The organism is Arenibacter palladensis, assembly GCF_900129275.1.
Lineage (GTDB): Bacteria > Bacteroidota > Bacteroidia > Flavobacteriales > Flavobacteriaceae > Arenibacter > Arenibacter palladensis.
Genome location: NZ_FQUX01000011.1, coordinates 1 through 57,671, shown reverse-complemented (window position 1 = coordinate 57,671; position 57,671 = coordinate 1). Strand labels below are relative to the sequence as shown.

The following is a 57,671-nucleotide window of genomic DNA, read 5'->3' as shown; positions in this document are numbered from 1 at the left end:
TAGTCACTGGTCCGTCATTAAGCAGCTCCACTTTCATATCTGCTCCAAAAACACCGGTTCCAACCTTTTTTCCAAGGTCCTTCTCCAATTGGGCCACAAAACTTTCATACAAAGGAATTGCTGTCTCCGGCTTTGCCGCTTTTATATAGCTGGGTCTATTTCCTTTTTTTGTGGAGGCATGGAGAGTAAACTGACTAATTACCAAGGCCTCTCCTTCCTCCTGAAGCAGGGACAAATTCATAACCCCCTCTTCATCATTAAAAATCCTGAGGTTTACAATCTTATTAGAGAGCCATTTAATATCATCTGCCGTATCCGCATCCTCTATTCCCAAAAATATAAGCAGTCCGTTCGAGATTTTTGAAATTACCTTCCCATCCACCGTTACACTGGCCGTGGTTACCCTTTGTATTGTTGCACGCATTACTTTTCACCGTAAATGTCCATTCTATAATTCTCTTGTTCCCCACTCAACATTTGCACATAACTTTTATACCTGCTCCAAGCTACCTCGTTATTCTCCAACGCCTTCTTTACTGCACAATGCGGCTCATCCATATGCAGGCAATTATTAAACTTGCACTCGCCTTTCAACTTAAAGAATTCAGGAAAATAATCCCCTATTTCCTCTTTCTCCATATCCACTATTCCAAACCCTTTTATTCCAGGGGTATCTATGATCTTGGCACCACATTCCAAATCGAACATTTCCGCAAAAGTGGTAGTATGCTGCCCCTGCATATGCTGGGAGGATATTTTTTTGGTCTTCAGATCCAATTGAGGCTCAATGGCATTGACCAAGGTGGATTTTCCCACACCGGAATGTCCAGAAAACATACTTGTCTTTCCGATCATCAACTCCTTTACCTTATCTACATTTTTTCCCGTTTTGGCTGAAATCCCAATACAGGTATATCCAATTTCCCTATATAGGTTTGCGAGATATTTTATTTCATCAAGTTCCTCTTCATTATAGGTGTCTATTTTATTAAAAAGCAAAATAGCGGGAATGTGGTACGCTTCGGAGGTCACCAAAAACCGATCTATAAAACTTGTAAAAGTGGGTGGATTATTTAAGGTTACTATCAAGAAAACCTGATCCAAATTAGCGGCAATAATATGTGTCTGTTTGGATAGGTTTACCGATTTTCTAATTATGTAATTCTTCCTATCCTTAATTTCCGTAATGATACCTTGGGCATTCCCACTGGCACCGTCCACCTCAAATACCACCTCATCCCCCACGGAGACCGGATTGGTGCTTTTTATTCCCTTGAGCCGAAATTTTCCTTTTATCCGGCATTCGTAGAAATCACCCTCCCCAGTTCTTACGGTGTACCAACTTCCAGTAGATTTATATACGGTTCCTTCCATTAAAGAGTTCTGTCATATTTGTTTACAAAGAAACAACTTTAGTTTTATACTAGCTTTTAAAATTCATCGTTGTTAAACAATCATAATTTATAAAAAACACGAAAAATGAAAAAATTTATGCTCATTGCCTGCTTAGTAATTACTGCCGTTATGGACGTAAATGCACAACAATTTAAGGTAATCACCAGTGTCGAATCCATAGTGCCCAGTGGTATGGGAAGGTCTCGGATCATCAGCGCCACAGAGGAGAGGGATTATAAGGAATTCACCAGTGAACAAACCGAGGAAGATAATACTAGAAATAAATCTGACCGAGGTGAGATTAGGGTGAAAAATTTCGAAGAAACCAAACTTTTAAATTTTTACAATATTGGTGGAATCAGATTCCAGAACATTGCTGCCAATGATGCCTTAATCTCCTCAAAAATTAATGCCATGGTGGCCGAAGGATGGGAATTGGCCTTTGTTACCAGCGCTGTAGAGAGTGATAGTGGAAAAGACGACGGACAGGGAATATTTATTACCCGTTACATTTTCAAGAAGTAATCGTCATTGTCCAAAAAAACAAAACCCGGCTTATTTGGCCGGGTTTTGTTTTTACAGTCCTATTCTAATATTTAAAAAAAGGTAGTACTAATCCATAATTTTTACCCTTCCTCCGGCAAAGGTATTCTTATTAACCGTTTTTGGGTTTCCATAAACATAGACATCCCCACCGGCTTTGATATTGATATCTATTGCCTCCGAAGCAAACATCGCCGCCTCTCCGGCAGCTGTTATCTTAATACTGGCTTTCTCACTAAGTAGTGGTTTCCCTTCAAAAACTCCCCCTGTATTTAAAACTACCTCCTGATCTATAGTTTTTCCAGAGGCCTCAACAACGCCACCGGTAACACATCTCACTATTAATTGGTGAACATCGAGTCCTACTTTTATTTTGGCGCCTTCCTGGGTCTTCAATTCTATCTTTTCTTGGCTCAAGGTTTCGTTGACCGTAATTCTAGCGCCTTCATTCCCATCAATTAGATCTATATTTTTAAAATACACCTCCACAAAGGTGTTTTCTCCATGAAACTTTTTATCCAGTTCCATTTTTATTTTGAGGACACCATTTTTATTTACAATCTGGATATCGTCCACATTATCCCCTTTTACCAATACCTTGTTCTCGTTAGATTTAATAAGGTTTACCTCAATCAGGTCATATACCTTTACCTCGTTAAAATCACCAACGGATTTATCTACTATTCGCTGTGAAAATCCTACAAATGACAAACACAGAAAACCAATTACCATAATATTTTTCATTATCCTTATCTTTTTATTAAACTTATTTTAAACATTTGGGGAAACTTTGAACTATTAGCTCCATACACTTGGTAAAGATGGGACAAAAGTAGAATTGTTACACTAAATTATACAAACAATTAACGTTATCAAATATCCATCGTCCATTTTAAGGGCATCCTCAAGTTTCTTAGACCAGAGAAACAAAGAATAATCAGCCTGAAACACAATGAAAATATAGGGCATAAAAAAACCACGCCTAATGGCGTGGTTATAACGGTATACCAATAAAATAGTTTAAGAGTTGATTATCTTCTCTTGGTGATTTATGGATTCCTGGTGAATTGCCTTAAACATCTTTAAAACAAATTCCTCACTTAATCCCTTTGCTTCCCCTTCCAGTATCATTGCACCTAAAATCTGATTCCACCTATTGGATTGTAAAACAGCAACATTTTTTTGTTTCTTTAACAACCCTATACTGTCAGAGATCTTCATTCGTTTGCCAAGCATTTCGATCAACTGGCTATCAAGAACATCTATTTGCGCTCTTAGGTTACTAAGTTGACTAGTATACTCTGCTTCCGAATCGGACTCTTTTCTAATTTTCAAATCCCTCATAATCTGGATCAATTTGGCCGGAGTTACCTGTTGTGCGGCATCACTCCATGCGTTATCTGGATCGAAATGGGTTTCGATCATAAGACCGTCAAAATTAAGGTCCAAGGCAGTTTGTGAAACATCAAAGATCATTTCCCTGTTCCCTGTAATGTGCGAAGGATCATTTATAAGAGGTAAATCGGGAAATTTATTTTGAAACTCAATGGCCAATTGCCATTCGGGAATGTTCCTATATTTAGTTTTTTCATAAGTAGAGAAACCTCTATGTATGGCACCTAGATTTTTAACACCGGCAGTATATAATCTTTCGATTCCCCCTAGCCATAAAGCCAAATCTGGATTTACCGGGTTCTTTACCAATACAATTTTATCCGTTCCGGCCAAAGCATCTGCAATTTCTTGCATTATAAATGGACTAACAGTTGATCTTGCTCCTATCCACAATAAATCAACGTCATGCTCCAATGCCAACTTCACATGGGCAGCATTAGCTACTTCTGTACAGGTTTTCATACCGGTTTCGGCCTTAACTTTTTGCAACCACTTTAAACCTAAAGCCCCCACCCCTTCAAACATTCCAGGACGTGTTCTTGGCTTCCAGATACCGGCACGATAGTAATTTACATCGGTATCTTTTAACTCATTGGCAATTCGAAGCACTTGCTCCTCTGTTTCCGCACTACATGGCCCGGCAATTACTAACGGATGGTCCAATTTCATATCGTCCAACCATGTTCTCATTTCTTTTAAATTTTCCATTTCTTTACTCTATTTTTTGTTAAGTGGTATTCCGTTTAATATTTCCTTTATTTTATTCGTACTATTCATTTCCTTATAGATTCCTTCATAATCATCGGCTATCAACATTGCTTTGAACTCCTTCAAATTATGTATGTACTCCCTCAAGGTTTCCACTACATTTTCCTTGTTCTGCCTAAAAATTGGAGTCCACATGGCCGGTGAACTCTTTGCCAATCGCACAGTGCTTTCGAATCCACTGCCCGCCATATCAAAAATATCACGTTCATTCCTTTCTTTCTCAATAACCGTCTTTCCCAACATAAAGGAACTAATGTGTGACAAATGTGAAACGTAGGCAATGTGCTTATCATGTGCCTCCGGATTCATATAACGTATCCGCATCCCTAATTGCTGAAAAAGTTCCAAAGCCATTTCCTGTAATTTAAAGGCCGTTTTTTCTATTTCGCAAATGATATTGGTCTTTCCCATAAACAAACCTTCCAGGGCCGCAGAGGGACCCGAAAACTCGGTTCCCGCAATAGGATGGCAAGCCAAGAAATTTCTTCGCTTGGGATGGTTTTCAACAACCTTGCAAATGAGGGATTTTGTAGACCCTACATCAAAAACCACCGTGTCGTCATCAATGGCATCCAATATTTTGGGTAGTTCCTGGACCATAACATCCACTGGAATCCCCACTATTACGAAATCGGCCTGGTTCAGTTGACCATAATCTGCCTTTTCATCGATCAAAGATAATGACAAAGCCTCTTCCAAGTGCCTCTCATTGGCATCAATGCCGTAAATTTTGGAATCCGGCCTGTTACGCTTAATGTCCTTGGCCAGAGAACCGCCAATTAATCCGATACCGATTACAAATACATTCATACTATCTATCATTAATTCCAAAATGTGGAACACCTACAATAATCCAACTAAAAATTGGTAAATTCAATTATTATCGATTAACTCTAAAAAGACCTCGTCCCCCAACCAATATGAAGTAAACAACATGATCTTAATTTAAATTATTTTTCAAAACCTATTTATCGCTTCTTTAATCTTATCTGCCGTAACACATAATGAGAATCGAATATAACCCTCCCCATTTGAGCCAAAAATGGTTCCCGGAGTAATAAAAATATTCTTGTCATAGAGCACCTCATCAATGAACTTTTCGGAAGACGAAACCCCTTCTGGCAATTTCGCCCAAACAAACATCCCTACAGACTCCTTATCATAAGCACACTGCAGCTTATCGGCCAAGGCGAACATTAATTGCCGTCGCTCATGATACACCGCATTTAATTCACTAAACCAAGATTCGCTACTGTTTAAAGCGGCGATGGCTCCTTTTTGGATACCATAAAACATCCCGGAATCCATATTGCTCTTTACCTTTAGGACAGCGTTAATATGCTCACTGTTCCCCAGAACCATCCCAACTCGCCAACCCGCCATATTGAAGGTCTTGCTCAAGGAATTCAGTTCCAAAGCCACATCCATAGCCCCATCAATCTCCAAAATACTTATAGGGCTTTGATTGAGCACAAAACTATAGGGATTGTCATTGACCAATAAAATCTCGTTTTCCTTGGCAAATGCCACAAGATCGGTCAATTGATCCCTACTAGCCGTAGCGCCTGTCGGCATATGCGGATAACTGGTCCACATTATCTTTACCTTGGAAAGGTCTTGCCTCTTCAATACTTCCAAATCTGGAAACCAACCATTTTTACCGGTCAAATCATAATATCTCGGCACTGCCCCAACCAAATTGGTTACCGATGTGTATGTAGGATACCCAGGATTGGGAATCAACACCTCATCCCCAGGGTTTAAAAAGGCCAGACTAATGTGCATGATGCCTTCCTTGGACCCCATCAAGGGCAATACCTCGTTCTGAGGATTTACAGTTACACCAAATTTGTTCTTGTAGAAAGATGAAAACGCTTCCCTAAGCTCTGGCAAGCCCTGATAGCTCTGATATTGATGTGCGCCATCATGGCTCAATGCCTCTTTGACCGCGTTTTGCACTTCTACGGACGGCTCCAAATCAGGACTTCCTATACCCATGTTTATAATAGGCCTTCCTTCCGCCATTAACCCCCTTACCTCCCTAAGTTTTTTGGAAAAGTAGTATTCCTCAACTGTATTTAATCTATTTGCCGCAATCATATTATTCTAGCATTTTTATATTCACCCAATACTTTAAATTCTTCAGCCATAATTTCCAACAAAGCCTTGGCTTTAGAGAAATGTTTATACTTTTCAAAAGTTACATCAACGAAGAAGGAATACTTCCATGGCGTCTGAATTACAGGAAGGGATTGTATTTTTGTAAGGTTCAAGTTACAATCGCTCATCACATTCAATATGGCGGCAAGACTACCGCGCTTATGATCTGTGATGAATCTTACCGAAGCCTTATTGATCTCCTCTTCCGGCAGGGCCTTATTTTGCGTCTTTACAATAATAAACCTTGTGGCATTATCCTTAATGGTCTGTATTTCAGAATGTATAATCTCCAAATCGTACAATTCGGCCGCCACTTTTGGCGCAATGGCTGCGACCCCTTTTAACTGATTTTCTTGGATTCTCTTGGCCGTTTCAGCTGTATCTATATCTTCAACAAGCTTAATATGCCCGTAATTTTTAAAAAACTCATTGCACTGTAGCAGTGCCATAGGATGGGAACGGACCTCCTGAATATCGGCAATGGTCTGCCCCTTTAAAGCCATCAAGTTATGATGTATATTTAGATATTGTTCCCCAATTATATGCAGGTTTTTATGGAAGACCAGGGCGTAGTTGGGTATAATAGACCCTGCAATGGAATTCTCTATGGCCATTACCCCCTTATCCGCTGTTTTATTAATCAAATGATCTACCAAAATATCGAAGGATGAACATTCCACGAAGGTAACATCATCACCGAAATAATCCTTCGCCACTTGATGATGGTTAGAACCTTTAATACCTTGTATTGCAACTTTTAATTTCACCCTTTTTATAATTATCTTCTTATCTATCAAAGACTTACTACTCAACTCCTTTATAACCCCACCTTAAATCCGAAAGTTATATCCAAAAAAAAAGTCCTGGTTTTCACAGGACTTCTATCTATTATATATTTAAAAATATGCTAGAACAGTCCCTTACCTCCCTTAAAAAAGAAGTAAAAATAAAAACCATTCCAGAAATATTGCTTTGTCATTTTTCTTGTAAAACTCCGGCTAAATTAATAATTAAATTTATAAATCGGCATTAACACTAACATTTTTTTATTTATTTCAGTTTAAAGCAATAAATAATACCGATTAACCCCCCAAACCGGTATATTTTTACGAATTACGAAGAACAAATCCCGATATACATCTTTTTTAATACCAAAAATGTATCACTGAAGGCCCATATTTTATCATATTAATAATTAAAACTAGGTTTCATTAATTTGCTTTATTTTTGATAAAAAGAATAGGCATGTCCATCATAGCAAATAACATTACCAAATTTTTCGGGAAACAAAAAGCACTGAACAAGGTTTCCTTTACCATAGAAAAAGGGGAAATAGTGGGCTTTTTAGGTCCCAATGGGGCCGGGAAATCCACAATGATGAAAATATTGACTACCTATCACACCGCAGATGAAGGTAAGGCCGAGGTTAATTCATTTGATGTGCAAAGTGAAAAGAAAAATGTTCAAAAGAGCATAGGCTACCTACCCGAACACAATCCACTTTATTTGGATATGTATGTAAAGGAATATCTTGCTTTTAATGCGGAAGTCTACAAAGTAGATAAACAGAGAATCAACACGGTAATAGATCAAACCGGTCTTACCCCAGAGGCGAACAAAAAGATTGGGCAACTTTCCAAAGGCTATAGGCAAAGGGTTGGATTGGCTGCCGCCCTTCTTCACGACCCGGAGGTTTTAATCCTAGACGAGCCCACAACCGGTCTAGACCCCAATCAATTATTGGAAATCAGAAAATTGATTCGTGAAATTGGTAAAGAAAAGACCATTCTACTGTCCACACATATTATGAAAGAGGTTGAAGCGGTATGTGATAGGGTAATTATCATTAATAAGGGCACTCTTGTGGCCGACAAAAAACTTTCAGAATTGCGCGACGGGCAGGACCAAGTTTTACTGGTCGAATTCGACTTTAGGGTGGAAGAAGCATTTCTAAATAAATTGCCCAATGTAATAATGGTTAAAAATATTGGTGGGTTTGTTTATGAGATCACTTTTAACACTTCATATGATATGCGACCTGCCGTGTTCGACTTTGCCCATGACAACCAATTAAAAACCCTTCAATTAAGTAGGAAAAACAAGAATCTGGAGAGTTTATTTAGTGAACTGACCCTTTAGGGTCAAAAGTATTATTGGCAGGCAAAAACTGGAACTATATTTTTTGAATTATAGGATTAAAGGCCTTGGAAGCAACAAGAACCTGATCCCCTACCTTTAAAAGTTCGGCCTCCTTCGGGTCTGAGACGACCCTAATTATATCATTCCCTATAAGGACAGAAATTACATATAACACATCTTCCTTTTGTATCTTTAATACTTCCCCTGAAAATCTGAATTTGGCACTGGTCTTGTTCAACCCAAAAAAATCCGTGGCTGTACCTTTCTTAACTACGCTACCATTTTGAAGCTCAAATACGCTATCCGATAGTTTAACTATTTCCGCAATATCATGACTTACCAATATTGTGGTTAGTTTATATTTCTTATGAACTTTCAATAAATACTCCTGTAGCTTTATCCGCATTTTTAAATCCAAGGCCGATAAAGGTTCGTCCAATATTAATATTTCAGGTCGCTGAACCAATGCCCTGGCCAATGCCACTCGCTGTTTTTGTCCGCCAGACAGGGTTTCGGGTTTTCTTTGTTGCAATTCGACAAGCTCTGCAAATTCCAATAACTCCTCAATTATGGCTCTATCCTGATTTTTCTGAAGGGCGTATTCCAAATTTTGACGAACGTTCATGTTGGGAAAGAGGGCATAATCCTGAAATACGTACCCTACCTTACGCTGTTGGGGTTTAAGGTCAATATTTTCTTGACTGCTAAACCAAGTTGCTTCACCCACTTCAATAGTTCCACTGTCTGGCCTTAACAAGCCACTGAGCATTCTTAAAGTAGAGGTTTTTCCCGCCCCTGATTCCCCGAATAGGGTAACAAATTCACCCTTTTCTATGGTCAATTGCAAATCCAGGACCATTTTTCCTCCGGCAGATTGCAAGGTTTTTTTTAGGTTTAACCGTATCATTGGGCAAAACGTTTAAAATATCCCCCATTGGTTAGATAAACCAGTAACAGAATTACAAAAGTTACGGAAAACAAAATCAATGAATAACTATTGGCAGCGGCATAATTAAGCGCCTCCACTTCATCATATATCGCAATAGAGGCCACTTTGGTCTTTCCGGGCATATTCCCCCCAATCATCAGCACTACACCAAACTCTCCAACAGTATGGGCAAAGGAAAGCACAATGCCAGTTAAAAGGGAAGGCTTAATATTGGGCAATAAAATTTTCAATAGTGTCGTCATTTTTGATTTTCCCATGGTATAGGAAGCCTCCTTTAATGTGGAAGGAAGGGAGGAAAGTCCCGCTTGGATGGGTTGCACCATAAACGGTAAGCTATAAATGACCGAAGCCACCACCAAACCTCCAAAAGAGAATATGAGCTTTATACCTAGGTATTCATTCAACCAATTTCCAAAGGCATTTTCTGGACTAAAGGCCACCAGCATATAAAACCCCAGTACAGTAGGTGGCAGCACCAATGGCATGCTCACCAAGGTTTCCAAGACGGGCCTTATTTTGGATTTGGTACTTGACAGCCAATTGGCAATGGGAATGGAAACCACAAACAATATCGCCGTGGTAACCACCGCAAGTTTAAAGGTAAGGACCAAAGGTTGCCAATCCATTATGGTGCCAATATTATTTCGTTCAATTTAACCAAAATCATAACGTTCGTCTTTTCAACCAATCCCATCTGCCTTACACTCATAGTACTTATTAGAGCAATGACCTCACCTATTCTGGTCTCCAAAATCAATCTGCTCAACAATACGCCCACTTCTATATGTGTAATATTCCCTGCAATTCTATTCTCTATACTAATATTCAATTCCTTTTGGGTAGAGACAGCAACCTCCGTTTCCTTAAACAAGACATTTACCTTATTACCGCTTTTCAAATAAGGGGCAGATTCAGGGGTATCTATGACCACGGACATTAACTCCTCACCACTATCCATCGTAACAAAAACAATGGACATTGTTCCATTGGTTTTAACCTCCTTTATTTGAGCCGGAAAACTATTCATCTACCAAATATCCAAATTCTTTTAATATCCCTTTGGCTTCAACTGAAAAAAGAAAATTATAATAGCCTTGGGCATCCTGATTAGTTTCTTCTTTACGATTTACAAGCACTACACCTTGATTAATATTGGAGTAGAGTGATGGATCTATTATAATCCAACTCCCTTTTCCTTTCAGTTCTGGCGATAAAACTGTTGATAAGGCCGTAAAACCAATTTGTGCTGCCTTGGAAATGATAAATTGATCGGTCTGGCCTACACTTTCCCCAAAAACCAATTTAGGCGCCAAGATTTCATTCAGGCCGTAATGTATTAAAACTTCTTGGGCGGCAACACCATAAGGGGCAGTTTTGGGATTTGCCAAAGCAATGTGTTCTAAAGCTGGATCCGAGAGCGCATCAATTGAAACAGTGATATTCTCCATCATTGACCAAAGCACCAATTTTCCCTTGGCATAGACTTTAGGAGCATTCTTTGCTTTTCCACCGTCATAAATGGCCTGCGGATATTTCATATTGGCCGCAACAAAAATATCGTAGGGCGCACCTTCCATAATCTGCGCCGTCAACTTTCCCGAAGATCCAACAATTATTTCGCATTCCACTCCAGATTTTAGGGTATAGGCATTTGTCAAGGCCACCATGGTCGATTCCATATTGGCCGCAGTAGCTATAACAATTTTTCTGTTGTGATTCTTCTGACATCCTACAAATATGAAGATCAACAACATTGCTCCCAGCCATCTCCAATTGCACCCCTTGATTATTCTTTGGACGTTAAACATTTTTTATTGGATAAATTTTGACCTTCAAAAGTGAGGGGTTAGAGGTCTAATTAGATTTCCTCCCCCGAAATAAGTTTACGCACACTTATCCAAAACATGTTCAATACAGCGGTGGAATCGGCGGAAAGTTCTGACAGCAACAATAAATTTCTTTCAAAATTCTTCATCTCCCCATTTGCAGATCTTTCATCGGATTCTGTAAAATAAGCCATATTCCAATCGCCAAAGTTCCTTCCATTATTCTTGCCTTCCCACAACAATGTTACATCGCTATGCCTTTTATCCTGCCTAATATCCTCAAACAAGGATTGTATATGCCTCTTTTCACCTTCAATTATTTGAACAAAGGAAAATTTATGAAAAACTAGGCAACCAGTAACACCTATGGCCTTATTACGCTCACGGGATGTTTCCAAAATGCCGCTAATAATTTCTTCAGAAACATCCGGGGTAGCTCTGGAAAAATAAGACAGTTGGTACATTAAAACTATTTTGGGGCAAAATACAAAAATTATGTAGTTTCACTAGTTTGCGCCATACAGTAAAATAAATTAATCAGCCACCTGTGCATACTCTGTCCATGAACCGTCATAAACCTTATTGTGGTTTTTCAAACTCATTTCGCTCGCCATTAGTACGATGCATGCCGTTACACCGGATCCACAACTAAACACCAAGGGCCGCCCCTCCCCTTCCAAATCAGCAAAAACTTCTTTCAACTCGTTCAAGGGTTTGAACTTCCCGTCCTTAAGAACAGTTTCATAAGGAATATTAATGGAGTTTGGAATATTACCCCTTCTCAATTCCTTCCTCGGCTCCGCAACAAGACCATGGAAGCGATCGGAGGAACGGGCATCTATGACCAAGGCCTTATTAGTTTTCAGATTATCGCTTATCCCTTCAAAGTTCACCACCATATCCGGATTGAAAACTGCCTTAAAATTACCAGTTCCATAATTCAATCCAACTACTTTTTCTGTGCCATACCCCGCTTTCTTCCATTCCGGAAAGCCTCCATCCAAAACACTAACATTCTGATGCCCCATAACTTTAAACATCCACCAAGCCCTGGGGCTCACATAAATTCCAAAATGATCGTAGACCACAATCTTACTGGATTTATTAATACCCAATTTTCTACAGGACTGCTCAAATTGGTCCTGACTTGGAAGCATATTCGGAAACGGGCTGTTTTTATCACTGAATTCGTTTTCCAGGTCAAAAATACGAGCCCCAGGTATCTTTAGATCATCCAATTGCGAAACGGCTGGATCATAGCGTAGACGGACATCCAAAATTATAATTTCGGGCATGTCCAAATTTTGGTTTAGCCAAGAGGCAGACACTAGCATATCTTTCATTTCCAACTTTTTTATTTAACCGATATTTTCAAATACGCCATAACGGCATCATCTCCCTGCAGGGCATTCTTGGGCCTAGGACTATCCTTTCCAAAAACCATTAAATCCTCTGGAGGCAAAATAGTAACAAAATCTTCCTTATAACCTTCAGCGTAGGGTATTTTGCCGGCATTTAGATCTAGGTGATGGTCAAAAAAATTGTAAAGGGTAGTTCTTTTGTTATATCCGTAATCGTGCCTTTCCGCCGGTAAATGAACATTTTCCACTTTGTGTTCAGCATTATACAGAGCATATACCTTTTGAATGTAAGGATACTCTATTCTTGGCGTGTTTCGTGTCCAGTCGGCACCATCAGAAACCAACAATAAAGGTCTGGGGGCGCAAAGCGCAGCAATTTCCACATTATTGGTTTGGTGATCGGTACTTTTGTGTATTGGCATACCGCTTTCACAAACACATCCTCCAAAAAAGTGGGCAGAAACCTGTACCACAGGAGCCGCTACTTTTATACGGTCATCTATGGCCGTTAAGACAAAGGTTTGTGTACCGCCTCCAGAAGCACCTGTCATCCCTATACGTTCCGAATCCACATCGGGTCTGGACAGCAAGTATTCCAAGACCCTTTTACTGTTCCAGGTCTGCAAGAGCAAGGCAATTGGCATCTTGTGGTTTACCTGGGTACTTTCTGCGTAACCCACCATATCATAGGCAAAAACCACAGCTCCCATTCTAGCCAAAGCGGCACACCGCCATTGAATGTAATCTGTATACCTCTTATCCTTCATATGACCATGCGGACTAAGAATGGCCGCATACTTGCCTTTTTCTTCCACAGGCCTATATAGGTTGCCCGTAACAAAGAAACCAGGAAAGCTCTCTATAGCAATATTTTCTACAATATAACCGTCCATAACCCTGGTATTCCTGATAATGGGATTAAAGTTGCCCGTTATTTGCGGAATCTTGTACAGTTGCATACCCTCAATAATCCCCTTCTTAATTCTTAATGCCCTTTGTTCCCACGATTCCAGATCGTTCCATTCGGAGGCAAATTTTTTCAAGACAATATTTGCCTCATCCTCTGTCCAATAACTTCCCACACACAACATATTATCCTGAGCCCAAACCGTTAAACCAAATAAAGTAATCGCAATTAGACTTATTAGTTTTTTCATCTATTTCAGAAGTTAATAGTTTATATTATTACTCAGTTACAATAAACCTACTTATCGGACAGTGTGCCGCACAGATCATCCAACTAGGAATACCCAGACATTCCAATTGTATTCCCCCAAATATAACCTGCTAACTAAAATACTGTTTTTCCCCCATTGTTTTCAGTATTTTGTTATCAAGTTCAATTAGCCCCAAAACATCAAAAAACAACTTCTTTGCCGAAGTTGATTTTAGGATAGCCAACTTATCGCTATTTCCCTATGTAACACGCTACCATTATTTTTAACATGATCTTTGTTTTTTTTGGTAAATTGTGGAACTGCAACCAAAAACGTTCATATGTTTCCAAACCAAATTACCGCCAAAACCTTAGTAATTATTATGGCACTAGGTTCCCTTGCCTCCTGCAAGGAACAACCAAAGGCCAATATCGATTTTTTATCACTTTCAGAACAGGAAAAAAGAAACCCCGAATATGCCTTAGCCGCCATGGAGGTCGAGGAGGGTTTAAATCTTGAGCTCTTTGCTTCGGAACCTATGGTTACCAACCCTACCAATATGGCCATTGATGCCAAAGGCAGAATTTGGGTCTGCGAGGCCAAAAATTACAGATTGTTCGCCAATCCGGATAATACCTATGACGATAGTGGAGATCGAATCTTAATCCTTGAGGACACCAATGGAGATGGCAAAGCGGACACCTCCAAGGTTTTCTACCAAGGGGAGGACATCAATGCCGCCTTGGGCATCGCTGTTTTGGGTAACAAGGTAATCGTATCCGTAAGTCCCAAAGTTTTTATTTTTACCGACGAGAATGGAGACGATCTACCGGATTCCAAAGAAATCCTATTCCAAGGTATAGAAGGTGTAGACCATGACCACGGAGTTCATGCTTTTGTTTTTGGACCAGATGGGAGGCTTTATTTCAACTTCGGTAATAATGGAAAGCAATTATTGGATAAAAATGGTGAGGTTGTTTTGGACATGCACGGTCAAGAAATAGTGGGGAATGGCCAACATTATAGGGAAGGGATGGCTTTTAGAATGAATATGGACGGAACAAATTTGGAAGTCCTAGGACACAATTTCAGGAACCCTTATGAAATTGCCATTGACTCCTATGGAGGTTTATGGCAATCTGATAATGACGATGACGGCAATAGGGGTACTCGCATAAACTATGTTATGGAATATGGCAATTATGGATATAGGGACTTATTATCCGGTGCAAGCTGGCGAGAAAGAAGAACCGGATGGCATAACGATATCCCCAAAAGGCATTGGCATTTAAACGACCCGGGAACCGTCCCCAACTTGTTACAGACCGGATCTGGTTCCCCATGTGGCATTCTTGTTTATGAGGATAAAATGTTGCCTCAGAAATTTCAAAATCAACCCATACATGCCGAACCTGGCCATAATGTGGTCCGCGCCTATATAATAGGCGAATCGGAGGCAGGTTATACCGCAAAAATTGAAAATCTGGTAAAGAGTAAAGACGATTGGTTTAGACCGGATGATGTGACCACAGCTCCTGATGGCTCCCTTTTTATTTCCGATTGGTATGATGGCGGTGTTGGAGGGCACAAGGCAGAAGACATTGCACGGGGAAGGATTTACCGATTGTCCACTGGCTCGGATTATAAAGTTGCGGACATAGACCCCAAGACCGAGGAAGGAGCGGTTAAAGGACTTCTTTCCGGTAACATGGACCTTTTTTATCAGTCGTGGCAAAAATTACATTCCATGGGCGAGGCCGCCCAACCATTTTTAACGGAATTAAGGGAAAAAGGAGGTATAGCCAAAGCTCGGGCATTATGGCTAGGATTGCATATTCCAACCAAAAGTAATGACTATATAGAATTGGCATTACTGGATGAAGACCCTAAATTTAGAATGCAGGGAATCCGTATGGCCAGGTTTAAAGGCAAAGAAAGTCTTGAGAAATATCTATCCCTTTTGGAAAACGATAAATCGCCCCAAGTAAGAAGGGAAGCGGCAATTGCACTCAGGTTTATAGGCACGGAAGCGGCTGCGGAACTATGGGCCAATTTGGCCGTTCAGCATAACACTGGCGATAGATGGTATTTGGAAGCCTTGGGCATTGGGGCGGATAAGTTCCCAGAGCTGTATTTTAAAGCCTGGAGAAACAAGGTTGGGGAAAATTGGAAAAGTGAAGCCGGAAAAGAAATAGTCTGGCGCATCCGGGCCAAAGAATCGGTTCCCATGTTGGTATCCTTAATTAAAGACCAAACTGTACTGCCTACAAAATTGGCTTCCTATTTTAGGGCCCTGGATTTTAAGGATCATCCGAACAAAGACAACTACCTAATGGAAATGCTCGGTTGGAACCACCCCCTTAAAAGCCAAATCCAAGCATACGCTATAGGGCAAATGGATGCCAAATTTGTATATAGTTCGCCCAAACACATTAAAATGGTCAAGGAAGTGCTTCCCAAGATTGAAGGAACCCCAGAATGGATTATGGCCATCAAAAATTTAGAGTTAAAGAACCAGAACGAGGCCTTGTTTAGAGTATTGGCCAACGGGTCCAATACAGATATCGGCAAGGAAGCCGCCAACCTATTGCTTAATAATAACGGAGCGACACTGATCGACACCTTCCTTCATTCCCAAGAACCGGAATCTTCCAAAATTGCGGTATTGGAAAGGCTAAACGGAATATCCAATCCAACTGCCGTTGCACTGCTCAAGGAGAACATTGGCTCTCAGGATTTGGGCCATGCACTAACCAGAAAAATGATAGAAACACTTGGTAATACAGGAGCCGGACAGGAAGAATTATACCAAATGCTAAAAGAAGACAGACTGGCTGAAGATTACAAAACTACTGCCGTTTTAAAGCTGATGACCAGTTGGAACAATGAGATCAGAACCAACGCACCTAAATTCTTAAGTTCTCAAGAAGATGGAGCGCTGGACATTTCCAAATTGGTGGAACTTAGGGGTAATGCCTCCCATGGCAAGGAAGTATACAGTACCTATTGTAGTTCCTGTCATATGGCTGCAGGTAATGGCATAGAATTCGGACCAGAATTGTCGGATATAGGCAATAAGCTTTCAAAGCAATTTTTATATTCCAATATTATCTACCCCAGTGCTGGTATCAATTTTGGTTTCGAAGGCTATTCTTTTAGGATGAATGATGGCAAAACCTATACAGGATACATCTTAAGCAGGACAGAGGATGAAATAACCATTAAGATGATGGGCGGCACCCAAAAGACCTTGGAATTACAGGATATAAGTGAACAGGAGTCCCTAGAACAATCTCTAATGACAGAAGGCTTGGCCCATATTATGCCAGAGGAAGACTTAGTGGATTTGGTAGCCTATTTGGAGACCCTAAAGGTAGCAAGGGAGGAACAATAGAATATCCAAATACAAAGCTTCGTGTGAACAGGGGGATCCATCAGATTGCTGGGAGTGCCAGTTACGTAATTCCAAAGGTTTACCACCTACAAACACCCTAAACCACAATATGACCAAAGAAAAAAGCCATGCGTTTGCATGGCTTTTCTTAAAACATTTTATTGATGGATTAGAAACCTAATTGCTTCTTAACCTCTGGCAAAATATCCTTTCCTTTGGCTACAATAAGTCCACTACCTTGGGTAGCATCCATTACGTAGTCAATTCCTTGGGCCGCCGCCACAGCTTCAATAGCTTTTTTGGCCTTTTCGGTGATAGGGCCTAAAAGTTCGCCTTGTTTCTTTTGTAATTCTTGTGAGGCAGTCTGTTGCGCCTCACCAATGTTCTTTTCAAAACCTTGTAGTTCCAAAGCTCTTTTCTGATTCTCCTCTTCAGACTTTGAGGATGATTCATTTTTATATTGCGTGTACTTGTTTTGAAGTTCGGTCATGGAACTTTCAATATCCGCCCTATAAGTTTCCTGTAATTTCTTAAGTTCCGCTTCGGCTGCTTTCATCTCCGGCATTTCAGACAACAATTTCTGTACATCTATGTGCGCAATTTTCGCCTGTGCATTAACAAAACTAGTAGCTGCTACGAACAAAACTATGGCTACTGCTATTTTTTTAATTTGTTTCATGATTTTAATTAATGTTTGAGTGTTAATTTAAAGATTTAGTTATATAAATGTAATTTGGTTTAAACTTAATTCAATTCTATTCATCGCCCTCCGAACTCTCTTCTTCCTCAGAGTCATTTTTACCATTTCTCTCCTCTAATTCCTTCTTTCTTTTTGCTTCCCTTTCTTCCAACAACTTTTTCCTTCTTTCTTCGTACGCCTTTTTACGTTCTTCGCGAATCCTGAGCTGTTCTGCCCGGTTTTCCTCCGCCGTCTTGGTCCTCGCCTCTTCTGCCTGTTTTGCCCTCTCCTGACGTTCTAAAATAGCATCGCTAATTGTTTCTTCCGTTTCCTCATCCTCAATATCTTCGAAACTATTTCTAGCATTTTGCCTATTCTTAGGTGCGCTTATTTTTCTAGTCCGTGAAATACCCCTTAAAACAAGATCGCTAATATCGTGTCTTTTCTCGGAATACAACATTACAACATCTGCCGATTTATCAAAAATAAAATCATATTTTTTATTTGCGCCAATTTTCTGCACTTCATTGAAAACCTGATCTTGAATTGGCTGTATCAATCTTCTTTTTTGAAGCACCAAATCGCCTTCAGGACCAAATCTATCTTGCTGATAATCGAACATCTCCTTTTCCAAGATTTGGATCTCTTCCTGCCTCTCGGAAATCAATTCCTCCGTTAACAGCACTTTCTCTGCCATTAAATCCTTCTTCATCTGATCAATTACCCCCTTCTCCTTATCCAGTTCCAATTTCCATTTCTGGACTTTGGCCGCCAATTGCTCATTGGCCTCCCTGTACTCCTCAACATTTTCAAGGATATATTCCATATCCACATAACCTATCCTAATAGCCCTTTGCGCCGAAATGGTAGCCGCACACATAGTTGCGATTAGAAACAAAAGTACTTTTGATTTAATTCCCATGCTATCTTCTTTTTATACTATAGAAAATATCGTGCCAAAATAACTAAATATTTTAGAATGAACCATTTAAGATATAAAACAATTGCAAATTTCTATATATTAAAACTGTTGTCCAATGATGAAGTGGGTTTGCCAACCGCTAGGTCCTGATGAATTGGGGTTATAATCTTGATCAAATCCATATCCAAAATCAATTCCCAATAATCCAAATGCTGGCATAAAAATACGTAGACCCACTCCGGCAGATCTTTTTAACTCAAACGGATTAAAGTCTTGAAAATTGTTGAAGGCATTTCCTGCCTCTAAAAATACCTGTCCATAAATGGATGCAGATGGTTTTAGTGTCAATGGGTATCTAAGCTCCAAGGAATATTTATTATACACAACTCCACCATCCTGTACCTGCCCACCACTCAATGGATCTGTGCTATATGGTGTTAAGGATTGATTTTCATAACCCCTTAAGGCAATTACATCCCTACCGTCCAAAGTGTAAGCGCCCATACCATCTCCCCCAACATAAAATCTTTCAAACGGAACCTTTCCTACATCTTCGTTATAACTTCCCAAAAATCCAAACTCAGCATTGGATCTCAACACTAAGTCGCCAACCAAAGAAGTGTACCAATCCCCTTTAAAATTAACTTTGTAGAATTCCAGCCATCTAAAGCGTTCCTGGTCTATTCGTTCTATTTCGTCACTATCCAATTCCTCAATAGCCTTTTCCTCATCCTCATTAAGTTGCTCATAATCTATATTATTGAACAAAGAAAAAGGAGGGGTAAACTTGGCGGTTAACTCAAAATTTGAACCTTTTCTAGGATAAATACGACCTCCATCCAACGCGTTTCTTGATATTCCCAAAGTATAGGCTATAGAGTTGGATTTTCCATTCCCGAAATTGAAAAGTCCTAAATTATAATCCTTAAAATTGTACAGCTGGTACCCCAAGGAATGGGATATGGTAAAGTAATCATCTGGCCACAGCACCCTTTTTGCCAAACCTGCCGAAATTCCAGTGATGGAAAACTGCTTACTCTTATCCGGCTTGCTACTTACATAAGGGTTGTAGTAAAACTGTTGGGTTCTGGATAAGGACATATTGAACCTTACCGGTTTTTTACCTCCCAACCACGGCTCGGAGAAATTTAAACTATACACCCTATAGGTCCTACTGGCCTGCAACCGCAGGGCAAAGGTTTGTCCATCCCCCATAGGGACCGGTTTATAGGCCTCCCCATTAAATAAATTCTTCATGGAGAAGTTGCTAAAGGACAATCCAAGGGTTCCTATGAAGCCCCCTCCACCATAACCACCCTGGAGCTCGATCTGGCTGGAACCTGCTTCCACTAAGCTATATGCTATATCCACTGTTCCTGCATTGGGATCAGGATTTTGGATATCCGGCTTTATCTGTTCCGCATCAAAGAATCCTAATTGCCCCAATTCCCTGATACTTCTAATGATATCCGATTTATTATAGCGTTGGCCTGGTCTTGTGCGCAACTCCCTAAAAATAACGTGATCGTTGGTCTTATCATTACCCACTACGGTAACGTGATCTAGAAAAGTCTCTTTACCTTCAATAATTCTAATTTCAAAATTGATGGTATCATTCTCAGCAGAAATCTCCACAGGGTTGATACTGGAGAACAAATAACCGTTATTTTGATATAAATTGGTAAGATCTTGTGCATCGGGCTTGGAGTCATCGGCAATACGTTCGCGCAACAAAACTCCATTATAGGTATCCCCCTTTTTAACTCCCAAAACCTGTGCTAGCTGACGATCCGAATACACAGTATTTCCAACAAAATCTATTTCCCCAAAATAATACTTGTTCCCTTCCTCTACCTTGATCTTCAAATCGATAAGATCATCGGAAACCTTTACAAAGGTATCCGAAATAATACGGGCATCCCTAAAACCTTTTTCCGCATATTTGTCCACGAGGGAAACCAAATCATTATTATAATCTTCCTGAATATATTTGGACTTCTTCCAGAAACGGTAGAACTTTCGTTTCTTGGTCTTTTTCATGGCCTTGCCAAGCTGTTTGTTGGACAACTGCTCGTTACCTTCAAAGACAATATCGTTGATCTTCACCTTATCGCCCTGCTTAACATTTATGACCATAGCCTGTGTATTGGCATCGGTGGTATCCTTTGTAGTAGCAATGGTAACCTTGGCATTTAGATATCCCTTCTTTTTATATTTGTTCTGGATATAATTCTTGGAATTGGCGATTAAACTCTCGGTTATCTTTTTACCCTTTTTAAGATCGGTATCCTTTAAGATTTCCTCTATCTTTCTTTTTTTAACTCCATAAACCGTTACATTGGAAAGTGTTGGCCTCTCTATAATATTCAATTCCAGAAAAACATTTTCCCCTTCAATATTGGTAATATAGAAGCTTATATCCGTAAAAAGTTCCAATCCCCATAATTTATTGATGACGGCACTTATTTCATCGCCGGGAACGGTAATGGGCTGCCCTATCCTTAACCCTGTGTAGGTCTTTACGGTCTGCTCGTTGTAACTTTGCAATCCGGTAACTTCCAATCCCCCAAGAATATACCGTTTACCATCTTCGTAGGAAGTATCCTGTGCCGAGATAACTGTGGTAAAAATTAAGAATAAAAGTGTAATAAAAAGTTCAAGGGACATGAACCTATTCATGCCGCTAGGTGAGTTGTTCGCTAGTTTTTCCAAATCTTCGTTCTCTGTTCTGGTAATTTTTAATGGCTTCCAATAAATGCTGTTCCGAAAAATCCGGCCAAAATACATCAATAAAATACAATTCCGCATATGCAATCTGCCATAGTAAGAAATTACTGATCCTGTGCTCTCCACTGGTACGGATCAACAAGTCTACATCTGGTAAATTTTGCGTGTAAAGATGGTTATTAATAATGGTTTCGTCAATATTTTCGGGAGAAATTATATTATTTTTAACTTTGACACATATCTGTTGTACGGCATTTTTTATCTCTTCCCGAGACCCATAACTAAGGGCAAGCGTTAGCGTCATTCCTGTATTGGCCTTGGTTTTCTCCATGACATCCAATAATTCCTTGTGGGCACTATTTGGCAAGGAGGCAATATTGCCAATGGTATTTAACTTAATATTATTATTGTTTAAGGTCTTCAATTCCTTTTTAAGGGAAGAAACCAGCAACCGCATTAAAGTATCGACTTCCAATTTGGGCCTGTTCCAATTCTCGGTAGAAAAAGTATATAGAGTAAGAAACTCCAGCCCAATTCTAGCACAGTCCTCCACAGTTCTCCTAACGGTTTTAACCCCTTGCTCATGACCAAAAACCCTTAATTTTCCCTTTTCTTTCGCCCATCGTCCATTACCATCCATAATTATGGCTAAGTGTCTTGGCAATGATTTGATCTTTAATTCTTCCAAACTATTATTTTTTACACTACTCAAAACAATCCTGGCAAGGTTTTCTTCCAAATGTATACGTTAACGTAACTCCGGAGAACACATACCAATCATCACTAAAAATATTTCCAAATCTAAATTCCTCATAATTGGAACCTTCCGGATTACTGGCATCCAAATTATCCGTAAAGGTATATCTGGCCCCTATTTCTGCTCCAACAATAAAAAACTGACTAATCCTTAATTTAGCACCAACCGTCATAGGAACCGAAAACGATCCATCTTTCTGTCCAATATCCTGTAATTGCGCCGCATCAAAATAGTGGTATCCATACCTAAAATAGGTAACCCCAGTATACAGATAAGGCGTAAAGGCCGGCCCTAAACGATGTAAATTATATTCTACAAAATTAAACTCCAAACCTGCGGAAGCCTCTAGAATATTATTGTCCATTATAAAATTCCGTTGTTGTCGGGACGGAATGTCCGATTTGGAATCATCCGCCGTAAATTCTCCATAAATAATACTGGCCCTCCATGCATAGCGTTTACTCTTGTTCCATTTAAACAAACCTCCGAAAGCCGGCCCCGAAGGCAAAATAAAATTAGACCTTCCAACATCCCCAATATTATTGGTGCCACCCGCAAATAGGCCAATCTCGTATGTTTGTCCCTTTATTTCATTACAAATGAAAAGAAGTAATGCAGCAAAAAATAACCTCATTATTTATAAAAGTTTGCAAATATAACAATTTCAGTAGTTTAGACTAGTAAATTATTACATTCATGTTCTCACTTGATAAACAGCTTTTGTTCCATTTTATTGTCGCTCCCAAAACAATCAGTTACGTTTGTCTTCGCCCCACAATAATTTATTTCGTAGTGTTTTTAGAAAACTTTCGGAGGTATATTCGATCATTTTTATGGTAAATGGAGCTTTTTTGATAAAAATCTCCTTGCCACTGGCCACGGTGGCTATTCTGGAGTCCAAGGACACCAAATGACTATCTTCCCTCCCGGAAACCTTGAGCCTAATAACGGTATCATCCGAAATTACCAAAGGTCTTGCATTTAGGTTATGGGGTGCAATAGGAGTAAGAATCAATGATTTTGCCGTAGGGGCAATTACAGGACCACCACAGCTAAGAGAATACCCGGTAGATCCTGTGGGCGTCGCCACAATTAAACCATCCGCCCAATAAGATGTAAGATATTCATCGTTCAAATGCGTTTCTACCGTAATCATGGATGTGGTATCCTTCCTGCTCACGGTAATCTCATTCAATGCAAAGTTTAATGTCTTAAATTCAGGGATATCGGATTGGGCACTTACCTCCACCAGACTGCGCTCTACAATGGTATATGCCCCAGAAACGAATTCTTTTACCACCTTACGCACATCTTCTTTTCTAAATGTGGATAAAAACCCAAGTCTACCGGTATTTACACCAACAATTGGTATTCCTAGGTCGCGAACATAGGTAGTAGCCCTTAAAATGGTACCATCACCACCAAAGCTCACAAACATATCAAATTCAGCATCAAGACCATTGGAATCCGTAAATATGGGGAATTCGCCTACATTACGCTTGGCCATGATTAAGTTGTAAAACCCTTTTTCAAAATAGATTTGGGCATTTTCTTGGTGAAGTTCGTCCAACAGCTCCACAATGCAATCCAATACGTTATTCTGGCAGGTAAGTCCGTAAATGGCAACTTTCATCTGTTTAAGGATATATTTTATTTATTAGACCTGCCCGACTTCTTAGTTCAGACGGGTGTAATTCGCCGCTGCCAATATACGTACGTCGAAAAATTAACGGGAGGTAATGTCCTTGTGCAAACTGGCTCATTTCTTAGGAGTTAAACATTTAGATATTTATCCAAATAATCAGACCTCTGTTTTAAATCCTCAATAAATTGATCGTCGTTATTTCCGTAGAGTATGGTGTAGTTATACCTTCTAAAAGACTGTATAATTTCATTTAAATGTGTAGTCCCTATTTTAATGGTAATCTGGATAACATCATTGCGAATATCCGTAATAAACCCGCCAATCAGTTTCACATTGTTACTTTCCACAATTTGGGCAATTTCGCTAAAAGAATAATCCTTTAGACCCTTGGCCAAGACCAGGATTCCCCCAGGCTCTGTAAAAAATGGCGTATCTATAAACTCATCAACAATGTCTATAAGATCATAATACCCTAAGACAAGGCCGTCATTATCCAAGACAGGCAAAAGGTTTGCCTCATTCTTCGAAAATATTTCCAGGACATCCAGCCAAGAGGTTTCCTTACGTACAAAAAAGGTTTCCAAAGTATATCGGTAGTCCTCTATCTTCTTATCCTTTTCATAATTATCAAGATCATTTTCATCCAAAACTCCAATAAAAACATTCCCCTCCACCACGGCAACATGGGAATAGGTAGATTCATTAAAGAATTTGATCACTTTTTTCAAGGGATCACCCACTTTAAAAATCGGTAATGTATCAATTATGTTGTTTTGAATATTCATAACTTCATATTATAACGCAAAATACTAATAAAAATTTCTAAGAACCCGAATCTTCCTAAGTATTATTTCTAAAAAGACCTAGCTTTTGCGGGCTGTTAAAAAACAATCCGGTTAAATTAGGAATACTCCAAACCAATTCCACCCGAAAGTCCTCAAAAACCAACGAAACCTAGTTAACTATAATTTTCCACTAGGGATACAACCTGGCCCTGCAAACGAATTCTTCATAATAAAATAAGCAAAAGGTATGCCTAATTTGTATTTTTGCCTTTTAAACATACCAAAATCCTATGACAAAGCTTAGCGTTAATGTAAATAAAATTGCAACATTAAGAAATTCGCGTGGAGGAAACGTACCCGACCTGTTAAAAGTAGCCAAAGATATTGAAGATTTTGGGGCACAAGGTATAACCATACATCCAAGGCCCGATGAAAGACATATAAAATACCAAGATGCAAGGGACTTAAAGAAATTGGTGCGCACCGAATTCAATATAGAAGGAAACCCTATTCAATCCTTTATGGATTTGGTATTGGAGGTAAAACCCACACAAGTCACGCTAGTCCCCGATGCCGTTGATGCCATTACGTCCAACGCCGGATGGGATACGGTAAAGCATAAGGATTTTCTAAAAGAGGTAATATCAACATTTAAAAGCAATGGCATAAGGACTTCTATTTTTGTGGACGCCAATATTGAAATGGTCCAAGGAGCCGCATTAACAGGAACCGACCGTATTGAACTATATACCGAAAGCTATGCCCACGAATATGCCAAGGGAAACAAAAAAGGGGTTTTGGCTTTTTCCGATGCTGCCAAAGCGGCCCATGAATTAGGTTTGGGCATTAATGCAGGACACGACCTAAGCTTGGACAACATAAAATATTTCAAAGAAAGCATACCTCACTTGCTGGAAGTTTCCATTGGTCACGCCCTAATATGCGAATCCCTGTATCTAGGCTTGGAAAATGTAATTAATATGTATCTAAACAAATTAAAATAATGCCTGTATTGCATTCCAATATTTTAGGGGAAGGACAACCTATTATTATCCTACATGGTTTTTTGGGCATGTCCGACAACTGGAAATCCATGGGCTCCAAATATGCCGATGAAGGCTTTCAAGTACATATGCTGGATTTGCGCAATCACGGAAAAAGTTTTCACTCCACCGAATTCAATTATGATTTGTTGGCCGAAGACCTCAAACAATATATGGATCATCACCATTTGGGAGACGCCATTATACTTGGTCATTCCATGGGAGGAAAAACGGCCATGTTGTTTGCCTGCCGCTATCCCCAATTAACAAAAAAGCTACTGGTGGCGGATATTGCCCCTAAATTTTACCCACCCCATCACCAGGATATAATTAACGGCCTCAATGCCTTGGATATTAAAAATATAAGCTCAAGAAACGATGCGGATGAACAATTGTCCAAATACATCAAAAATATAGGGATACGTCAATTTTTACTGAAGAATTTGTACTGGGAGGAAAAGGGGGTTTTGAGTTTTCGCTTCAATCTTAAGGTTTTGAGCGAAAAAATGGAAGAAATTGGTGAAAACATAGGATCTACCGATACCTATAAAGGACCAACACTTTTTTTAAGGGGAGACAGATCGGAGTATATAACCCCTGATGATTTGTCCATTATAAAAAGGCATTTTCCCTTGGCCACGGTTGAAACAATAGATAAGGCCGGACATTGGCTTCACGCGGAGAATCCCACCCAGTTTTTCCAAAAATCCATACTATTTATCAAGTAGTCAGTACCTTTTTTACTTTATAAAATGCTGAGGCCGATTCTAAGTCCATTCTTAAAACCCAAGAAAAATATCCCCTTAACAGATAAAAGGCATTAAACCTCAGGGCAAGCCCTGAACCCAATAATAGGAATCGACTCAAGGGTCGAGGTATTGAACCTAGATCCCGCCGAAAAAGGCGGGATTAGTTCAACTGGCAATTTTCAGTGCGTCTTACTGACTTCTCAAAATTGAGTTTCACTAATAAAATAAATGTTTACTTTTAAGGGTATTATACCATTAATAAAACATTCCATAAACCAAAAAAAAGTAAACCATGAACTTAATTTTAAGAATTCTCCTAAGTGCCATAGCAGTTGTTATTTTAGCAAAAATACTACCTGGGGTAGGTGTGGACTCCTATACCACGGCCATTATTGTGGCCATTGTTCTGAGTTTGTTGAATTTTATTGTAAAACCCATACTGGTCATCCTAACCTTACCCGTAACCATACTTACCTTAGGGCTGTTCCTGCTCATAATCAACGCTATAATTATCCTTTTGGCCGACTACTTTGTTGATGGTTTTCAAGTAAATAATATTTGGTGGGCGTTACTTTTTAGTCTTTTGCTTTCCTTTCTACAATCTATATTTTATTCATTTCTAAATGATGACAAAAAAATATAGGGTACCTTTTTGACATTCAGTAATTTAAAAACTTGTTGGAGATTAGAAAATGTACTACTTTTGCATCCCATTTTATTTTAGTAAAATTAGATATAGAAATGAACATCACTAAAGAGCAGATTGACGAATTAAATGCAGTAGTAAAAGTTGCGGTAACCAAGGACGATTACTTCGATAAGGTAGAAACAATCTTAAAGGACTACAGAAAACAGGCAAACATACCAGGTTTCAGAAAAGGTCAGGTGCCTATGGGATTGATCAAGAAACAATACGGAAAGGCCGTTTTGGTTGATGAGGTAAATAAACTGTTACAAGACAATCTTAACAAATATCTTACAGAAGAAAAGCTGGATGTTCTAGGAAATCCACTTCCAAAACAACAGGATAACTTTAATTGGGATTCTGAAGAGTTTGCATTTGAATTTGAATTGGGACTTGCGCCTAATTTCAGTGTAGACCTTAAGTCGAAAAAAGCCATAACGCACTACAAAATTATTGCCGACAAAAAAATGGTCGATGAGCAGGTGGAGCGTATTCAAAAGCAATACGGAAAACTGATCAGCAAGACGGAAATCGGGAAAAAGGATGACGTAAATGGTGTTTTCAAAAACGAGGCAGAGGAAATAGACAACAAGACGGTAATCGAGATCGAAAAAATAAAAAGCAAAAAAGCACTTGAGAGCCTTTTGGGCAAAAAAGTGGGCGATGTAGTTACCTTAAACACTAAGGGATTGTTCAAAGAAGATTATTTGTTGGGCAGTTCTTTGGGTATAGACGGTGAAAAATCCGAAAAATTGGATATCGAAGTTACTTTCACCATTGAAGAAATCAACGAAAAAGAGCCTGCCAAATTGGATCAGGAACTTTTCGATAAATTATTTGGAAAGGATGTAGTTACTTCTGAAAAAGAGCTTAAGGAACGCATCAAGGAAGACTCTGAAAAACAATTTGAGCAACAATCCGACCAGAAGTTACTCAATGATGTAACCGAATATTTTATAGACAATATCAAATTTGACCTTCCTACGGAATTTTTGACCAAGTGGATTCAAATGACCGGTGAAAAACAATTGACCGAGGAAGAAGCGAACGAAGAATTTGAAAAATCGGAAAAAGGCCTTCGCTATCAACTAATAGAAGGTAAGATAATCCAAGAAAACGGTATTCAAATACAGTTTGATGAGTTAAAAGAATTTGCTAAGGGCTTTATTAAGCAGCAAATGGCCCAGTTTGGACAAATGAACCCTAAAGATGAAGAGTTGGATAGTATTGCAGCAAGGGTACTTTCCAATCAAGACGAGGTAAAACGCCTTTCGGAACAATTAATGAGCCAAAAGCTTTTGACCCTTTATAAAGAAAAGGCAAATTTAAAAACGAAAGAAGTTACTTACGAAGACTTTGTTAAAGAAGTATACGGGTAATTTGCATTAGCGGAAACTTACATTTTAATTACGCCTCGATAGGGGCCAATAAAATATAGTTTCACTAAAAATAAGTATATTTACAGTGTCGAAGAGTTTATTTTCGACACTTTTTTTATCTTATAAAACTATTGATATAAAATATGGATTACGGGAAAGAATTCAAAAACTATGCTATTAAACATCAGGGAATAAATAGCATGTATTACGATACTATTTTAAGTAGTATGTACCCCACCAACCTTACTCCAAACATTATTGAAGAAAGACAGCTGAATGCAGTGGCAATGGATGTTTTTTCGCGATTAATGATGGACCGGATCATTTTCCTTGGAACAGGGATCAATGACCAAGTTGCCAACATTGTACAAGCTCAGTTATTATTTTTGGAGAGCACGGATGCCTCCAAGGACATACAGATATATATCAATTCCCCAGGTGGAAGTGTTTACGCCGGTTTGGGAATCTATGACACTATGCAGTTCATAAAACCCGATGTGGCTACCATATGTACAGGAATGGCTGCCTCCATGGGGGCCGTACTACTATGCGCAGGAGAAAAAGGCAAGCGCAGTGGCTTAACGCATTCCAGGGTAATGATCCATCAACCTCTTGGAGGGGCTCAAGGCCAAGCCAGTGATATTGAAATTACGGCAAGGGAGATCCTAAAACTAAAAGATGAATTGTACCAGATCATTGCAAATCATTCCGGACAACCCCTTGAAAAAGTAAGTGACGATAGTGACAGGGATTACTGGATGAAAGCAAACGAAGCCAAGGATTATGGCATGATAGATGAAATCTTGGTAAGGGATAAAGACTAGAGACGACTAAAAGACACGAATAATCCGGGCTACATTCTGTACGGATGCACCAAAGTGTGGATTATTTCGTTACTATTATTGAAAGTGATAAAATGATATGGCAAAAGAAAATTTAGAATGCTCTTTTTGTGGTAGAAAGAAACCAGAAACCAATCTATTGATTGCTGGTCTTGATGCGCATATATGCGATCGTTGTATAGAGCAGGCACACGGTATTGTGGCAGAGGAATCCAAGCAGACCAAAAACCATGATCTTTCCTCCGAATTAACCTTAAAAAAACCTTTGGAAATAAAGGAATTTTTGGACACGTTCATAATTGGACAGGATCGCACCAAAAAAGTAATGTCCGTTGCCGTCTACAACCATTACAAAAGACTTCTACAACCAAAAAGTAAGGAAGACGATATAGAAATCCAGAAGAGCAATATTGTCATGGTAGGCCAAACAGGGACTGGTAAGACCCTAATGGCCAAAACCATTGCGAAGATGCTCAATGTTCCTTTGGCCATAGTTGACGCTACCGTACTTACGGAAGCCGGTTATGTTGGAGAAGATGTGGAAAGTATACTTACCCGCTTGCTACAGGCGGCCGATTACAATTTGGAAAAGGCAGAACGTGGTATCGTCTTCATTGATGAAATTGATAAAATTGCACGAAAAAGCGACAATCCTTCAATTACTCGCGATGTATCCGGGGAAGGTGTTCAACAAGGACTTCTTAAACTATTGGAGGGGACCGTGGTAAACGTTCCGCCCAAAGGTGGCAGAAAGCACCCGGATCAAAAATTTATTGAAGTAAATACAGAAAATATTTTGTTTATCGCCGGAGGTGCCTTTGACGGCATCGAAAGACACATCACCAAAAGGCTGAACATGCAGGCCGTAGGCTATAGTGCTTCCAAAGCTGAAGAAAAGGTGGACAACGAAAATATTTTACAATACATTGTACCTAAGGATCTAAAGGACTTTGGATTAATCCCTGAGATTATTGGTAGACTACCGGTACTCACCCATATGAATCCATTGGACAAGGAAACCCTTAGGGCCATTTTAACAGAACCCAAGAACGCCATAATTAAACAATATGAGAAATTGTTTAAGATGGATGGGATTACCTTTAAGATAACGGAGCAGGCGTTGGACTATATTGTGGACAAGGCTATAGAGTATAAATTGGGGGCAAGGGGATTACGTTCTCTTTGCGAAGCCATTTTCACCGATGCCATGTTCGAATTCCCAAGTACCAATGAAACGGAATTTAAGGTAACCAAACCTTATGCCGAAGAGAAATTATCTTTTGAAACTATTAAAAAGTTAAAAGCAGTCTCTTAGGACTGCTTTTAACTTTTTAAAAACCTATACTATCTTCCATAATTCATATGGAAATGAAGTTATTAAGCCACATGCTGTTTTTGCATAACCTTGGCCAATAAATCCAAGCACACCTTACTGATTATTTTCTCATCGGTATAGAGTTCATGTCCAAAACCTTTCACAACTTCAACATCCACGCCAATTTGGTCGGACCATGTTTCGGAAGGCCTAAATTCATCATTTTGCCCGTATAGAAGTTGAACGTTCGCTTTTGGTCTTTCACTTTCCAAACGCAATCTGTTACTGGAAACCGAATATAACGATTTTAGGGGCAAGCCTTTAAGTGCAGCCTTCCAAGCAATATTACCTCCTATACCAAAAGCCAAATAATGACTTGGCTCAGTTTCCTTTTTAAGCAGATGGGCAACTGCAGTTTCCACTCCCCCATCAATAAATTCCTTATGGATATTTTCTGGAGAATTTACCTCCAAACTAATATTGGCCAAATGCTGACAATCGTAAAATGTAATATCGTAATATTGCTGCAAATAACCTAAATAGGAGGTAATCCATAGCCCTTTTTTAGAACCCCACATATCGGATAATATCACTAGTCTGTTCGCCATAATAAAAAGTATAAATAGTTAAAGGGAAACTTTTAATACCTCTAAGTTGAACATATTGAGAGTTTTAATCACATTTATTTGTTCATCTGAAGCAATTCTTCGATATAATCCCTTTTATTGGACAATCTTGGAATTTTATGCTGCCCTCCCAACTTATCTTTTGATTTTAGCCAGTCATAGAACAAGTTTTCCCTGGCAATATGGACTTTAGGAAGTTTTAAAGTAATGTTATTATAACGCTTGGCCTCATAATCTGAGTTCAAGGATTTAAGTGCATTGTCAAGAATTTCGGTAAAATAGGCCAGTTCTTCTGGAGCCTTTCTAAACTCTATAATCCACTCATGGGCACCCTTTTCCTTACCCTCCATAAATATGGGCGCTACGGTATAGTCCTTTATTTCGGACCCAGTTTTTTTACAAATCGACTTCAAGGCTTCTTCCGCATTTTCTATGATCAGCTCTTCCCCAAATACATTGATATGATGTTTTGTTCTCCCCGTTATTTTGATCCTATAGGGGTTGGTAGAAGTAAACCTTACGGTATCCCCTATTTTATACCTCCAAAGACCCGCGTTGGTCGTAATTATTACCGCGTAGTTTCTATTTACCTTAACGTTCCATAAAGGCAGGGTAACCTGTTCACTGGTACCATAGGTTTCCATGGGAATAAACTCATAAAATATTCCATAATCCAGCATCAACAAGAGATCGTCCGCATTATTTCTATCCTGAATAGCAAAAAACCCTTCGGACGCGTTGTAGATTTCATAGTAATTAAAATTTTTCCGAGGCAAGAGTCGGGAATATTGATCTTTATAAGGATTAAAGCTTACACCTCCATGAAAATATACTTCCAAATTTTCCCAAACTTTAAAAAGGTGCTCCTTTCCTGTTTGCTCCAGAACATTGATCAATAGCACCAACATCCAAGAAGGCACTCCGGCCAAGCTGGTGACATTTTCCTGAACACTTTCCCGAATAATGGCCTGTAACTTAGTCTCCCATTCGCTCATAAGGGATACCTTATTACTTGGTGTACTACTCAGTTCTGCCCAAAATGGCATATTATCTATAAGAATGGCCGATAGATCGCCAAAAACGGTTCCATTATCTTGATAAAGTTCCTTACTGCCTCCCAATCTTAAACTTTTTCCCGTAAACAATTGGGAATTCTCGTTGTTGTTCAAATATAGACAGAGCAGATCCTTACTGGATTTATAATGGCAATCCTCCAAAGCCTCGGAACTTACAGGAATAAACTTGCTTTTGGCGTTTGTAGTACCACTACTCTTCGCAAACCACTTAATGGTCGTTGGCCAAAAGATATTTTGCTCGCCCCTTCTGGATCGCTCTATCATAGGTTCCACCTCCTCATAGGAGACAATTGGAATCCTCTCTGCAAAGGTTTCATAACTGGCGATAGATTCAAAATCGTACTTCCGTCCAATTTCGGTATCCTCGGCAAAGGACAATAACTGGTGCAACACCTCATCCTGCACCTCCTCAGGGTACTTTAAAAAAAGTTCTATCTGATGATATCTTTTTTTCAACAGCCAAGAAGCAATCGAATTGAATAATGTTATTGGCATTTTTATCCCTATTTTTAACGGGTTTTTGAGTTTGGTTCAATTAGCTAAAAATAGGTTTAATTGAATTCATATTCAAATTGATTTTACGTTAAGCAGAAAAAATATGCAGTATCAAGGAGTTTTAAGAAAAATGCAAACCGAATTAGCAGACCCAATACAGTATTACCTAATATTTGACGGTGACTTTTTAAACCTGAACCAGGTATTGAACAAGGAACTCACAATTTCCTTTATAAAATACCAATGTCTAAACTGCGGCGAAGATCGGCCCATTTTCAGACAAGGTTTCTGCAGGACCTGTTTTTATGAAATTCCCACGGCCGGGGATTGGATCATGCGCCCCGAATTAAGTACGGCACACCTGGACCAGGAAGACCGCGATCTGGAATATGAAAAAAAGGTTCAGTTACAGCCCCACATCGTTTATCTTGCCAATTCCAGCAACATCAAAGTAGGCGTTACCCGCAAATCCCAGGTACCTACCAGATGGATAGATCAAGGTGCCCATGAGGCCATAGAGATTGTTGAAGTACCCAATCGTTATTTGGCCGGTGTTACCGAGGTTGCTTTAAAAGAGCATATTGGCGACAAGACCAATTGGAGAAAAATGTTGACCAATGACGTTGATGATGAGGATTTGGTAGCATACAGAAATAAATTAAAAAAATATATCCCGGAAGAAGCCGCAGCATACTATATAGAAAGTAATACGGAAACCCATCTAGAGTTTCCCGTGCTACAATATCCCAAAAAAGTAAAAAGCCTTAACCTGGACAAAACACCAACATATACCGGGGTCTTAAAAGGTATTAAAGGGCAATATCTCATCTTTGAAGACAGTACGGTCTTTAATGTTAGGGGAAGTGAAGGATACGTAGTTAGTTTGGATGTAAAGTAGATTATACACGGCAAAAACATTGATATTCATTTAAAATATCATTAAATTGTCCTTGAAGTTGGATCATTCCAAATTTACCAAATAGGATAAGAAAGCTTACTTGTTAAATACACTAATTCCTTAAGGTTTACAGCCTGAAACTTCAATCTTAATAATTTTTTCCAATAGATACCATGGCGCCCAACATAAGTAATGAACATATATCGGCCTTATCCAAAGATCAGACCCCATTTGCTATTTTTTGGTTTAGACGCGATCTTAGAATAGAAGATAACACGGCACTGGCGGAAGCATTGGGTAAGGACATCCCCGTTTTGCCCATATTTATTTATGATCGCCTTATTTTAAACGAATTGCCCGAAGATGACGCCAGAGTAAATTTTATACATCAAACAATTTTCAAAATAAAAGAAACCTTAAAACACCATGGCTCGGACATTTTGTGCTTGGACGGCGAACCGGTAACAATTTGGAAGGATTTGATTTCCAAATTCAATGTAGTTGCCGTTTATACCAACCGAGACTACGAACCTTATGCCATTGGCAGGGATAAGGAAATTTCCGAAATGCTGGCAAAAAAGGATATCCCCTTTTTTAGTTTTAAGGATCAAGTAATATTCGAGGAAAACGAAATTGTAAAAGGCGATGAAGAACCCTATACGGTTTTTACGCCCTATAAGAATAAATGGCTCGCGAAATTTGAGGAGGAAAATAACATATCACTTAGGACCCCCAAACTAGATAACCTTATTAAAGGAGATTACCCATACTTATCTTTGGAAAATATCGGTTTTAAAAAATCAGATATTGAGGTGCAGGACTTTGACCTGACCCAACTACATCTTTATTCGGACCAAAGGGATTTCCCGTACGAAGACATCACCAGTCACCTCAGTCCCCATTTAAGATTTGGAACCATAAGCGTAAGACAGGTTATTTCCAGCATTGATAAAAAGTATGCCGTTTTTTTAAGTGAACTCATTTGGAGGGAATTCTTTATGCAAATTCTATTTCATTTTCCCCACGTTGTAACCCAAAATTTCAGATCCAAATACGACGGTATTCAGTGGAGGAACAACAAGGAAGAGTTTAGACTATGGTGTGAAGGAAAAACGGGATATCCCATGGTGGATGCCGGCATGAGACAGCTCAATGAAACAGGCTTTATGCATAATCGTGTAAGAATGATCACCGCAGGGTTTCTATGTAAGCACCTATTGATCGACTGGCGTTGGGGAGAGGGTTATTTTGCAAAAAAATTATTGGACTTTGAATTATCCTCCAACAATGGCAACTGGCAATGGGCGGCGGGAACAGGATGTGATGCCGCTCCCTATTTTAGAATTTTCAACCCACAATCACAACAAAAAAAATTCGACAAAGATTATAAGTATGTAAGAAAGTGGATTCCTGAATTCGACTCCTTTGAATACCCTGACCCAATAGTGGAGCACAAATTTGCCAGGGAAAGAGCATTGAAAGTGTATAAAATTGGAATTGATTCCTAAAAACAAAAGCAGTTTCCCAAATCTTTAAGTCCCCTTAAATGAATTATTTTAGCGTTAACCATGGTTATGGAGTTTATTTGGTTAAAAAGAGTTTAAAGTGATCCTTTCTAAAAAGAGAGAATCTAAATTTAATTTTGTCTGAAGTATTTTTTGGGCACCAGCAGCATCCCGAAACATTCCCCATCTTCCTTGCCCATATTTTTATGATGAATTTTGTGTGCCTTCCTTAACGCCAGCAAATACCTGTTCTTGATGTTTTTAAACCATTTAAATCTTTGGTGGATTAATACATCATGAACCAAAAAATAAGCAATACCATAAAACAGTATACCCAAACCAATAAAGAACAAATAGTTAAGCTCCGGGCTAATTCCGAAATACAGCAGTAAAATACTGGGAATGGCAAAAATCACGAAAAAGGCATCGTTTTTTTCAAAAACATGGGGGTACTTAGGTTCATGGTGGTCGGCATGTAAAACCCACAAAAAACCGTGCATCACAAATTTATGGGTACACCAGGTTACCACTTCCATCACTATAAAAGTCAACACAGTTGTAAGAATGTACAGTACTACTTCCATTTACCTTTTTTTTTAATATCACTCATTTAAAGGATTTTATTCCAATCTAAGATCAAAGGAAAGACCTTATACTTAATGACTAAACCACTTATCCCTAGAAACACAATACCTAAAGGACGTGATTTCGATTGATTTTTAATTGTTAGTAGGTTGTTTGAGGCAATGTTGTCCGGTCGGGACTGCCCGTTCCGTTAAGGCGGGCGCAGTGTGACCTCTATTTAAAAATATAAATGCCTAAAACCTCTCGACTACACCTGTCTGCCTACCGGCAGGCCTACCTGTCGGTAGGCAGGCTCGAGGATACAAAAAAAATAAATTTTAAATAACTGATAATCATTTTCTTATATTTTAATTGAAATTGAACTCAAGTTAAATAGCGTTTAACTTATACCTCACATAGCCCTTGGCCAATATCACCATTTTCATAGGATTGGATATATGAATTCTGCCGCTCAGTATTTTTTCGGATTTGGTATTTTTTAGTTTTTTCAGAAGGTTGGAATAATACTTATAGGCAATATAAACCCCTAGCCTACTTTCTATGGGCAATTGAACCAATCCTATATATGCCTTTTTAAAGTCCTCCTCTATTTCCGCGATAATTTCCCGTTTTACCTCATCGGTCAGTTCCTTTTGATGTACATTGGGAAAATAGGACCTGCCCAAACTTTCAAGATCCTGTTTTATATCCCTCAAAAAATTTACTTTCTGAAAGGCGGAGCCCAGATATTTTGCGGAAAATTGAAGGGAATTGAATTTTTCATTATCATTGTCCACAAACACCCTTAAACACATTAGACCTACCACATCGGCCGATCCGTAGATATAATTCTCATAAGCCTCCTTGGTCGAATATTCAGATACTTCAAGATCATACTGCATACGTTCCAAAAAAACATCGGCGTATTCATAAAGTTCATATTTATGTACTACCTCCTGAAAAGAATTTATAATAGGATTTAAACTGATTTTTCTTTTTAAGGATAGTTTATATTCTTGGATAAATTCGGTTAGCAATTCTTCTTGATCATAATCGTGAAAAGAATCAACAATCTCATCGGCATACCTAACAAAACCATAAATGGCATAGATTGCCGGCCTTATTTTAGGAGCGAACAATCTTATACCCAAGGAAAAGGAAGTACTATAGGTATGGGTTATCAACTTACTACATTTTAAACTGGAGGAATCGAAGAGCGCTTTCAAAATTCAAGTAATTTAATTATTTAATAATAACAATAACATAGAGGATAAAGTGAAACTGACGACCAATTAATGGCCGTCAGTCTCGGTAACCAAAATAAAGCACTAACCCTAATCTTAGTGCAATAGGGCATCTATTGCTTCTTGAGGTAACATTACTTTATCAATTACATGTACTACTCCATTGCTGGCAGCAATATCTGCAGGTGCTACAGCTGCGTCAACATCGGTTTTATCCTGGATGAAAACCCCACCTGTTAAACTAACCGTTACGGATTCTCCCTGAGCGGTCTCGATCATTTGTCCGTCGGACAGATCGGTGGAATAGGCCGCTGCTCCGGCTACCACGTGATACTTTAGTATCTGGGCCAACAATGCTTTTTCCTCGGGGGTATCAAAATCGGCCAAGCTGTTGTAATCATCACCCAATGCGTCCAATAGGGCTGCAAAGGCAGTATCTGTAGGTGCGAACACTGTAAACGGCCCTTCGGTCTGCAACAGGTCTACCAATCCGGCATCGGCCTGTACTAAAGCGCCTACCAAAAGAGATAGAAATTCGGTATCCATTGCCAATTCTACAATATTAGGCGTTGGGGGCATAAGGGCATCCAAGGCTTCTTGAGGAAGCAACACTTTGTCAATAACATGTACAACCCCATTACTGGCAGTAATATCTGCAGGTGCTACAGCTGCGTCCACATCGGTTTTATCTTGAATGAATACCCCACCTGTTAAACTAACCGTTACGGATTCCCCCTGGGCGGTCTCGATCATTTGTCCGTCGGACAGATCGGTAGAATAGGCCGCTGCTCCAGCTACCACGTGATACTTTAGGATCTGGGCCAACAAGGCTTTTTCCTCGGGGGTATCAAAATCGGCCAAGCTGTTGTAATCATCACCCAATGCTTCCAACAGGGCTGCAAAGGCAGTATCAGTAGGTGCATACACTGTAAATGGTCCATCGGTCTGCAACAGGTCTACCAATCCGGCATCGGCCTGTACCAAAGCGCCTACCAAAAGAGATAGAAATTCGGTATCCATTGCCAATTCTACAATATTAGGCGTTGGGGGCATAAGGGCATCCAAGGCTTCCTGTGGCAACAACACTTTGTCAATAACATGTACCACTCCATTGCTGGCGGCAATATCCGCCGGTGCTACAGCTGCGTCAACATCTGTTTTATCCTGAATGAAAACCCCACCTGTTAAACTAACCGTTACGGATTCTCCCTGAGCGGTTTCGATCATTTGTCCGTCGGACAGATCGGTGGAATAGGCCGCTGCTCCAGCTACCACGTGATATTTTAGGATCTGGGCTAACAATGCCTTCTCTTCGGGAGTGTCAAAATCTGCCAAACTGTTGTAGTCATCACCCAATGCTTCCAACAAGGTTGCAAAGGCAGTATCCGTAGGTGCGAAGACTGTGAACGGACCGTCTGTCTGTAACAGGTCTACCAATCCGGCATCGGCCTGTACCAAAGCGCCTACCAAAAGAGATAGAAATTCGGTATCCATTGCCAATTCTACAATGTTAGGCATAGGCTCTGGATTTAAGGCATCCAAAACTTCCTGTGGAATCAATACCTTATCTATAACATGCACAATACCGTTGGAAGCCGTAATATCCGCCGGTCCAACTTTTGCATCCGTATCGGTCGGGTCCTGAATATAAACATCTCCATCTATCCTAACCGTAATTTTTTCACCTTGCAATGTGGTAAACTCTTGACCATTGGTAAGTGAACTGGAAGTTGCCGCAGCTCCTACTACCACATGGTACTTCAAAATAGCGGCGAGAATCTCCCTTTTTTCAGGAGTATCAAAATCGCTTAAACTATCAAAATCATCTAGGCTGGCCAAAAGAGCAGTAAAGGCTCCATTGGTCGGTGCAAATACAGTAAAAGGTCCATTGCCGCTCAATGCCCCTATCAAATCTGAATCTGTGTTTTCATCTGCCTTTGCCAAAGCAGCAACCAAGCTACTTAAAATGTCTGTGTCTTGAGCCGTTTCCACGATAGTGGACAATGTGGGCTCTTCAACTATGTCATTGTCATCATCATTACTACAGGATAATACAAAAAACATGGAACTGAATAATGCTAAAAAATAAATGCCAAATTTTTTCATGTCTAATTTTTTTAGGTTAATACTTTGACAAATATAATTATAATTTACATTTGTCCAACTTCTTTTAATAAAACTTTAGACAAAATATTATTTAACGCCTCTCCTTTCCAATTATTTGTTTAACTTTACACTGTAATTTATTAGACAGCAATATGAGCAGATATTCCATGGCGCAGGTAGTTTCTTTAACAGGTATCAACTCCCATACCTTAAGAAAATGGGAAAGTAGATACGATTTTTTAGTCCCTGAAAGAACAGATACCAACATCCGGTTCTATACGGATGCCCAATTAAAGAAACTATTGAACATAAGTATCCTAAGAGGTCAAGGTGTTCGTTTATCTGCTATAGGGAAGATGACGGACGACGAAATCCACAAGATGGTTGCAGACGCTTTGATCGAGTCTGACCAAGATGCCGAAGTAAAGGCCTTGGTGTTGAGCATGATTAATTTGGACGAACAGGAATTTGACAACATTATAAAATCCCAGATATTAAAAAATGGCATTCTAACTACCTTTACCGAAGTAATTTATCCTTTTTTGCACAAAGTGGGCGTGCTATGGGGTATCAATAAAATTATGCCTGCGCAAGAGCATTTTGTTTCTAATCTGATCCGTCAAAAAATATGTTCGGCCATAGATTTATTGCCTATTCCACCAAAGAATGCTCCAAAGATAATTATGTTCCTTGCCGAAGGGGAAAATCATGAAATTGGCCTTTTATTGGCTCACTTTATTGCCAAACAATTAGGGTGGCGGGTTTATTACCTTGGTCAAAATGTGCCATATGATAATGTAAAGACCATGGCCGAGTTGGTAAGCCCTAATTATCTTTTAACCTTTTTCATTACCACTACCCCTTCGGTGGTAGAAGACAAGGTTCTTAGATTATCTTCGGAGACCAAAACACCATTTCTATTCTCTGGAAGTCCCGTTAATTTTGACCCTAAGAATAAAGACAACATGGTAACCTACTTGAAAAGTCCAGGGGATTTAATTACAGTTTTGGAGGAGGAATTGTCTTCCATATAATCCAGTTATGCCCTTACGGCCTTAGCACTACAAACATGTGTTGTTACCCTAAATTGATTTCTTTAAAAAAATCTATATATGGAAAGCAACTCAAACTGTGTAGGCTCAGCAATTTATACCGATAAACATTACCTTAATTTTAGACCTAACTGGCAAATAACCTATTGCGCACTGTCTTTTTTAGTTTCCGTAGTTTCCTTCTTTTTACTTAAAAGTCCACCCAATATTTTTTTGGCCACTTCTTTCTGGGTCTCCTTTTTGGCTGTAGTTGTGGTATCCGTTTTCGTAGTAGAATCGGTTTTTTTTGTGGCAGCCCCTAAAAGACCTCCAATTACATCCTGAGTCTTTACCTGGTTTTCCTTCTTGGTAGAATCTGTAGCTTTCTGGTTTTTGGCAATAAGATCACCTATAAAATCCTTGGCCTTGTCCTTCCCCTTATTAATCAATTTTTGCTTTTCAATCTCCACCAACTGGGCCGTTAGATTTTTAATGCCCGAAGTAAGGTCTGTAGTTACCGTAGGACTGGTATAACCTCCCCCTATATTTGCAGTAATGGGGATAGTTAAATTTTCCAAGGATTTTTCGTCAATCCTCGCTATTATGTTATTGATATCCTTTCCCAAATACTTAGCGGGTACCTCAATGGTAGCTGCATAGTTTAACTTTTGATCAAAAGTATGGCTACCGGCAACATTAATTGCAAAATCCTGATATTTAACGGTAAACGGCTTCACCTTTACCACTCCATCCTCAAAAGTCAATACCGTTTTCAAATCCTTTAGATTCAATTTATCCAGATCCAAAAAGTTCAATTTACTATCCAACTCCGTAAGTAAAGGTGCACTTTCCGCATCAATTTTATCGGTCAATAATTCAGCCAAAATATTTCCGGAGATAGAATTTAAATTGGGAGTGAAATCGTCCTTTAAACTTCCGGTAACCTGAACATCTGAATTTAAAGTCCCTTGCAAAATTTTAGCTATGGGCGCTAGGGTCCTGAACATTTCCAAAGCATTAAAGGTCTCTGCAATCTTAAATCCATCCATTCCCAACTTCATGGCGAAGGTAGGTGTGGCCTCCTTGGTGGACACCTCCCCATTTAGCGCCAATTTACCATTAAAGATTGAAGATGTCATATTGGACAGTATTGCTTTCTCATCCCTAATTACCAGTGTTCCCTTAACATCCTTCAAAGTAAGATTGTCATAAATTACAGTATTGGCCGTGGCGTTAATGGTACAATCCAAAAAGGAAGGTATCTTAATTTTTTCTTCAGCAGATGTGGTGGACGCCCCTTTATCTTCCCCTCCACCTACTACGGTAGTTTCCGCCACCATGAAATCATTGACTGCAAAAGTGTTGGACCTGAGATTAAAATTACCCTCTATGTTCTCGTTGTTGAACATAAAACCCAGTAGATTAATAATGGTTCCTGAGGCATCAAAATCCGTTTTTCCCGTTGCTCCTTGCAAATTGTTCAAGGTCACGGTAGTAGGGTTAAAGGTCACCGAAGTACTTTTTAATGTAATGGGGTTAGGAAATTCTTCGGACTTGTACTCAAAGTCGCTCAATTTTAAGTTACCTGTTGTTTTGGTATTTTCATACTTCTTATTCTCTATAGATGCCATATCAAAGGCAGTAGAAATATCGGCAATTAAGATTCCCTTTAAATTTAAATCAGCAGGAACTGGGTAGGCCTTGGAAATATTGGCAAGATTCATTTTTCCATCAATCTTGGCATCTACCTTGGTATTCCCCATTAGGTCGTTAATTTTGGCCACCATATTAAACTTGTCCTCATCTATCATAAAAGACAACTTTCGGATATCAACAAAAGTATCTTCAGTGATACCGGTATTATTTGAAATTTCGGTATCTATAAATACATTCCGGACCGTTTTGGGCAGATCTGGATACTTAAAGGAGGCATTATCCGAATTTATATCTATTTTGAACTGAGGAATATGATCGTCATCCACTATCCCTTTGAATACTCCGGCAACGGTAAAGTTACCGGTAGTGGTCACCTGTGCAATATCCTTGGAATAAGCCTCTGGAATAACGGCTAGGAAGTTTTTAAAATCGGACGAAGGTGTTTTAAAGCTAATATTTACCTCCTGGTTGTCCTCATTCAATTTCACAAACCCATCAAATACCAAGGCCAGTTGATTGACCATAGCCTCATTCTTTAAAAAGGAATACTTGTTTTCTTTCAAGTCCACCCCAATAAGTGCCTTCAATTGAACCGGATTCTTGTTCAAATATTGCGTACTGTCCATTACAAAAGAAACCAAACCACTGGTCTCTGTGTCCAATTCAGAATTCTCCAAGGAAAGATCTCCCCTACCGCTATGGTTCATTTCAGAAAAGGCAAATGACATGCCACTGGAAAGGTCATCATATTTTATTACCGCATCATTGATGGCATAAGACTCCATGGACAAGGTAAAACTGCTTTCGGATGAAGCCGTTTCGGCTGAAGTATCCGGGGAAGAACTTTCATCGGTAGCGATATCATAGTTGGCATTCTCTTCCTTGTCTACCATTATATTTATAAGCGGACGATCCAATACCAAACTTTTTATGGCAATAGGCTCACTTGCATCCTTAAAGAGTTCCTTTATAGACATATCCAAACTTACCCTATCCGAAGCAAATAGGGTATCGCCCTCAAAGGGAGCCTTATTTATCAATGTTATGTTATCCAAAGTAACCGTGGCATTGGGGAAACTTCTGAATAGACTTAGGTCCGCATCGGAAAAATCGAAGGTGGCATTAATACTATTGTTCACCTTATTCTTAATAATGCCCGCAATTTTACCTTTTAAGAAAAATGGGGCGGCAACAAGAAGTAAAATCATCACCAAAAATACCCCACCAACAATCTTTAAAATTTTCTTTTTCATCTGTAACTATTTACAATATTATAAGCAATACAATCAATTTATGGCCAACAAGGAGCAATTCACCCCTTTTCTTACTATTTTTTGTTTTACATTCCGGCTATGGCCCAATATTACATAGAAATTGACCATAAGTTTAAACGTATACCTTCAAATATTGACGCAATTCTACGATATATCACCAAGTAAAATCAAAATTCCCACTTAGTTTAAACAAAATTTAACATCGAAATAAAAGGTATTAAACCTCAGGGCAAGCCCTGAACCCAATTAGGAATCGACCCAAGGGTCGAGGTATTTAACCTAGAACCCGCCGAAAAAGGCGGGATTAGTTCAACTTGCAATTTTAAGTGCGTCATACTGACTTCTAAAAATTGAGTTTCACTAATAAAAAACAGCTTGAATACTGCCTCCCCAGCTGGTTCATCAATATTATAATTAAAATATTGACATACTCGATAAGAACAGCAAAAAGCAAATTTTATTATGCCTCAAGATCAATTTCCTGATTTACCTTTAAATTGAATCGCCTTCTAAAGAGATATACGAAGAAATAGAGGAAAGGGGTGTCCAAAAATGCCACAATTACCTTAAAAATGAATCCACTGATCACTAGGCCGTAAAACATGGACCAAGGTAGCACCTCAAAAATACACAATAGGCCAACCACGGTAAAAGTATCTATGAATTGCGAAAGGTAAGTGGAGAAATTATTGCGCAGCCAAAGATGTTTTCCATTAGTTAGTCTTTTCCAGAAATGATATATGCCAATATCCACGTATTGGGCAAAAAGATAGGCCAACATAGAGGCAAATACTGCAATTGGAGACAGGGCAAATACCTGGCTAAAAACCTCGTCCTGAACCGGAGAATTGGGCAATGCCGGAACCCAATTGGCCAACAATACAATTCCCATGGAAAAAAAGGAAGCAAATATTCCGGCTGTAACAATTTGGTTTGCCTTTTTCCTGCCATAAATTTCCGAAATAAGGTCTGTAATCAAAAAAGTAAGCGGATAAGGCAAAATACCCACCGAGATTTCAAATAATGATGCTCCAAAGACCGAAACATCGCCAAAAGGCCTCCAATAAAAAAATTTTTGAAAAATTAAATTGGAAACAACCAAGGAGGTAATGAACAATGCCCCCAAATAGAGATATATCTTAAAGGCCAGCCGCTTATCCTTTTCTTTTAATACTGCGTATACCATAGAAGCAATATAAATTTTAACATTTTATAATTTAATCCCAATTAAAGCGTTCCTACACTTTGATCCTTGAAAAAAGCCAAATTTAAACGAACAGGGATCGATTAACAATAAAAAAGAAATAAACTAAACTTTTAAGCATGAACAAAAGCATTTTAACAGCATTCATTATTCTAATTGCCGCAACGGTACAGGGCCAATCTTACATTGGTTTTGGAACTGACAATTACAATGGGGTGCATGGCCTAATTTCCAATCCCGCGAATATTGTTGATTCGCGATTTAAAACGGACATTAACCTTGTTGGGGTTAGCGGACTCATTGGAAACGACTATTACAGTGCAAAATTCGGGGATATTTTTAAAGACGATTTTGATTTTGACGATGATGGAACAAAATCCCCCAAGAATGCCAATAACGCCTATGGCAATGTTGACATTTTGGGACCCTCTTTCATGTTTAACATCAATCCACGGAATTCTTTGGCTATTTTCACTAGGGGTAGGGTGTTTTTTAATGTAAATGATATAAATGGGGATACCTATGATAATATTTCCAATGAGTTTGATGAAAATGAAGACTTCAATGTAAACGAGGGGGATTATCAAATGAGCGCCAATGCCTGGGCCGAAACAGGCATTACCTATGCCACGGTACTTCTGAACAAGGAACAACACTTTTTAAAGGGAGGTATCTCCCTGAAATACCTAATGGGATACGGAAACGCTTATTCCAGCGGTAAGAATATAGTTATAGATTATGATGCAGATGGATCGGGAACTACGGGAAGTATTGACTCCCAAGGTGAAATAGCCTATGGTAATAGCGACAACATCACCAATGATTTTGAAGACTATGAATTTGTTAAGAGTGCAGATGGCTTTGGGGTAGACTTAGGTTTTATCTATGAATGGAGACCAAGTTTTGCAGACTATACCGTTACCGATAAGGACGGCAATCCTTACGCGCCAAAAGACTTCAACAAATACAAATTGAAATTTGGATTATCCTTGACCGATCTAGGAAGCCTTAAATACGATGGTCCAGAAAATGCCTATGACATTACCAATTCCATTAGCGAAGACGATTTTGATAATGAAGAAGGGTTTGAAGACAAGCTGAACAATCTTTACACACAGATCAGGTCCGGTAACGCTTCAAAAGCCGTTTTACCAACCGCCCTGCACTTAAATGCCGATTGGAACATAAACAATCACTTTTACCTGAACCTAAATAGTGACCTGTCCATAACGTCAAAAAGTAATACCAATACCAATAGCATTGCCAATATAGTTTCCCTAACCCCCAGGTTCGAAAGCAAATGGTTCAGTTTTTATTCGCCAGTAAGTTATGTTGAAAATCTAGGCGTACAATGGGGCGCAGGATTAAGGGCAGGGCCGCTTTATATAGGTTCCGGATCTATTTTAACAGTACTGACCAGCGACCAATCTAAAGGCGCGGACGTTTATGCCGGACTAAAAATACCTATTTACCAATCCAGACCAAAAGATAAGGATGAGGACGGTGTATTGGACAAGGTTGATGGTTGTCCTGAGGTTCCGGGACCGATAGAGAATAATGGATGTCCTTGGCCAGATACCGATGGCGACCAAGTATTGGACAAGGATGACAATTGTCCAGAGGAAGCAGGAATAATAGAAAACAAGGGGTGCCCTTGGGAAGATTCTGACAATGATGGAGTATTGGACAAGGACGACAATTGTCCGGAAGAAGCGGGAGTTCTGGAAAATCAAGGATGTCCTTGGCCAGATACCGATGGTGACGGCGTATTGGACAAGGATGATAATTGTCCCGAAGTGGCTGGAACAGTTGCCAATAATGGGTGTCCTGAGGTAACAGAGGAGGTTCAAAAAACCTTAAATGAATATGCCAAGACTATTTTATTCAACTCGGGTAAGTCTACCATTAAAATAGAATCTACCAATGTCCTTGTAGATATTATAAAGATCCTTAACGAGTACCCCAATGCCAAATTTAGCATTGAAGGGCATACGGACAGTATTGGAAGTGTTCCACTTAATCAAAAGCTATCCGAGGAAAGGGCACTTGCCGTTAAGAACTTCTTAATTGAAAAGGGTATCGACAGTTCTAGATTGACTTCCATTGGATATGGAGAAAGCAAGCCTATTGCCACGAACATGTACAAAGCTGGTCGTGCAGAAAACAGACGAGTAGAAATAAACTTGGTAAGAAACTAACAAACCAATAAATCCCAATAGAACAAGGCCGTACCACCATTTGTGGTACGGCCTTGTTATTATACCTATTTCAAGGTCTAAATGCGAAACCTATATCCCTTACTCTAAAAATCCCGATCCCGATCCTCAATTTTCCTGTATTTCGTGGTAAAAAAATCATTGGCAATATTATTAAATTCATCGGTACGGGTCACCAAAGTATAATGCCCCGAATTAGGTAAAATCCACAAATAAGCGTTGGGAATATTTTTAAATATCTTTAAGGTATGATCAGGTTTAATAACATCGTGATCGCCACCCACAACCAAAGTAGGTATCCTTATTTTATGTAGCTCTTCCTCTGCAATATTTGGCTGTTCCACCAATAACTTAATATACTTGTAAACTATAGAATCCAAGGGTGTTTTAGCTTCCTTTCCGCTAAACATTTTTTCAAACATATTATAGGTCCTAGTTACCCTTTTTAATACATCTGGCGAGACCGCCGAGGAGTCTGGTTGCAAATTAGTTCCTGTAATGACCATTTTTTTTACTTTTTCGGGATGCCTTATCGCCAACAACAAGCCATTTACACCTCCGTCACTCCATCCCAGAACATAAGCAGAATCGATCTTCATTTGCGATAGTAAGGCCGCGTAATCATCTGCCATCATTTCATAGGAAAGCGAATCCAACTTGTCTGTAGATTTACCGTGATTTCTACTATCGGCTACAATAACCTTATATTTTTTTGAAAAAAAGGGTATTTGTTTAACAAAGGCACTGATAGATGCTCCGTTGCCGTGAATTAAAAGCAAAGGCTCCCCTTCACCATAAGTTTCGCAATACATTTTAAAGCCCCGAATGTCATAATATTTCCCGGCATCCGGATTGTTGCCATATTTGGTGTTTTTTGTTAAACTATCATATTCCTTCTTAATTCCATCCAATGACTTTTGTCCAAAAGAAACAAAACAGAAACAAATTAAAATTATACAAACCCAGGTTGTTTTAGTCATTGTACAATACGTTTAAATTAATATCAAACTTATTGAACATTTTCCTTTTCAAAATCGCATAAAGATGTGATTTTGAACGTTTCACAAAAATCTAAATAGTAGTTTTATTGGTAATTGCCGCTAAGGGCTTCCCTCCTATTTGAACATCCATTTTTTTGGGCAAAAATTAAGATTATAGTCCTTAAACCCGAAGGCCCCAATACAAGTTAAAGCCAACAAAAAAAAGACCGTTCAAAGGTTTTTGAACAGTCTTTTTAATCAAATCCTATTTTGGATTAATTTTGTCTATTTAATATTCAAGGTAAACGGCATACGGGCCTGAACCCCTTTATTTTGCAAGGCTAGCTTTATCTCCTTTAAAATGGCATATGCCTCGGCACCTATTTCTTCCTGTATAATGCTTTCCTTGCTTTTGGCCGTAGCACCTCCCAAATCTTCCATTAACTTCTCAAAATCCGATTTGTACTTAGGCAGTTTTCGAATTCCATAGTTGTCCAATTCCACCATTTCAGCAGCGGCAGCAATAGCCTCATCCAGTCCCCCCAATTCATCTACCAATCCCAAACGCTTGGCATCTACACCGCTCCATACCCTACCTTGCGCAACACTATCGGCCTGGGCCAAGGTAATGCCACGGCCTTGGGCCACCCTATCCAAAAATGTTTTATAGGTAGCTTCTATCCCTTCCAAAACGTTGCTTCTAAAACTATCGTTCATAGGTTCAAATAAGGAATAATCTACCGAGTTTTTATTGGTTCCCACCTGTTCAGCGTTGACCCCAATATTTTCAGCAAGTTCACTTATATTGGGAATAGTCCCAAAAACGCCAATAGACCCGGTAATCGTAGTAGGTTCGGCGAAGATCTTATCGGCTCCCGCCGCAATGTAATATCCTCCCGAAGCAGCTACATCGCCCATGGATACCACCACTGGTTTGGATTGCTTGGTAATTTCGATCTCGCGCCAAATAATATCGGACGCCAATGCACTTCCTCCAGGGGAATTTACCCTCAACACTATTGCCTTAACATTCTTATCTTCCCTAGCTTTTTTTAGGGCATCATTGATAATTCCCTGACCAATTACATCGGAGCCTCCCTCACCGTACCAGATTTCTCCTTGTGCAAAGATTACCGCAATCTTATCCGTACCACTATTGATTTTTATCTTGCTGGCTGTTCGTATATAATCGGATATTGGGACATAGTTTAAATCATCTGCCGTATCTACCCCCATTTTTTCCTTAATCATGCTTTCATACTCATCGAAATACACCACCTCATCGATCAACCCGGATAAAGCTGCATATTTTGAGGTACGCGTACCCAAAGTATCCGCAATATGGTTCAGATCTTCAACGGAAATATCCCTACTTTCCGAAATGTTGGTAAGCATGGAATGCCATAAGGCATCCAACAACTCCTTTATCTGCGTCCTATTGGCCTCGCTCATTTCATTGGCCAAAAAAGGTTCTACGGCACTCTTATACTTCCCATGCCTAATAACCTCCATTTTAATACCGGACTTTTCCTGTAAATCCTTAAAAAATAATACCTCGGTAGACAGTCCTTTAAAGTCCAAAGCGCCAACAGGGTTAAGGTAAACCTCATTGGCCACACTTGCCAAATAGTAATCCTTCTGCGTATAAAAGTCCCCATAGGCATATATAAATTTCCCACTTTCAGCAAAATCGGTCAAGGCATCCCTAATGGCCTGTGTTTGGGACAAACCGGCCATAATCACATTATTGTTTAGGCTAATTCCTTTTATTTTATTGTCTTCCTTGGCAACGTTAATGGCATGCAATATTTCATCCAGTCCCTGATTTACATTGAAGAGTCCGGCAAAGGGATTGGATTCATCCATTCCCACATAATCATTGATGGGGGTTTGCAATTGAATTTCCAAAACGGAATTATCCTTGACGACTACCGTGTCCTCACCTTGACCAATGAGGGCTGCCAAAACAACAAACATGACGAACATGATTCCAAAAGCGATTAGACATCCTATAATTGCGGCCAATAAATTTCTTAAAAAGTTCATTCCTCGTATGTATTGCTAATAACTTGCAAAGATAACCAATGTAGGATTGTTGTAATTATAAATGTTGAATTTTATAACCTGAAACCTCCTGAACCACAATTTCGGAAAGCCCTTTAAAAATTGGTCCCGTTTTTGGTATTTCCCTTTATGAAGTTAATTACTTTTGCTTACTTTGCCCGCCTATTATGAACAAGACCACAACAACATATCTTTCACTGGGAAGCAATCTTGGGGATAAACTGAACCATTTGCAGGAGGTGGTGTTTTTAATCCAAGCCAGTGTTGGCGAAGTCATAAAAACATCCCCGATATACGAAACGCCTGCGTGGGGTTTTGAAGGCGACAATTTCTATAATGCCTGTATTACTGTAGAAACTGCGCTTACCCCCTCCGCTCTTTTGGAGAAATTGCTGGAATTGGAAACAAAGTTGGGCAGGGAGAGGAATCCGGGAGCAGGCTACTCCTCCAGAACGGTAGATATCGACATACTTTATTTTGATAAGGAAATAATAAATACCGATTTACTTACCGTGCCCCACCCCAACCTGCAATTGAGGCGGTTTGTACTTAGGCCATTGGCGGATATTGCTCCGCAGTTCTATCATCCAATCCTGAACAAGGACACAAGAAACCTATTACAGGAATGCAAGGACAAGAGCAATATTACCAAAACGCCCCATAAACTATACACCAATAGATCCCAGCTTTTTTCCCAATTGGAATATATTGCCATTGAAGGAAATATTGGTGCGGGAAAAACTACTTTGGCCCATAAGATTGGACAGGATTTTAATGCAAAATTGGTATTGGAACGCTTTGCGGACAACCCCTTCTTACCCAAGTTTTATGAAGATCAGGGTAGATTTGCCTTTCCATTGGAAATGTCCTTTCTAGCCGATCGCTACCAGCAATTTATGGACGACACTTCCCAATTTGACCTGTTCAAGAACTTTATGGTAAGCGATTACGACATTAACAAATCCCTGATTTTCGCCAAGGTCACCCTTCAGGAAGAGGAATTTAAGCTTTATCGAAAACTCTTTAACCTCATGTACAAAGAGATAAAAAAGCCGAAAATTTATATTTACCTGTACCAAAACACAGAACGACTACTACAGAATATAAAGCAAAGGGGAAGGGAGTACGAACAGAATATAGCGCCAGAATATTTGGAGGAACTTAACCGGGGATATTTTGATTACATAAGAAGTTTTCCCGAGCAAAATAATCTCATTTTGGATATAAGTGAACTGGATTTTGTGGAAAACCAGGCCGATTATGAGGTGATACTGGACCATATCCAGAAATATGCAGTGAAACTCTCATTTTAAGATAATTTTCACATATTATTTGCACAGGACGAATCAATTTATTTACTTGCGCCTCCAATAAAGTCGTTTTCAGCCATATGGCACATCCTAAAAACGATGTAAAGACTTTAAGGTTTTAAACTAACTAACTCAAACTATATATTGCCAAACCCAACCTAATAGGTTGGGTTTTTGGTTTTTATTATCCTTCTACTTAGAAAATAATTCCAAGATTGAAACAAAAGTTATGCCTGACCGCAAAAAGCTCAAAAGAATCCCTCTACCATAAAATATATTGTTCATTTTTTGCATCGCCAAAAAAACGACCAGGGCTGAATAACCAAGGTACGGTGCACCTTGGTTAGGAGGAGCCAGCTGTAGCCTAGGCTAGGCTGATTTTTCTTTTCTTGAAATCTACGCACTTTCCACAGCCACAGCGTCCAGGCCGCTTTCACTAAGGTATAATGCTCTATGGACGCCTACCATAAGCCATTGCGGAAACTCCTTGATTTGCTACGAAAACATAAATAGGCCGTTCCCTGTTCTGCACAACTTCTCACAGACAATCACAAAAAAGACAATATGTCTTCTAAATATAAGCTTACAACCACCTTCTTCCGTATGGTGCACCATGATTGACCTTTAAATTTGAAATGAAATCGATTTATGATTTCAATTTAGCCCAAAGGTCCCAAACCACAATACCCACACTAACCGAAATATTCAGGGAATGTTTTGTGCCGTATTGGGGAATTTCCAAAACCAGGTCGCTACCTGAGACTACTTCTTGGGAAACCCCCTTTACCTCGTTGCCAAAAATTAGTGCATACTTGTTATTTTCTTCAATCATAAAGTCGTTCAACATAATGGCATTCTCGGCTTGTTCCACAGCGAGTGAGGTATAGCCCTCTGCCCTTAATTCCTCCAACAGTTCCAAGGTACCCTTCCTATATTCCCAGGCAACACTATCCGTGGCCCCTAGGGCGGTTTTATGTATTTCCTTATGCGGTGGGGTTGCGGTAATTCCACACAGATATATCTTTTCAATCAAAAATGCATCGGCCGTTCTAAATACCGACCCAATGTTGTTCAAGCTCCTCACATTGTCCAGTACAATACAAATCGGTGTTTTTTCCACCTGTTTAAACTCCTCAACATTAAGTCTATCCAATTCGCTATTCTCCAATTTACGCATGTAATCCCAATTAAATTTTTACTCTTTCCCAAAGTCCAATAAAGACATTACTTAGCCCAAAACAGCATAAAGTTATCCCCAAAATATCAACAATAGTGTACATTCCAATAGATAAACCTTACATTCGTTGTTCAGGAAATGAATGCAAAAATAAGTTAATAAAATCGCTTTTGGCAGACTCGGGAAAAACAAAAAAGGTAACCCCTTTAATGAAACAATATAATACCATTAAGGTGAAATATCCTGATGCCCTATTATTGTTCCGTGTCGGGGATTTTTATGAGACTTTTGGGGAAGATGCCGTAAAGGCTTCAAAAATACTGGGTATTATTCTTACCCATCGGAACAATGGTGGTGACAGAACAGAACTTGCCGGTTTTCCGCACCATTCCTTAAACACTTATTTGCCAAAACTGGTAAAGGCAGGGCAAAGGGTTGCCATATGCGATCAGCTGGAAGACCCTAAGCTTACCAAGACCATAGTTAAAAGGGGTGTTACGGAACTGGTTACCCCAGGTGTGGCCATGAACGACGATATCCTTTCGGCCAAGACCAACAATTTTTTATGTGCAGTTCATTTTGGACGAAAAAGATTGGGGATATCCTTTGTGGATATATCCACAGGCGAATTTCTAACTTCGGAAGGCAATGAGGAACAGATAGACAAATTGCTCCAAAATTTCTCTCCGAACGAAGTATTGGTATCAAAAGCCAACAAAAAGGAATTTTTGGAGGTCTTCGGCAAAAATTTCCATACCTTTTTTACAGAGGATTGGATTTTTCAGGATGATTATGCCCTGGAGACACTTACCAATCATTTTAAAACAAAAAGCCTAAAGGGTTTTGGCGTAGACCATTTGGCCCATGGTATAGTAGCGGCAGGGGTTGTCTTACATTACCTTTCAGACACACAGCATAGGCAGTTACAGCACATCAATACCTTACAACGCATTGCGGAAGAGGAACATATTTGGATGGATAGGTTTACCATAAGAAACCTGGAACTTTACCATTCCAACAATCAAAATGCGGTTACCCTTTTAGATGTCATAGATAAGACTATCTCCCCTATGGGCGGTAGAATGTTGAAAAGATGGTTGGCACTTCCTTTGAAGAATATCGAAAAAATACGAAGAAGACATCAGGTAATTACCCACTTAACCGAAAACGAAACGGCCCACCATAAATTACAAAGCGGCATAAAATTGATAGGCGATCTGGAGAGATTGATTTCCAAGGTGGCCACTGGAAAAATAAATCCGAAGGAAGTTGTTCAGCTTAAAAATTCCTTGGAGGCCATTGTTCCCATAAAACAGATCACTACCAAAAGTAAAAATGAAGCCTTGAACCTCATTGGGGATCAATTGCACACCTGTGATATGTTGAGAAGCAAGATCAAAGAAATGGTCAGCGAGGAGGCTCCGGTAAATATGCTGAAAGGCAGTACCATTGCCAAGGGGTATTCCGCAGAATTGGACGAACTAAGGGGGCTGGCCTATTCCGGCAAGGACTATCTGGACAAAATGCTGGAGAGGGAAACACAACGCACAGGAATTAGTTCCCTCAAAATAGCCTCCAACAATGTTTTTGGTTATTATATAGAAGTGCGGAACACCCATAAGGATAAAGTTCCGGAAGAGTGGATCCGAAAGCAGACCTTGGTCAATGCCGAACGATATATTACCGAAGAGCTCAAGGAATACGAAGCTAAAATATTGGGGGCGGAAGAGCGTATTTTAAGTCTGGAACAGCAATTGTTTTCACAGTTGGTGGTCTGGATGCAGGAATACATAGCCCCTGTACAAAACAATGCCTTTCAAATTGCGCAACTGGATTGTCTTTGCGGCTTTACCCAGTTGGCCAAGGAGAACAATTATGTTTCCCCGGACATGGACGATTCTACCGAACTATCCATCATTGGCGGCAGGCATCCCGTAATTGAAAAGCAATTACCTTTGGGAGAGGCGTATATTGCCAATGATGTTACCTTAAATAGGGACGAACAACAGATCATTATGATCACCGGTCCCAACATGAGTGGTAAATCGGCCATCTTAAGACAAACGGCCCTAATAGTGTTGTTGGCCCAGATGGGAAGTTTTGTACCTGCAGATGCTGCCAAAATTGGTTATGTGGACAAAATATTTACACGGGTCGGTGCCAGTGATAATATCTCTATGGGGGAATCTACCTTTATGGTAGAAATGAACGAAACAGCCTCCATTCTAAACAACCTCTCAGAACGCAGTTTGGTACTTTTGGACGAAATAGGCAGGGGCACCAGCACATATGACGGCATCTCCATTGCCTGGGCCATTTCGGAATATTTACACGAGCATCCGGCTAGGGCAAAAACATTGTTTGCCACCCACTATCATGAGCTCAATGAAATGACCTCGACATTTACACGTATCAAGAACTTTAATGTGTCCGTAAAGGAACTAAAGGACAATGTGCTTTTTTTGCGAAAACTTACTCCTGGTGGTAGCGAGCATAGTTTCGGTATCCATGTGGCCAAAATGGCCGGTATGCCGCAACAGGTGATCCACAAAGCCAACAAGATTCTCAAAAAACTGGAAAAATCGCATTCCAGTGAAGAGCTTTCAGACAAACTACAATTGGTCCAAAATGAAATGCAACTAAGCTTTTTCAATTTGGACGATCCTTTATTGGAACAGATCAAGGAGGAGATTACCCATTTGGATATCAACACCTTAACACCGGTTGAAGCCCTAATGAAACTCAATGAAATTAAGCGTTTGCTCACCAAAAAGAAAAATGCTTAAGGGATGTAGCGGAGGGCCATTTAGCCCATAATTCCCATCTAAAATATTCACCTTGGGCACATTATAAATATTTTGATTCTTTTTAGCGAAAAGTTCTTTGCTTTTTACAGAATTGTATTAAATTTGCTCCCGCATCTGAAAAGGATGCAACGTTCATTACATAAACTGCGAAAATAGCTCAGTTGGTAGAGCGCCACCTTGCCAAGGTGGAGGTCGCGGGTTCGAATCCCGTTTTTCGCTCCATTGTAAAATCTCTACTGCTCTGAGCAGTTAGGCTCGAGTGGTGGAATTGGTAGACACGTTGGACTTAAAATCCAATGGACATTAGTCCGTGCGGGTTCAAGTCCCGCCTCGAGTACAGATAAGTGGAAAAGCCCTGACCTTTTGGTCGGGGCTTTTTTGTTTTAGATGTCCCGTCCTGAAATAAGTTGACACAATTTCGACTTATTTATGAATCATTCAGAAAATCCAAAGAAGAAGCGTACTCAACGGGATTACAACTTAGGCTTTAATTAGCTGTTATATCCGAGGTTGAAAAAGGCGAGATGACCTATAAACAAGCTCAAAAAGCTTATGGGATACAGGGCAGAAGTACTGGTTTGGTTGCGAAAACATGGTACCTTAGATTGGAGCAAGCCAAAACTTCAAACTATGCCTAAATCCAAAGAAACACCTGCTCAAAAGATCAAACGTTTGGAACGGGAGTTGTCCGATGAGAAACTAAAGAACAAAGTTCTTAACACGATGATCGATATCTCCGACCAACAATATGGCACTTCGATCAGAAAAAAGTGTTCGCCCAATCAATCCAGCGAATCCGACAGCAACAGGGACTGAGCCTGTCCCGGTGCTGTAGATTGTTTGGGATAAGTGGACAGGCTATTTATCAAGCAGAAAAGCGGGCAGAACGCAGAGCCGATGAGCTGGCCGTAATAAAGCCATTGGTACTTGGTGTGCGCCAAGTGATGCCCAGATTGGGCACACGAAAATTATACTACCTGCTTAAAAATGAATTTGATGGACAAGGGGTCAAGATAGGCAGGGATGCCCTGTTCGACTATCTAAGATCTGAATCGATGCTGATAAGGCCAAAGAAAAACTACACCAAAACCACGGACTCCAGGCATTGGTTAAAAAAATATCCCAATTTAATGAAAGAGGTCAAGGCAGTAGAGCCGGAACAATATTTTGTCAGCGACTTTACTTATATCAAGAGCAGGGAAGGAACGCACTATCTATCACTGGTGACAGATGCCTTTAGCAGAAAGATAATGGGGCACCACCTAAGTGATGACATGAGTGCGGAGAATGTGGCCATAGCAATGAAAATGGCAGCTGACAATAGAATTACATCTAAGGAGCTTATACATCATTCGGATAGAGGATTACAATATTGTTCCTCTATTTATCAAAATGAACTAAAGCGGTCCAATGCGGTACCATCAATGACCGATGGGTATGATTGCTACCAAAATGCTTTGGCAGAACGTATCAATGGAATACTAAAGGGCGAGTTCCTTATCAACACGTGCAACACAGGAAAAGAACTTAAAATATTAATAACAGAATCAATAGAGACCTATAATGACAAAAGACCGCACTTGAGTCTTAATTATAAAACACCTAATTTTATACATAACAAAAAATCCAGTGAAGTGAGTTTCACTGGATTCATTTAATTATTTAAAAACTGTCAACCTATTTTAGGACGACACAAGACAGTGAGCCAAATTTATTTGTGCGAAAACGGATAAAACATAATTGTGGCATATAGTGCCGGCTTTTTCACTTTCAATATGTTCGTCCGGGACTCACCGAACGAAGTGAGGTAATTCCCGCCACTTTAATATCATTTAATCTCTTCACAACTAAGTTCTGCAAAGTTTTTCACTTCGTAGTGAACAAATTGTAAGGGATAACCATTACTTAGTTTTAGGTCTAACCCAAGTCCAAGCTAGCGCAGCCCGTCTTTTGGTTTCATTTACGCTCCGTGGGCATTCTCCGGAAAAATTTCCTTGTTCCTTAAACATAGCGGCACGAAGTTGCAAACTTCGCATAACATGGGGTTGCAAAATTCACACAGCTGGAGTACAAATCAACAGACAATATAAGTTGTATTGCCATAGGCTATTGATTTAAACTAACTCCTTCTGACCGTGGTAAGTTACCAACCTCCTTTTGAGTGCAAACCCCATAGGTTCACTTTAGTGCAATTACCCCATAATCCCAACCTACACTAAATATTAGCACAAAAACATCCAAAATCATCTTAACGACCGTATATAGAACATGTTGTAAAAAATCGGCTATTAACAATGTTTAATTTACCCCAAAATTCTACGAAGCCACTTAACCTAATTACTTATGAAAAATCACCCCAATTTATTTTATTACTCAGCATCACTCCTATTTGTCCTTTTTTTAAACTCTTCCTGCACCAATGACTCTGATTTGCTTGTAGATTATGTCAATGACAACAACCAAGAGGAAACAGATATTACTGAGGAAGAAAATCCAAATGAGACCAACAAAGAAGATCAAAGTTCCAAAACCATACCATCGGATTTCGATTGGAGCAACATTCCAGTGGAATTCGGCGATTCTATGTGGCTGATCAAGGAAGAATTCGACCTAGGAGGTACAAAGGTGTCCTTGCCCGATAACGTAACCCTCAATTTTGACGGAGGTGTCCTTAAAAATGGATCTTTAGAGGGGAACGGGACCACTATTGAACCCACTAACGCTTTCCACATATTTAATTCGGTAGAACTGACAGGAAATTTCAGTAACGAATATCTAAAACCTATATGGTTCGGGGCCTTTATGGACGGTATTTCCGATGAT

General features: G+C 39.5%; 46 protein-coding genes, 2 tRNA genes and 2 pseudogenes (1 of these 50 running past the window's edge). 19 read left to right on the top strand and 31 right to left on the bottom strand.

Features of this window, described 5'->3' with window-relative positions:
* Together dtd and rsgA are read right to left on the bottom strand one after the other, a co-directional pair.
* A protein-coding gene (gene dtd, locus BUA60_RS20710) for a D-aminoacyl-tRNA deacylase (RefSeq protein WP_072865165.1) crosses the window boundary here: on the bottom strand, window positions 1-424 show its 5' portion. It extends 29 nt beyond the left edge of the window; only the first 424 of its 453 coding nucleotides appear in the window; its start codon is at window positions 422-424; its stop codon lies beyond the left edge, outside the window.
* Entirely contained in the window at window positions 424-1,374 is a 951-nt protein-coding gene (gene rsgA / locus BUA60_RS20705; protein ID WP_072865162.1) for a ribosome small subunit-dependent GTPase A, read from the bottom strand. The genes dtd and rsgA overlap by 1 nt, the downstream gene beginning before the upstream one ends.
* A gap of 105 nt (window positions 1,375-1,479) precedes the next feature.
* Between rsgA and BUA60_RS20700 the strand changes: the two genes are divergently transcribed.
* Complete coding sequence (locus BUA60_RS20700; protein WP_072865161.1) at window positions 1,480-1,920, top strand: hypothetical protein; 441 nt, start codon at window positions 1,480-1,482, stop codon at window positions 1,918-1,920.
* A gap of 87 nt (window positions 1,921-2,007) precedes the next feature.
* Here the strand turns inward: BUA60_RS20700 and BUA60_RS20695 are convergent, their stop codons facing one another.
* From BUA60_RS20695 to BUA60_RS20675, 5 genes are all read right to left on the bottom strand, one after another.
* A complete protein-coding gene (locus BUA60_RS20695) occupies window positions 2,008-2,682 on the bottom strand; it encodes a head GIN domain-containing protein (protein WP_072865158.1) in 675 nt (224 codons plus the stop codon).
* A 276-nt stretch (window positions 2,683-2,958) separates the two neighbouring features.
* On the bottom strand, window positions 2,959-4,041 hold the full coding sequence (locus BUA60_RS20690; RefSeq protein ID WP_072865156.1) for a bifunctional 3-deoxy-7-phosphoheptulonate synthase/chorismate mutase type II: 1,083 nt from the start codon (window positions 4,039-4,041) through the stop codon (window positions 2,959-2,961).
* Between the two features lie 9 nt (window positions 4,042-4,050).
* Window positions 4,051-4,911 (bottom strand): prephenate dehydrogenase, encoded by an 861-nt coding sequence (locus BUA60_RS20685; protein WP_072865154.1) that lies wholly within the window; start codon window positions 4,909-4,911, stop codon window positions 4,051-4,053.
* Window positions 4,912-5,058: 147 nt separating this feature from the next.
* A complete protein-coding gene (locus BUA60_RS20680) occupies window positions 5,059-6,201 on the bottom strand; it encodes a pyridoxal phosphate-dependent aminotransferase (RefSeq protein ID WP_072865152.1) in 1,143 nt (380 codons plus the stop codon).
* Window positions 6,198-7,028, bottom strand: coding sequence for a prephenate dehydratase (locus tag BUA60_RS20675; protein WP_072865305.1), 831 nt, complete (start codon window positions 7,026-7,028; stop codon window positions 6,198-6,200). The genes BUA60_RS20680 and BUA60_RS20675 overlap by 4 nt, the downstream gene beginning before the upstream one ends.
* 478 nt (window positions 7,029-7,506) lie before the next feature.
* Here BUA60_RS20675 and gldA point away from each other — a divergent pair, with 478 nt between their 5' ends.
* Window positions 7,507-8,400, top strand: coding sequence for a gliding motility-associated ABC transporter ATP-binding subunit GldA (gldA, locus tag BUA60_RS20670; protein ID WP_072865150.1), 894 nt, complete (start codon window positions 7,507-7,509; stop codon window positions 8,398-8,400).
* A gap of 34 nt (window positions 8,401-8,434) precedes the next feature.
* Here the strand turns inward: gldA and BUA60_RS20665 are convergent, their stop codons facing one another.
* The 7 genes from BUA60_RS20665 to BUA60_RS20635 all read right to left on the bottom strand — a co-directional run bounded on the left by BUA60_RS20665 (window position 8,435) and on the right by BUA60_RS20635 (window position 13,693).
* Window positions 8,435-9,307, bottom strand: a complete 873-nt coding sequence (locus BUA60_RS20665; RefSeq protein ID WP_072865148.1) for an ABC transporter ATP-binding protein — start codon at window positions 9,305-9,307, stop codon at window positions 8,435-8,437.
* Window positions 9,304-9,975, bottom strand: coding sequence for a molybdate ABC transporter permease subunit (gene modB, locus BUA60_RS20660; protein WP_072865147.1), 672 nt, complete (start codon window positions 9,973-9,975; stop codon window positions 9,304-9,306). Before modB ends, BUA60_RS20665 begins: the two co-directional genes overlap by 4 nt.
* Complete coding sequence (locus BUA60_RS20655) at window positions 9,975-10,328, bottom strand: TOBE domain-containing protein (RefSeq protein WP_245802597.1); 354 nt, start codon at window positions 10,326-10,328, stop codon at window positions 9,975-9,977. The genes modB and BUA60_RS20655 overlap by 1 nt, the downstream gene beginning before the upstream one ends.
* Before the next feature lie 40 nt (window positions 10,329-10,368).
* A complete protein-coding gene (gene modA, locus BUA60_RS20650) occupies window positions 10,369-11,157 on the bottom strand; it encodes a molybdate ABC transporter substrate-binding protein (protein WP_084532715.1) in 789 nt (262 codons plus the stop codon).
* 50 nt (window positions 11,158-11,207) lie between these two features.
* Window positions 11,208-11,639, bottom strand: a complete 432-nt coding sequence (locus BUA60_RS20645) for a BLUF domain-containing protein (protein ID WP_072865140.1) — start codon at window positions 11,637-11,639, stop codon at window positions 11,208-11,210.
* 69 nt (window positions 11,640-11,708) lie between these two features.
* Window positions 11,709-12,518: a sulfurtransferase gene (locus BUA60_RS20640; RefSeq protein ID WP_072865138.1), complete on the bottom strand. Its 810-nt coding sequence runs from the start codon at window positions 12,516-12,518 to the stop codon at window positions 11,709-11,711.
* Between the two features lie 11 nt (window positions 12,519-12,529).
* Window positions 12,530-13,693: an alpha/beta hydrolase family protein gene (locus BUA60_RS20635; RefSeq protein WP_072865136.1), complete on the bottom strand. Its 1,164-nt coding sequence runs from the start codon at window positions 13,691-13,693 to the stop codon at window positions 12,530-12,532.
* A gap of 340 nt (window positions 13,694-14,033) precedes the next feature.
* On the opposite strand from BUA60_RS20635, the gene BUA60_RS20630 reads away from it, so the two are divergent.
* Entirely contained in the window at window positions 14,034-17,087 is a 3,054-nt protein-coding gene (locus tag BUA60_RS20630; RefSeq protein WP_072865134.1) for a PVC-type heme-binding CxxCH protein, read from the top strand.
* Between the two features lie 169 nt (window positions 17,088-17,256).
* Here the strand turns inward: BUA60_RS20630 and BUA60_RS20625 are convergent, their stop codons facing one another.
* From BUA60_RS20625 to BUA60_RS20595, 7 genes are all read right to left on the bottom strand, one after another.
* Window positions 17,257-17,766: an OmpH/Skp family outer membrane protein gene (locus BUA60_RS20625; RefSeq protein WP_072865132.1), complete on the bottom strand. Its 510-nt coding sequence runs from the start codon at window positions 17,764-17,766 to the stop codon at window positions 17,257-17,259.
* Window positions 17,767-17,842: 76 nt separating this feature from the next.
* Entirely contained in the window at window positions 17,843-18,682 is an 840-nt protein-coding gene (locus BUA60_RS20620) for an OmpH/Skp family outer membrane protein (RefSeq protein ID WP_072865302.1), read from the bottom strand.
* Window positions 18,683-18,787: 105 nt separating this feature from the next.
* Window positions 18,788-21,367 (bottom strand): BamA/OMP85 family outer membrane protein, encoded by a 2,580-nt coding sequence (locus BUA60_RS20615; protein ID WP_072865130.1) that lies wholly within the window; start codon window positions 21,365-21,367, stop codon window positions 18,788-18,790.
* 4 nt (window positions 21,368-21,371) lie between these two features.
* Window positions 21,372-22,055, bottom strand: coding sequence for an isoprenyl transferase (locus tag BUA60_RS20610; RefSeq protein ID WP_245802601.1), 684 nt, complete (start codon window positions 22,053-22,055; stop codon window positions 21,372-21,374).
* A 64-nt stretch (window positions 22,056-22,119) separates the two neighbouring features.
* Window positions 22,120-22,806 (bottom strand): type IX secretion system protein PorG, encoded by a 687-nt coding sequence (gene porG / locus BUA60_RS20605; RefSeq protein ID WP_072865126.1) that lies wholly within the window; start codon window positions 22,804-22,806, stop codon window positions 22,120-22,122.
* A gap of 117 nt (window positions 22,807-22,923) precedes the next feature.
* Window positions 22,924-23,805: an NAD kinase gene (locus tag BUA60_RS20600; protein WP_072865124.1), complete on the bottom strand. Its 882-nt coding sequence runs from the start codon at window positions 23,803-23,805 to the stop codon at window positions 22,924-22,926.
* A gap of 140 nt (window positions 23,806-23,945) precedes the next feature.
* Entirely contained in the window at window positions 23,946-24,602 is a 657-nt protein-coding gene (locus BUA60_RS20595; protein ID WP_072865122.1) for a CBS domain-containing protein, read from the bottom strand.
* A gap of 290 nt (window positions 24,603-24,892) precedes the next feature.
* Between BUA60_RS20595 and BUA60_RS20590 the strand changes: the two genes are divergently transcribed.
* The 6 genes from BUA60_RS20590 (at window position 24,893) to clpX (ending at window position 30,615) form a co-directional block, all read left to right on the top strand.
* A complete protein-coding gene (locus tag BUA60_RS20590; protein ID WP_072865120.1) occupies window positions 24,893-25,606 on the top strand; it encodes a pyridoxine 5'-phosphate synthase in 714 nt (237 codons plus the stop codon).
* Entirely contained in the window at window positions 25,606-26,373 is a 768-nt protein-coding gene (locus BUA60_RS20585) for an alpha/beta fold hydrolase (RefSeq protein WP_072865118.1), read from the top strand. The genes BUA60_RS20590 and BUA60_RS20585 overlap by 1 nt, the downstream gene beginning before the upstream one ends.
* A 313-nt stretch (window positions 26,374-26,686) precedes the next feature.
* Complete coding sequence (locus BUA60_RS20580) at window positions 26,687-27,037, top strand: phage holin family protein (protein WP_072865116.1); 351 nt, start codon at window positions 26,687-26,689, stop codon at window positions 27,035-27,037.
* Between the two features lie 98 nt (window positions 27,038-27,135).
* The gene (tig, locus tag BUA60_RS20575; RefSeq protein ID WP_072865300.1) at window positions 27,136-28,458 is read left to right on the top strand and encodes a trigger factor; all 1,323 of its coding nucleotides are present in this window, start codon (window positions 27,136-27,138) and stop codon (window positions 28,456-28,458) included.
* Window positions 28,459-28,601: 143 nt separating this feature from the next.
* Window positions 28,602-29,282, top strand: coding sequence for an ATP-dependent Clp endopeptidase proteolytic subunit ClpP (clpP, locus tag BUA60_RS20570; protein ID WP_072865114.1), 681 nt, complete (start codon window positions 28,602-28,604; stop codon window positions 29,280-29,282).
* 97 nt (window positions 29,283-29,379) lie between these two features.
* The gene (gene clpX, locus BUA60_RS20565) at window positions 29,380-30,615 is read left to right on the top strand and encodes an ATP-dependent Clp protease ATP-binding subunit ClpX (protein ID WP_072865112.1); all 1,236 of its coding nucleotides are present in this window, start codon (window positions 29,380-29,382) and stop codon (window positions 30,613-30,615) included.
* 62 nt (window positions 30,616-30,677) lie between these two features.
* Here the strand turns inward: clpX and BUA60_RS20560 are convergent, their stop codons facing one another.
* Both BUA60_RS20560 and BUA60_RS20555 read right to left on the bottom strand, forming a co-directional pair.
* Window positions 30,678-31,223, bottom strand: coding sequence for a dienelactone hydrolase family protein (locus BUA60_RS20560; RefSeq protein ID WP_072865110.1), 546 nt, complete (start codon window positions 31,221-31,223; stop codon window positions 30,678-30,680).
* 74 nt (window positions 31,224-31,297) lie between these two features.
* Window positions 31,298-32,812: a GH3 auxin-responsive promoter family protein gene (locus tag BUA60_RS20555; RefSeq protein ID WP_072865108.1), complete on the bottom strand. Its 1,515-nt coding sequence runs from the start codon at window positions 32,810-32,812 to the stop codon at window positions 31,298-31,300.
* Between the two features lie 103 nt (window positions 32,813-32,915).
* On the opposite strand from BUA60_RS20555, the gene BUA60_RS20550 reads away from it, so the two are divergent.
* Together BUA60_RS20550 and BUA60_RS20545 are read left to right on the top strand one after the other, a co-directional pair.
* Window positions 32,916-33,710, top strand: a complete 795-nt coding sequence (locus BUA60_RS20550; RefSeq protein WP_072865105.1) for a DUF2797 domain-containing protein — start codon at window positions 32,916-32,918, stop codon at window positions 33,708-33,710.
* A gap of 173 nt (window positions 33,711-33,883) precedes the next feature.
* Window positions 33,884-35,218, top strand: coding sequence for a cryptochrome/photolyase family protein (locus BUA60_RS20545; protein WP_072865103.1), 1,335 nt, complete (start codon window positions 33,884-33,886; stop codon window positions 35,216-35,218).
* A gap of 128 nt (window positions 35,219-35,346) precedes the next feature.
* Here the strand turns inward: BUA60_RS20545 and BUA60_RS20540 are convergent, their stop codons facing one another.
* From BUA60_RS20540 to BUA60_RS20530, 3 genes are all read right to left on the bottom strand, one after another.
* Window positions 35,347-35,799, bottom strand: coding sequence for a sterol desaturase family protein (locus BUA60_RS20540; RefSeq protein ID WP_072865101.1), 453 nt, complete (start codon window positions 35,797-35,799; stop codon window positions 35,347-35,349).
* A gap of 369 nt (window positions 35,800-36,168) precedes the next feature.
* The gene (locus BUA60_RS20535; protein ID WP_072865099.1) at window positions 36,169-37,005 is read right to left on the bottom strand and encodes a phytoene/squalene synthase family protein; all 837 of its coding nucleotides are present in this window, start codon (window positions 37,003-37,005) and stop codon (window positions 36,169-36,171) included.
* A 114-nt stretch (window positions 37,006-37,119) separates the two neighbouring features.
* The gene (locus BUA60_RS20530; RefSeq protein WP_084532714.1) at window positions 37,120-39,129 is read right to left on the bottom strand and encodes a fasciclin domain-containing protein; all 2,010 of its coding nucleotides are present in this window, start codon (window positions 39,127-39,129) and stop codon (window positions 37,120-37,122) included.
* Window positions 39,130-39,281: 152 nt separating this feature from the next.
* Here BUA60_RS20530 and BUA60_RS20525 point away from each other — a divergent pair, with 152 nt between their 5' ends.
* Entirely contained in the window at window positions 39,282-40,163 is an 882-nt protein-coding gene (locus BUA60_RS20525) for a MerR family transcriptional regulator (protein ID WP_072865097.1), read from the top strand.
* A gap of 161 nt (window positions 40,164-40,324) precedes the next feature.
* On the opposite strand, the gene BUA60_RS20520 is transcribed toward BUA60_RS20525, so the two are convergent.
* Together BUA60_RS20520 and BUA60_RS20515 are read right to left on the bottom strand one after the other, a co-directional pair.
* Window positions 40,325-43,069 (bottom strand): AsmA-like C-terminal region-containing protein, encoded by a 2,745-nt coding sequence (locus BUA60_RS20520; protein WP_072865095.1) that lies wholly within the window; start codon window positions 43,067-43,069, stop codon window positions 40,325-40,327.
* 481 nt (window positions 43,070-43,550) lie between these two features.
* Window positions 43,551-44,276, bottom strand: coding sequence for a queuosine precursor transporter (locus BUA60_RS20515; RefSeq protein ID WP_072865092.1), 726 nt, complete (start codon window positions 44,274-44,276; stop codon window positions 43,551-43,553).
* 137 nt (window positions 44,277-44,413) lie between these two features.
* On the opposite strand from BUA60_RS20515, the gene BUA60_RS20510 reads away from it, so the two are divergent.
* Complete coding sequence (locus tag BUA60_RS20510; RefSeq protein ID WP_072865090.1) at window positions 44,414-46,492, top strand: DUF5723 family protein; 2,079 nt, start codon at window positions 44,414-44,416, stop codon at window positions 46,490-46,492.
* 104 nt (window positions 46,493-46,596) lie between these two features.
* On the opposite strand, the gene BUA60_RS20505 is transcribed toward BUA60_RS20510, so the two are convergent.
* Together BUA60_RS20505 and sppA are read right to left on the bottom strand one after the other, a co-directional pair.
* Complete coding sequence (locus tag BUA60_RS20505) at window positions 46,597-47,490, bottom strand: alpha/beta fold hydrolase (protein WP_072865088.1); 894 nt, start codon at window positions 47,488-47,490, stop codon at window positions 46,597-46,599.
* Between the two features lie 285 nt (window positions 47,491-47,775).
* Window positions 47,776-49,536, bottom strand: a complete 1,761-nt coding sequence (gene sppA / locus BUA60_RS20500; RefSeq protein WP_072865086.1) for a signal peptide peptidase SppA — start codon at window positions 49,534-49,536, stop codon at window positions 47,776-47,778.
* 185 nt (window positions 49,537-49,721) lie between these two features.
* Here sppA and folK point away from each other — a divergent pair, with 185 nt between their 5' ends.
* A complete protein-coding gene (gene folK, locus BUA60_RS20495; RefSeq protein ID WP_072865084.1) occupies window positions 49,722-50,867 on the top strand; it encodes a 2-amino-4-hydroxy-6-hydroxymethyldihydropteridine diphosphokinase in 1,146 nt (381 codons plus the stop codon).
* A 643-nt stretch (window positions 50,868-51,510) separates the two neighbouring features.
* Here folK and BUA60_RS20490 read toward each other — a convergent pair.
* A complete protein-coding gene (locus BUA60_RS20490) occupies window positions 51,511-52,041 on the bottom strand; it encodes a TrmH family RNA methyltransferase (protein WP_072865082.1) in 531 nt (176 codons plus the stop codon).
* Between the two features lie 209 nt (window positions 52,042-52,250).
* Here BUA60_RS20490 and mutS point away from each other — a divergent pair, with 209 nt between their 5' ends.
* The 5 genes and pseudogenes from mutS to BUA60_RS20460 form a co-directional block, all read left to right on the top strand.
* On the top strand, window positions 52,251-54,827 hold the full coding sequence (mutS, locus tag BUA60_RS20485; RefSeq protein WP_072865079.1) for a DNA mismatch repair protein MutS: 2,577 nt from the start codon (window positions 52,251-52,253) through the stop codon (window positions 54,825-54,827).
* A gap of 167 nt (window positions 54,828-54,994) precedes the next feature.
* Window positions 54,995-55,070 (top strand) — tRNA-Gly (locus BUA60_RS20480).
* 31 nt (window positions 55,071-55,101) lie between these two features.
* Window positions 55,102-55,185, top strand: a tRNA-Leu gene (locus tag BUA60_RS20475).
* A gap of 92 nt (window positions 55,186-55,277) precedes the next feature.
* Window positions 55,278-56,506 (top strand): annotated as a pseudogene (locus BUA60_RS20465) (IS3 family transposase).
* 685 nt (window positions 56,507-57,191) lie between these two features.
* Window positions 57,192-57,671, top strand: a pseudogene (locus BUA60_RS20460) (hypothetical protein); the annotation flags it as partial.

Coding starts and splice junctions, on each gene's coding strand:
- rsgA (WP_072865162.1), bottom strand. CDS start 1,374: ATGGAAGGAACCGTATATAAATCTACTGGAAGTTGGTACACCGTAAGA.
- BUA60_RS20700 (WP_072865161.1), top strand. CDS start 1,480: ATGAAAAAATTTATGCTCATTGCCTGCTTAGTAATTACTGCCGTTATG.
- BUA60_RS20695 (WP_072865158.1), bottom strand. CDS start 2,682: ATGAAAAATATTATGGTAATTGGTTTTCTGTGTTTGTCATTTGTAGGA.
- BUA60_RS20690 (WP_072865156.1), bottom strand. CDS start 4,041: ATGGAAAATTTAAAAGAAATGAGAACATGGTTGGACGATATGAAATTG.
- BUA60_RS20685 (WP_072865154.1), bottom strand. CDS start 4,911: ATGAATGTATTTGTAATCGGTATCGGATTAATTGGCGGTTCTCTGGCC.
- BUA60_RS20680 (WP_072865152.1), bottom strand. CDS start 6,201: ATGATTGCGGCAAATAGATTAAATACAGTTGAGGAATACTACTTTTCC.
- gldA (WP_072865150.1), top strand. CDS start 7,507: ATGTCCATCATAGCAAATAACATTACCAAATTTTTCGGGAAACAAAAA.
- BUA60_RS20665 (WP_072865148.1), bottom strand. CDS start 9,307: ATGATACGGTTAAACCTAAAAAAAACCTTGCAATCTGCCGGAGGAAAA.
- modB (WP_072865147.1), bottom strand. CDS start 9,975: ATGGATTGGCAACCTTTGGTCCTTACCTTTAAACTTGCGGTGGTTACC.
- BUA60_RS20655 (WP_245802597.1), bottom strand. CDS start 10,328: ATGTCCATTGTTTTTGTTACGATGGATAGTGGTGAGGAGTTAATGTCC.
- modA (WP_084532715.1), bottom strand. CDS start 11,157: ATGTTTAACGTCCAAAGAATAATCAAGGGGTGCAATTGGAGATGGCTG.
- BUA60_RS20645 (WP_072865140.1), bottom strand. CDS start 11,639: ATGTACCAACTGTCTTATTTTTCCAGAGCTACCCCGGATGTTTCTGAA.
- BUA60_RS20640 (WP_072865138.1), bottom strand. CDS start 12,518: ATGAAAGATATGCTAGTGTCTGCCTCTTGGCTAAACCAAAATTTGGAC.
- BUA60_RS20635 (WP_072865136.1), bottom strand. CDS start 13,693: ATGAAAAAACTAATAAGTCTAATTGCGATTACTTTATTTGGTTTAACG.
- BUA60_RS20630 (WP_072865134.1), top strand. CDS start 14,034: ATGTTTCCAAACCAAATTACCGCCAAAACCTTAGTAATTATTATGGCA.
- BUA60_RS20625 (WP_072865132.1), bottom strand. CDS start 17,766: ATGAAACAAATTAAAAAAATAGCAGTAGCCATAGTTTTGTTCGTAGCA.
- BUA60_RS20615 (WP_072865130.1), bottom strand. CDS start 21,367: ATGAATAGGTTCATGTCCCTTGAACTTTTTATTACACTTTTATTCTTA.
- BUA60_RS20610 (WP_245802601.1), bottom strand. CDS start 22,055: ATGGATGGTAATGGACGATGGGCGAAAGAAAAGGGAAAATTAAGGGTT.
- porG (WP_072865126.1), bottom strand. CDS start 22,806: ATGAGGTTATTTTTTGCTGCATTACTTCTTTTCATTTGTAATGAAATA.
- BUA60_RS20600 (WP_072865124.1), bottom strand. CDS start 23,805: ATGAAAGTTGCCATTTACGGACTTACCTGCCAGAATAACGTATTGGAT.
- BUA60_RS20595 (WP_072865122.1), bottom strand. CDS start 24,602: ATGAATATTCAAAACAACATAATTGATACATTACCGATTTTTAAAGTG.
- BUA60_RS20590 (WP_072865120.1), top strand. CDS start 24,893: ATGACAAAGCTTAGCGTTAATGTAAATAAAATTGCAACATTAAGAAAT.
- BUA60_RS20585 (WP_072865118.1), top strand. CDS start 25,606: ATGCCTGTATTGCATTCCAATATTTTAGGGGAAGGACAACCTATTATT.
- BUA60_RS20580 (WP_072865116.1), top strand. CDS start 26,687: ATGAACTTAATTTTAAGAATTCTCCTAAGTGCCATAGCAGTTGTTATT.
- tig (WP_072865300.1), top strand. CDS start 27,136: ATGAACATCACTAAAGAGCAGATTGACGAATTAAATGCAGTAGTAAAA.
- clpP (WP_072865114.1), top strand. CDS start 28,602: ATGGATTACGGGAAAGAATTCAAAAACTATGCTATTAAACATCAGGGA.
- clpX (WP_072865112.1), top strand. CDS start 29,380: ATGGCAAAAGAAAATTTAGAATGCTCTTTTTGTGGTAGAAAGAAACCA.
- BUA60_RS20560 (WP_072865110.1), bottom strand. CDS start 31,223: ATGGCGAACAGACTAGTGATATTATCCGATATGTGGGGTTCTAAAAAA.
- BUA60_RS20555 (WP_072865108.1), bottom strand. CDS start 32,812: ATGCCAATAACATTATTCAATTCGATTGCTTCTTGGCTGTTGAAAAAA.
- BUA60_RS20550 (WP_072865105.1), top strand. CDS start 32,916: ATGCAGTATCAAGGAGTTTTAAGAAAAATGCAAACCGAATTAGCAGAC.
- BUA60_RS20545 (WP_072865103.1), top strand. CDS start 33,884: ATGGCGCCCAACATAAGTAATGAACATATATCGGCCTTATCCAAAGAT.
- BUA60_RS20540 (WP_072865101.1), bottom strand. CDS start 35,799: ATGGAAGTAGTACTGTACATTCTTACAACTGTGTTGACTTTTATAGTG.
- BUA60_RS20530 (WP_084532714.1), bottom strand. CDS start 39,129: ATGAAAAAATTTGGCATTTATTTTTTAGCATTATTCAGTTCCATGTTT.
- BUA60_RS20525 (WP_072865097.1), top strand. CDS start 39,282: ATGAGCAGATATTCCATGGCGCAGGTAGTTTCTTTAACAGGTATCAAC.
- BUA60_RS20520 (WP_072865095.1), bottom strand. CDS start 43,069: ATGAAAAAGAAAATTTTAAAGATTGTTGGTGGGGTATTTTTGGTGATG.
- BUA60_RS20515 (WP_072865092.1), bottom strand. CDS start 44,276: ATGGTATACGCAGTATTAAAAGAAAAGGATAAGCGGCTGGCCTTTAAG.
- BUA60_RS20510 (WP_072865090.1), top strand. CDS start 44,414: ATGAACAAAAGCATTTTAACAGCATTCATTATTCTAATTGCCGCAACG.
- BUA60_RS20505 (WP_072865088.1), bottom strand. CDS start 47,490: ATGACTAAAACAACCTGGGTTTGTATAATTTTAATTTGTTTCTGTTTT.
- sppA (WP_072865086.1), bottom strand. CDS start 49,536: ATGAACTTTTTAAGAAATTTATTGGCCGCAATTATAGGATGTCTAATC.
- folK (WP_072865084.1), top strand. CDS start 49,722: ATGAACAAGACCACAACAACATATCTTTCACTGGGAAGCAATCTTGGG.
- BUA60_RS20490 (WP_072865082.1), bottom strand. CDS start 52,041: ATGCGTAAATTGGAGAATAGCGAATTGGATAGACTTAATGTTGAGGAG.
- mutS (WP_072865079.1), top strand. CDS start 52,251: ATGAAACAATATAATACCATTAAGGTGAAATATCCTGATGCCCTATTA.